The sequence below is a fragment of the Mycobacterium sp. 1245801.1 genome, from assembly GCF_001673055.1.
GTDB lineage: Bacteria > Actinomycetota > Actinomycetes > Mycobacteriales > Mycobacteriaceae > Mycobacterium > Mycobacterium europaeum_A.
In genome coordinates, this window is sequence record NZ_LZKY01000081.1 from 1 (window position 1) to 46764 (window position 46764).

The 46764-nt window shown below is 66.9% G+C and carries 50 protein-coding genes; 28 read left to right on the plus strand and 22 right to left on the minus strand.

The window, feature by feature from the left end; genetic code table 11:
* A partial coding sequence (locus A5622_RS27850) for an SDR family NAD(P)-dependent oxidoreductase (protein ID WP_156752842.1) occupies nucleotides 1-143 on the minus strand: 143 nt, incomplete at its 3' end.
* Between the two features lie 19 nt (nucleotides 144-162).
* Here A5622_RS27850 and A5622_RS04835 point away from each other — a divergent pair.
* The gene (locus A5622_RS04835) at nucleotides 163-1008 is read left to right on the plus strand and encodes an SDR family oxidoreductase (protein WP_232002870.1); all 846 of its coding nucleotides are present in this window, start codon (nucleotides 163-165) and stop codon (nucleotides 1006-1008) included.
* Here A5622_RS04835 and A5622_RS04840 read toward each other — a convergent pair.
* From A5622_RS04840 to A5622_RS04855, 4 genes are read right to left on the minus strand one after another with little or no spacing between them, the layout of a single operon-like run.
* The gene (locus tag A5622_RS04840) at nucleotides 1005-1457 is read right to left on the minus strand and encodes a nitroreductase family deazaflavin-dependent oxidoreductase (protein ID WP_066877037.1); all 453 of its coding nucleotides are present in this window, start codon (nucleotides 1455-1457) and stop codon (nucleotides 1005-1007) included. The genes A5622_RS04835 and A5622_RS04840 overlap by 4 nt on opposite strands.
* Before the next feature lie 40 nt (nucleotides 1458-1497).
* Entirely contained in the window at nucleotides 1498-1950 is a 453-nt protein-coding gene (locus A5622_RS04845; RefSeq protein ID WP_066877039.1) for a nitroreductase family deazaflavin-dependent oxidoreductase, read from the minus strand.
* 8 nt (nucleotides 1951-1958) lie between these two features.
* Nucleotides 1959-2348 carry a hypothetical protein gene (locus A5622_RS04850; protein ID WP_066877088.1) on the minus strand — a complete coding sequence of 130 codons (390 nt, stop codon included), beginning with the start codon at nucleotides 2346-2348 and terminating at the stop codon, nucleotides 1959-1961.
* Between the two features lie 24 nt (nucleotides 2349-2372).
* Nucleotides 2373-3536 carry a steroid 3-ketoacyl-CoA thiolase gene (locus A5622_RS04855; RefSeq protein ID WP_066877041.1) on the minus strand — a complete coding sequence of 388 codons (1164 nt, stop codon included), beginning with the start codon at nucleotides 3534-3536 and terminating at the stop codon, nucleotides 2373-2375.
* 132 nt (nucleotides 3537-3668) lie between these two features.
* Here A5622_RS04855 and A5622_RS04860 point away from each other — a divergent pair, with 132 nt between their 5' ends.
* From A5622_RS04860 to A5622_RS04890, 7 genes are all read left to right on the plus strand, one after another.
* Nucleotides 3669-4919, plus strand: coding sequence for a cytochrome P450 (locus A5622_RS04860; protein WP_066877043.1), 1251 nt, complete (start codon nucleotides 3669-3671; stop codon nucleotides 4917-4919).
* The gene (locus A5622_RS04865; protein ID WP_066877045.1) at nucleotides 4919-5932 is read left to right on the plus strand and encodes an acyl-CoA dehydrogenase family protein; all 1014 of its coding nucleotides are present in this window, start codon (nucleotides 4919-4921) and stop codon (nucleotides 5930-5932) included. The genes A5622_RS04860 and A5622_RS04865 overlap by 1 nt, the downstream gene beginning before the upstream one ends.
* Nucleotides 5923-7086, plus strand: coding sequence for an acyl-CoA dehydrogenase FadE29 (fadE29, locus tag A5622_RS04870; protein ID WP_066877047.1), 1164 nt, complete (start codon nucleotides 5923-5925; stop codon nucleotides 7084-7086). Before A5622_RS04865 ends, fadE29 begins: the two co-directional genes overlap by 10 nt.
* Nucleotides 7083-8045, plus strand: coding sequence for a bifunctional MaoC family dehydratase N-terminal/OB-fold nucleic acid binding domain-containing protein (locus A5622_RS04875; protein ID WP_066870653.1), 963 nt, complete (start codon nucleotides 7083-7085; stop codon nucleotides 8043-8045). Before fadE29 ends, A5622_RS04875 begins: the two co-directional genes overlap by 4 nt.
* The gene (locus A5622_RS04880; protein ID WP_066877049.1) at nucleotides 8042-8443 is read left to right on the plus strand and encodes a MaoC family dehydratase; all 402 of its coding nucleotides are present in this window, start codon (nucleotides 8042-8044) and stop codon (nucleotides 8441-8443) included. The genes A5622_RS04875 and A5622_RS04880 overlap by 4 nt, the downstream gene beginning before the upstream one ends.
* The gene (locus A5622_RS04885) at nucleotides 8444-9625 is read left to right on the plus strand and encodes a lipid-transfer protein (protein ID WP_066877050.1); all 1182 of its coding nucleotides are present in this window, start codon (nucleotides 8444-8446) and stop codon (nucleotides 9623-9625) included.
* A gap of 125 nt (nucleotides 9626-9750) precedes the next feature.
* Nucleotides 9751-10596: a hypothetical protein gene (locus A5622_RS04890; protein ID WP_066877052.1), complete on the plus strand. Its 846-nt coding sequence runs from the start codon at nucleotides 9751-9753 to the stop codon at nucleotides 10594-10596.
* Between the two features lie 56 nt (nucleotides 10597-10652).
* Here the strand turns inward: A5622_RS04890 and A5622_RS04895 are convergent, their stop codons facing one another.
* Both A5622_RS04895 and kstD read right to left on the minus strand, forming a co-directional pair.
* On the minus strand, nucleotides 10653-11525 hold the full coding sequence (locus tag A5622_RS04895) for a MaoC/PaaZ C-terminal domain-containing protein (protein ID WP_066877053.1): 873 nt from the start codon (nucleotides 11523-11525) through the stop codon (nucleotides 10653-10655).
* A 1-nt stretch (nucleotide 11526) separates the two neighbouring features.
* The gene (gene kstD / locus A5622_RS04900; protein ID WP_066870686.1) at nucleotides 11527-13209 is read right to left on the minus strand and encodes a 3-oxosteroid 1-dehydrogenase; all 1683 of its coding nucleotides are present in this window, start codon (nucleotides 13207-13209) and stop codon (nucleotides 11527-11529) included.
* Between the two features lie 72 nt (nucleotides 13210-13281).
* On the opposite strand from kstD, the gene A5622_RS04905 reads away from it, so the two are divergent.
* The 7 genes from A5622_RS04905 to A5622_RS04935 all read left to right on the plus strand — a co-directional run bounded on the left by A5622_RS04905 (nucleotide 13282) and on the right by A5622_RS04935 (nucleotide 19666).
* Nucleotides 13282-14067 (plus strand): 2-keto-4-pentenoate hydratase, encoded by a 786-nt coding sequence (locus A5622_RS04905; RefSeq protein ID WP_066877055.1) that lies wholly within the window; start codon nucleotides 13282-13284, stop codon nucleotides 14065-14067.
* A 51-nt stretch (nucleotides 14068-14118) separates the two neighbouring features.
* Nucleotides 14119-15051 (plus strand): acetaldehyde dehydrogenase (acetylating), encoded by a 933-nt coding sequence (locus tag A5622_RS04910; RefSeq protein WP_066870638.1) that lies wholly within the window; start codon nucleotides 14119-14121, stop codon nucleotides 15049-15051.
* Complete coding sequence (gene dmpG / locus A5622_RS04915; protein WP_066870635.1) at nucleotides 15048-16103, plus strand: 4-hydroxy-2-oxovalerate aldolase; 1056 nt, start codon at nucleotides 15048-15050, stop codon at nucleotides 16101-16103. Before A5622_RS04910 ends, dmpG begins: the two co-directional genes overlap by 4 nt.
* Before the next feature lie 61 nt (nucleotides 16104-16164).
* On the plus strand, nucleotides 16165-16476 hold the full coding sequence (locus A5622_RS04920; RefSeq protein WP_066870632.1) for a hypothetical protein: 312 nt from the start codon (nucleotides 16165-16167) through the stop codon (nucleotides 16474-16476).
* Between the two features lie 88 nt (nucleotides 16477-16564).
* On the plus strand, nucleotides 16565-17692 hold the full coding sequence (locus A5622_RS04925) for a hypothetical protein (RefSeq protein WP_066877057.1): 1128 nt from the start codon (nucleotides 16565-16567) through the stop codon (nucleotides 17690-17692).
* Nucleotides 17689-18471, plus strand: a complete 783-nt coding sequence (locus A5622_RS04930) for an SDR family oxidoreductase (RefSeq protein WP_066870627.1) — start codon at nucleotides 17689-17691, stop codon at nucleotides 18469-18471. Before A5622_RS04925 ends, A5622_RS04930 begins: the two co-directional genes overlap by 4 nt.
* A gap of 46 nt (nucleotides 18472-18517) precedes the next feature.
* Nucleotides 18518-19666, plus strand: a complete 1149-nt coding sequence (locus tag A5622_RS04935; RefSeq protein WP_232002300.1) for a sulfotransferase — start codon at nucleotides 18518-18520, stop codon at nucleotides 19664-19666.
* 52 nt (nucleotides 19667-19718) lie between these two features.
* On the opposite strand, the gene A5622_RS04940 is transcribed toward A5622_RS04935, so the two are convergent.
* Together A5622_RS04940 and A5622_RS04945 are read right to left on the minus strand one after the other, a co-directional pair.
* A complete protein-coding gene (locus A5622_RS04940; RefSeq protein ID WP_066877059.1) occupies nucleotides 19719-20168 on the minus strand; it encodes a hypothetical protein in 450 nt (149 codons plus the stop codon).
* Nucleotides 20169-20173: 5 nt separating this feature from the next.
* On the minus strand, nucleotides 20174-21352 hold the full coding sequence (locus tag A5622_RS04945) for a Rieske 2Fe-2S domain-containing protein (protein ID WP_066870618.1): 1179 nt from the start codon (nucleotides 21350-21352) through the stop codon (nucleotides 20174-20176).
* A 115-nt stretch (nucleotides 21353-21467) separates the two neighbouring features.
* On the opposite strand from A5622_RS04945, the gene A5622_RS04950 reads away from it, so the two are divergent.
* Nucleotides 21468-21992, plus strand: coding sequence for a gamma carbonic anhydrase family protein (locus A5622_RS04950; RefSeq protein ID WP_066877061.1), 525 nt, complete (start codon nucleotides 21468-21470; stop codon nucleotides 21990-21992).
* Here A5622_RS04950 and A5622_RS04955 read toward each other — a convergent pair.
* From A5622_RS04955 to A5622_RS04975, 5 genes are all read right to left on the minus strand, one after another.
* Nucleotides 21989-22777: an alpha/beta hydrolase gene (locus A5622_RS04955; protein WP_066877063.1), complete on the minus strand. Its 789-nt coding sequence runs from the start codon at nucleotides 22775-22777 to the stop codon at nucleotides 21989-21991. The genes A5622_RS04950 and A5622_RS04955 overlap by 4 nt on opposite strands.
* A gap of 94 nt (nucleotides 22778-22871) precedes the next feature.
* On the minus strand, nucleotides 22872-23279 hold the full coding sequence (locus tag A5622_RS04960) for a nuclear transport factor 2 family protein (protein ID WP_066877064.1): 408 nt from the start codon (nucleotides 23277-23279) through the stop codon (nucleotides 22872-22874).
* Between the two features lie 57 nt (nucleotides 23280-23336).
* A complete protein-coding gene (locus A5622_RS04965; protein ID WP_066870606.1) occupies nucleotides 23337-24533 on the minus strand; it encodes a thiolase domain-containing protein in 1197 nt (398 codons plus the stop codon).
* Complete coding sequence (locus A5622_RS04970; RefSeq protein ID WP_066870603.1) at nucleotides 24533-25597, minus strand: thiolase domain-containing protein; 1065 nt, start codon at nucleotides 25595-25597, stop codon at nucleotides 24533-24535. The genes A5622_RS04965 and A5622_RS04970 overlap by 1 nt, the downstream gene beginning before the upstream one ends.
* A 15-nt stretch (nucleotides 25598-25612) precedes the next feature.
* Nucleotides 25613-26608, minus strand: coding sequence for a Zn-ribbon domain-containing OB-fold protein (locus A5622_RS04975; RefSeq protein ID WP_197497910.1), 996 nt, complete (start codon nucleotides 26606-26608; stop codon nucleotides 25613-25615).
* A gap of 77 nt (nucleotides 26609-26685) precedes the next feature.
* Here A5622_RS04975 and A5622_RS04980 point away from each other — a divergent pair, with 77 nt between their 5' ends.
* Entirely contained in the window at nucleotides 26686-27717 is a 1032-nt protein-coding gene (locus tag A5622_RS04980; protein ID WP_066877066.1) for an LLM class F420-dependent oxidoreductase, read from the plus strand.
* Between the two features lie 113 nt (nucleotides 27718-27830).
* Here the strand turns inward: A5622_RS04980 and A5622_RS04985 are convergent, their stop codons facing one another.
* Entirely contained in the window at nucleotides 27831-28553 is a 723-nt protein-coding gene (locus A5622_RS04985) for an acetoacetate decarboxylase family protein (protein WP_066870593.1), read from the minus strand.
* 44 nt (nucleotides 28554-28597) lie between these two features.
* On the opposite strand from A5622_RS04985, the gene A5622_RS04990 reads away from it, so the two are divergent.
* Nucleotides 28598-29821 carry a cytochrome P450 gene (locus A5622_RS04990; RefSeq protein ID WP_066877068.1) on the plus strand — a complete coding sequence of 408 codons (1224 nt, stop codon included), beginning with the start codon at nucleotides 28598-28600 and terminating at the stop codon, nucleotides 29819-29821.
* 68 nt (nucleotides 29822-29889) lie between these two features.
* On the opposite strand, the gene A5622_RS04995 is transcribed toward A5622_RS04990, so the two are convergent.
* A complete protein-coding gene (locus A5622_RS04995; RefSeq protein ID WP_066877070.1) occupies nucleotides 29890-30729 on the minus strand; it encodes a DUF559 domain-containing protein in 840 nt (279 codons plus the stop codon).
* 128 nt (nucleotides 30730-30857) lie between these two features.
* Nucleotides 30858-31685, minus strand: a complete 828-nt coding sequence (locus A5622_RS05000; RefSeq protein WP_197497920.1) for a crotonase/enoyl-CoA hydratase family protein — start codon at nucleotides 31683-31685, stop codon at nucleotides 30858-30860.
* 70 nt (nucleotides 31686-31755) lie between these two features.
* Here A5622_RS05000 and A5622_RS05005 point away from each other — a divergent pair, with 70 nt between their 5' ends.
* The 4 genes from A5622_RS05005 (at nucleotide 31756) to A5622_RS05020 (ending at nucleotide 36644) form a co-directional block, all read left to right on the plus strand.
* Nucleotides 31756-33408: an acyl-CoA synthetase gene (locus tag A5622_RS05005; protein WP_066870585.1), complete on the plus strand. Its 1653-nt coding sequence runs from the start codon at nucleotides 31756-31758 to the stop codon at nucleotides 33406-33408.
* Nucleotides 33405-34172, plus strand: coding sequence for a fructosamine kinase family protein (locus A5622_RS05010; protein WP_066877074.1), 768 nt, complete (start codon nucleotides 33405-33407; stop codon nucleotides 34170-34172). Before A5622_RS05005 ends, A5622_RS05010 begins: the two co-directional genes overlap by 4 nt.
* Nucleotides 34173-34269: 97 nt before the next feature.
* Nucleotides 34270-35097, plus strand: coding sequence for an amidohydrolase family protein (locus A5622_RS05015; protein WP_066877076.1), 828 nt, complete (start codon nucleotides 34270-34272; stop codon nucleotides 35095-35097).
* Nucleotides 35094-36644: an acetolactate synthase large subunit gene (locus A5622_RS05020; RefSeq protein ID WP_066870576.1), complete on the plus strand. Its 1551-nt coding sequence runs from the start codon at nucleotides 35094-35096 to the stop codon at nucleotides 36642-36644. The genes A5622_RS05015 and A5622_RS05020 overlap by 4 nt, the downstream gene beginning before the upstream one ends.
* Here A5622_RS05020 and A5622_RS05025 read toward each other — a convergent pair.
* From A5622_RS05025 to A5622_RS05045, 5 genes are all read right to left on the minus strand, one after another.
* Complete coding sequence (locus A5622_RS05025) at nucleotides 36630-37343, minus strand: hypothetical protein (protein ID WP_066870573.1); 714 nt, start codon at nucleotides 37341-37343, stop codon at nucleotides 36630-36632. The two genes, A5622_RS05020 and A5622_RS05025, sit on opposite strands and share 15 nt — an antisense overlap.
* Before the next feature lie 89 nt (nucleotides 37344-37432).
* Nucleotides 37433-37654, minus strand: coding sequence for a hypothetical protein (locus A5622_RS05030; RefSeq protein ID WP_066877078.1), 222 nt, complete (start codon nucleotides 37652-37654; stop codon nucleotides 37433-37435).
* Nucleotides 37655-37712: 58 nt separating this feature from the next.
* Nucleotides 37713-39224, minus strand: a complete 1512-nt coding sequence (gene fadD17, locus A5622_RS05035; protein ID WP_066877080.1) for a long-chain-fatty-acid--CoA ligase FadD17 — start codon at nucleotides 39222-39224, stop codon at nucleotides 37713-37715.
* A 5-nt stretch (nucleotides 39225-39229) separates the two neighbouring features.
* On the minus strand, nucleotides 39230-40327 hold the full coding sequence (locus A5622_RS05040) for an acyl-CoA dehydrogenase family protein (protein ID WP_066870567.1): 1098 nt from the start codon (nucleotides 40325-40327) through the stop codon (nucleotides 39230-39232).
* Nucleotides 40328-40355: 28 nt separating this feature from the next.
* On the minus strand, nucleotides 40356-41537 hold the full coding sequence (locus A5622_RS05045; protein WP_066870564.1) for an acyl-CoA dehydrogenase: 1182 nt from the start codon (nucleotides 41535-41537) through the stop codon (nucleotides 40356-40358).
* A 213-nt stretch (nucleotides 41538-41750) separates the two neighbouring features.
* Between A5622_RS05045 and A5622_RS05050 the strand changes: the two genes are divergently transcribed.
* From A5622_RS05050 to A5622_RS05075, 6 genes are all read left to right on the plus strand, one after another.
* On the plus strand, nucleotides 41751-41942 hold the full coding sequence (locus A5622_RS05050; RefSeq protein WP_007772497.1) for a ferredoxin: 192 nt from the start codon (nucleotides 41751-41753) through the stop codon (nucleotides 41940-41942).
* Nucleotides 41943-41986: 44 nt separating this feature from the next.
* The gene (locus A5622_RS05055; protein ID WP_066870561.1) at nucleotides 41987-42901 is read left to right on the plus strand and encodes a 3-oxoacyl-ACP reductase; all 915 of its coding nucleotides are present in this window, start codon (nucleotides 41987-41989) and stop codon (nucleotides 42899-42901) included.
* A 234-nt stretch (nucleotides 42902-43135) separates the two neighbouring features.
* A complete protein-coding gene (locus tag A5622_RS05060; RefSeq protein WP_014379050.1) occupies nucleotides 43136-43900 on the plus strand; it encodes an ABC transporter permease in 765 nt (254 codons plus the stop codon).
* Nucleotides 43901-43919: 19 nt separating this feature from the next.
* The gene (locus tag A5622_RS05065) at nucleotides 43920-44762 is read left to right on the plus strand and encodes an ABC transporter permease (RefSeq protein ID WP_007772500.1); all 843 of its coding nucleotides are present in this window, start codon (nucleotides 43920-43922) and stop codon (nucleotides 44760-44762) included.
* Nucleotides 44763-44781: 19 nt separating this feature from the next.
* Entirely contained in the window at nucleotides 44782-45984 is a 1203-nt protein-coding gene (locus tag A5622_RS05070; protein ID WP_066877082.1) for an MCE family protein, read from the plus strand.
* On the plus strand, nucleotides 45984-46764 hold a 781-nt coding region (locus A5622_RS05075), incomplete at its 3' end, for an MCE family protein (protein ID WP_066877084.1). The genes A5622_RS05070 and A5622_RS05075, both read left to right, overlap by 1 nt.

Here is a 46764-nt window from a genome sequence, read left to right on the forward strand (position 1 = left end):
CTGGCCGGCGAACCGTCCAGGCCCACCCCGATGTCGTTGACCACCACACGCGCGCCTTCCTCGGCGAACGCCAGCGCATGCGCGCGACCGATGCCGCCGCCCGCTCCAGTGACGATGACGACGCGGCCGTCAACCACTCCCATATTTCCGTCTCTCCTTTACTTGATCGCGCTGGCGTTCGCCGAGGAAGGCGCGCGTGTGGTGGTCAACGACATCGGGGTGGGCCTGGACGGTTCGCCGGCCAGTGGCGGCAGCGCCGCCCAGAGTGTTGTGGACGAGATCACCGCGGCCGGCGGTGAAGCCGTCGCCGACGGATCCAACATCGCCGATTGGGACCAGGCGGCCGGCCTGATCCAGACCGCGGTCGAAACCTTCGGTGGTCTGGACGTTTTGGTGAACAACGCCGGCATCGTTCGCGACCGGATGCTGGCCAACACCAGCGAAGAGGAGTTCGACGCCGTCATCGCCGTGCATCTCAAGGGGCACTTCGCCACGATGCGGCACGCCGGGGCGTACTGGCGTGGGCTGTCCAAAGAGGGCAAAACCGTTGACGCCCGGATCATCAACACCAGTTCGGGTGCCGGCCTGCAGGGCAGCGTCGGGCAGGCCAACTACAGCGCCGCCAAGGCGGGCATCGCGGCGTTGACGTTGGTCGGCGCCGCCGAGATGGGACGTTACGGCGTCACCGTCAACGCCATCGCGCCCTCGGCGCGCACCCGGATGACCGAGTCCGTGTTCGCCGAGATGATGGCAACGCAGGACCAGGATTTCGATGCGATGGCGCCGGAAAACATCGCACCGCTGGTGGTCTGGTTGGGCAGCGCCGAAGCCCGCGACGTCAGCGGCAAGGTCTTCGAGGTCGAGGGCGGCAAGATCCGCGTCGCGGAGGGCTGGGCCCACGGACCGGAGATCGACAAAGGCGCGCGGTGGGATCCCGCGGAGCTGGGCCGCGTCGTGGCCGACCTGCTCGCCAAGGCGCGCCGTCCCGTCCCCGTCTACGGCGCCTAGCGGGGTTCGCACACCACGAGCGGGATGACCCGGTCGGCGGCCTCGCGGTACTTGCGGTAGGGCGGGTACATCCGCGTCAGGCGTGGCCAATACCGTTCCCGCTCAGCGTCCGTGGCGTCGCGGGCGACCAGGTCCAGGCGCTGGGCGCGGATCTGGACCCGCACGTCGGGATTCTCCTTGAGGTTGAGGTACCACAAGGGGTCTTCGTCGCGCCCGCCGAAGGTCGCGGGCAGGATCACCCGGTCGCCGTCGAGCAGGTAGAGCGTCGCGGTGGTCCGCGGCTGGTCGGACCTGCGTCCGGTCGTGGTCAGCAGCGCCGCCGGAAACCGCAACAGCTTCGCGCCGATCTTGCCGTCGGTGCGTCGGTACACCCAGATGTGGGCGCGCGCAAAATACTTGAGCAGCAGCGCAATCGGGCGCGAGTTGCGGATCCAGCGGCGGTCGGACATGTTGCCCGGGATGATTCCCCACCGGGACGCACGGGAAACGTCAGGGGTCGCAGATGACGATCGGGATGACCCGATCGGTCCATGCCCGGTAGTCGTCGAACGACGGATACATGGCGTCCAGCTTGGGCCAGTACTCGGCGCGTTCCGCCTCGGTGGCGTCACGGGCCTGCAGCTGCAGCACCTCGTCCTTGATCTGCACGGAGACCTTGGGATTGGCCTTGAGGTTGAGATACCACTGCGGGTGTTTGTCGCTGCCGCCCTTGGAGGCGACCAGTATCACCCGGTCGCCCTCCCGCAGGTAGAGCAGCGGGCTCACCCGGGGTTCGCCGCTCTTGCGGCCCGTGGTGGTGAGCAGCGCGACCGGAGCCTTCTGGAAGGTGTTGCCGTATTTTCCGTTGCTGCGCTTGTAGATCCACGCGTTGCTCTTGGCCATCCACTTGATGATGAAGCTGACCCACGGCGAGTTCAGTGCGCGCGGCTTCGGTTTCGGCATGACGGTCCTTAACGACTTTGGATAAAGGGGTGGAAGCGAACCTTGATGTGGTGGATTTCGGCTTTGCCGCTTGCGCTTTCGGCCGGAATCACGAAGGTCTCGTCGACGTGTGCGGCGAGGCGCCGGCCACCGATGCCCGCCTTGGTCAGCACCTGGTAGGACGCGTGCACCCGGTCGCCGTCGACGCGGTAATCCGGTGGCGTCGTCTGCGCGAGCAACCGGTACTGCAGGCCGCGATTGAGGCTGCGCCGCAGATGATTTCCGGAGAAACCGTTTTTGATGCCCTGCTCGACGCGGGTGCACCCGGGCGCGAACGGAACGGCGTCACCGTCATGATTGACCAGCGCGTCGATGTAGGACTGCGCCGCGGCGACGCGGCGGTCGTCGGGGATGCTCACCAGGTGCGGAAAACTCACCGAGCGCTAGATGCGCTCGATGATGGTGCCGGTCGACAGGGCACCACCGGCGCACATGGTGATCAGCGCGGTGGTCTGGTCGGTGCGCTCCAGCTCGTGCAGCGCGGTGGTGATCAACCGGCTGCCGGTGCTGCCGACCGGGTGGCCCAGCGCGATGGCGCCGCCGTTGACGTTGACCTTCGCCATGTCCGGGTCGTGCACCCGCGCCCACGACAGCACCACCGACGCGAAAGCCTCGTTGATTTCCGTGATGTCGATGTCGCCCATCTTCATCCCGGCCTTCTCCAGCACCTTCGCCGTCGACTGCACCGGCCCGTCCAGGTGGTAGTAAGGCTCGGCGCCGACCAGGGCCTGGCTGACGATGCGGGCCCGCGGCCGCAGGCCCAGCGCCTTGGCCTTGTCCTCGTCCATCCACAGCACGGCCGCCGCGCCGTCGGAGATCTGTGACGACGTTCCTGCCGTGTGGATTCCGCCCTCGAGCACCGGCTTCAGCGCGGAGAGACCTGACAGCGTGGTGTCGCGCAGGCCCTGGTCGCGGCTGATGGTGACGCGCTCGGATGTCGGTTGCTTGTTCTCGTCGAGTGCCGGGGCCTCGATCGGGGAGATCTCGCGGTCGAAGCGGCCTTCCTCCCAGGCCTGCTTGGCCTTCGTCTGGGAGGCCAACCCGAACTCGTCGATCTCTTCACGGGTGATGCCGCGCCGCTTGGCGATCCGCTCGGCGGCGGTGAACTGGTCGGGCAGATCGATGTCCCACGACGAGGGACGCAGGATGGTCCGGTCCGGACCGGCGTTCGCGCCGAGCCCGACGCGGCTCATGGCCTCGATCCCACACGCGATGCCGATGTCGATGGCGCCCGCCGCGATGAGGCCGGCGACCAGGCCGTTGGCCTGCTGACCGCTGCCGCACTGACAGTCCACGGTCATGGCGCCGACGTGTTCGGGCAACCCGGCGACGAGCCAGCTGACCCGGGTGATGTTGTTGGACTGCTCGCCGTACTGTGTGACGCAGCCGCCGACGATCTGTTCGACGTCGCCGGCGTCGATGCCGGCCTTCTCGACGAGAGCCTTCTGCACCGCACCCAGCAACTCGGTGGCGTGCAAGCCGGACAGCCAGCCGTTCCGCTTGCCGATGGGGCTACGAGTGGCTTCAACGATGACAGGGTTACCCATTCCGTCAGGCTAGAACACGTTTCATTACTCTGACAAGCGAGGATGGTGACCTGCCTTTTATCTGCGCAGGAGGCGTGTTTTACTGGCACTAGAACACGTTGCAATTAGTGTTGTAAAAGGAGCGCACTCTACATGGCACCCCCCAACATTCCCGCCGACTTCGACTTTCTCGACCCCGACGTCAACCTCGCCGGGCTGCCCGTCGAGGAACTCGCCCAGCTTCGCAAGGCCGAGCCGATCCACTGGGTCGACATCCCGAATGGCGCGGGCGGGTTCGAGGACCACGGCTACTGGCTCGTGACCAAGCACGCCGACGTCAAGGAGGTGTCGAAGCGCAGCGACATCTTCTCTAGCTGGATGAACGGCGCCATCCCGACCTGGCCGCCGGAGATGAAGCGCGAGCAGGTCGAGCTGCAGCGCAGCGTCATGCTCAACATGGACGCGCCGCACCACACCCGGCTGCGCAAGATCATCTCCCGCGGGTTCACCCCGCGGGCCATCGGGCGGCTGGAAGCCGAACTGGCCGAGCGCGCCCAGAACATCGCCGCGACCGCCGCCAAAGAGGGCAGCGGCGACTTCGTCGAACAGGTCTCGTGCGAGCTGCCCCTGCAGGCCATCGCGGGTCTGCTCGGCGTTCCCCAGGAGGATCGCGACAAGCTGTTCCGCTGGTCCAACGAGATGACCGGTGGCACCGACCCCGAGTACGCCCACGTCGACCCCGCGCAGTCATCGATGGAGCTGATCACCTACGCGATGGCGATGGCCGCGGAGCGCAACCAGAACCCCACCGACGACATCGTCACCACGCTGATCCAGGCCGACATCGACGGCGAGAAGCTCTCCGACGACGAGTTCGGTTTCTTCGTGGTCATGCTGGCGGTGGCGGGCAACGAGACCACGCGTAACTCGATCACCCACGGCATGATCGCGATGGCGGACAACCCCGATCAGTGGGAGCTGTTCAAGAAGGAGCGTCCGTCGACCACGGCCGACGAGATCATCCGGTGGGCGACCCCGGTGTCGGCGTTCCAGCGCACCGCCAACGAGGACACCGAGCTGTCCGGTGTGCGGATCAAGAAGGGCCAGCGGGTGGTGATGTCCTACCGGTCCGCCAATTTCGACGAAGAGGTCTTCGAAGACCCGCACACCTTCAACATCCTGCGCGACCCGAACCCGCACGTCGGCTTCGGTGGCACCGGCGCCCACTACTGCATCGGGGCGAACCTGGCCCGCATGACGATCAACCTGATCTTCAACGCCGTCGCCGATCACATGCCGGACCTCAAGCCGATCGGCGAGCCCGAGCGGTTGCGGTCGGGCTGGCTCAACGGCATCAAGCACTGGCAGGTCGACTACGCCGGCAAGCCCGCGGTGACGTCCTGATGGACTTCGACCTCACCGCGACGCAACAGGCCGTCGCCGATGTCGTCACGTCGGTGTTCGAGCGCGAATTGAGCTGGGACGCTTTGGTCAACGGCGGTGTGACGGCCCTCGCGGTGCCCGAGCGCCTCGGCGGCGACGGGGTGGGTCTGCCCGAGGTCGCCACCGTGCTCACCGAGATCGGTCGCCACGGCGCCATCACGCCGGCCCTGGCCACACTCGGATTCGGCGTGCTGCCGCTGCTCGATCTGGCCACCGACGAACAACAGGACCGGTTTCTGGCCGGAGTCGCCAAGGGTGGGGTGCTGACCGCCGCGCTCAACGAGCCGGGTACCGCGCTGCCGGACCGGCCGTCCACCACGTTCGCGGGCGGCCGCCTGTCGGGCACCAAGGTCGGCGTCGGTTATGCGGGACAAGCGGATTGGATCATCGTGACCGCCGACAGTGCGGTGGTCGTGGTGTCGCCGACGGCCGACGGCGTCGAGGTGGTCCAGACCCCCACCTCCAACGGCTCCGAGGAGTACACCGTCTCATTCGCCGACGTCGCGGTCCAAGACTCCGACGTGTTGGCCGGCGCGACGGCGTCCCGGGTCAACCAGTTGGCGCTTGCCGCCATCGGCGCCTATGCCGACGGGCTGGTGGCCGGGGCGCTGCGCCTGACCGCCGACTATGTGGCCAACCGCAAGCAGTTCGGCAAGCCGCTCTCGACGTTCCAGACCGTGGCCGCCCAGCTCGCCGAGGTCTACATCGCCTCGCGCACCATCGATTTGGTGGCGAAGTCGGTCGCCTGGCGGCTGTCCGAGGGCCGCGACGCCGACAACGACCTGGACGTTCTCGGGTACTGGATCACCTCGCAGGCGCCGCCGGTGATGCAGCTCTGCCATCACCTGCACGGCGGGATGGGAATGGACATCACCTATCCCATGCACCGGTACTACTCCACGATCAAGGACCTGTCCCGGCTGCTGGGCGGTCCTTCTCATCGTCTCGATCTGGTGGGAGCGCAATGTTCATAGACCTGACTCCGGAGCAGCGTCAGCTGCAAGCGGAACTGCGGGAATACTTTTCCAACCTGATCTCCTCCGACGAGATGAAGGCGATGGAGCAGGACCGGCACAACGAGGCTTATCGCGCGGTGATCCGCCGGATGGGCCGCGACGGCAAGCTCGGTGTCGGCTGGCCAAAGGAGTTCGGCGGCTTGGGCTTCGGCCCGATCGAGCAGTCGATCTTCGTCAACGAGGCGCACCGCGCCGACGTGCCGCTGCCCGCGGTGACGCTGCAGACGGTCGGCCCGGTGCTGCAGCAGTTCGGCAGCGAGGAGCAGAAGAAGAAGTTCCTGCCTGCCATCCTGGCCGGCGAGGTTCACTTCGCGATCGGCTACACCGAGCCCGAGGCCGGCACCGACCTGGCCTCGCTGCGCACCACCGCGGTTCGCCAGGGCGACGAGTACATCGTCAACGGGCAGAAGATCTTCACCACCGGCGCGCACGACGCCGACTACATCTGGCTGGCCTGCCGCACCGACCCGGAAGCCGTGAAGCACAAGGGGATTTCGATCCTGATCGTCGACACCAAGGATCCCGGCTATTCCTGGACGCCGATCATCCTGTCCGACGGCGCCCACCACACCAACGCCACGTACTACAACGACGTGCGGGTGCCCGCCGACATGCTGGTCGGCGAGGAGAACGGCGGATGGCGGCTGATCACCACCCAGCTCAACAACGAGCGCGTCATGCTGGGCCCGGCGGGCCGCACCGCCGGCATCTACGACCGGGTGCACGCCTGGGCGTCCAAGCCGGGCAGCGACGGCGTCACGCCGATCGATCATCAGGACGTCAAGCGGGCGCTGGGTGAAATCCACGCGATGTGGCGGATCAACGAGCTGCTGAATTGGCAGGTGGCCGCCGCCGGTGAGGACATCAACGTGGCCGACGCCGCGTCGACGAAAGTCTTTGGCACCGAGAAGATTCAATACATCGGCCGGCTCGCCGAGGAGATCGTCGGCAAGTACGGCAACCCCGCCGACTCGGACACCGCCGACCTGCTGAAGTGGCTGGACTCCCAGACCAAGCGCAACCTCGTCATCACCTTCGGCGGCGGCGTGAACGAAGTGATGCGCGAGATGATCGCCGCGGCCGGACTCAAAGTGCCGAGGGTGCCTCGATGACCGACATCAAGGAAGCGGTCGCGGAGATCACCGCCACCGTCGTCGCTGCCCCGCGCGAGGCCCGGGATCCGGTGAACCAGCCGACGATCAACAACTGGGTCGAGGCGCTCGGGGACCGCAACCCGATCTACGTCGACGAGGCGGCCGCCAAGGCCGCCGGTCATCCCGGAATTGTCGCCCCGCCGGCCATGATTCAGGTGTGGACGATGTTCGGCCTGGGCGGGGAGCGCCCGACCGACGACCCCATGGGCCCGATCATGCAGCTGTTCGACGAGGCCGGCTACATCGGGGTGGTGGCCACCAACTGTGAGCAGACCTACCACCGGTATCTGCGTCCGGGCGAGCAGGTCACCGTCGTCTCCGAGATGCGCGACGTGGTGGGCCCCAAGCAGACCGGGCTCGGCGAGGGCTGGTTCATCAACCAGCACATCACCTGGCGGGTGGGTGACGAGGACGTCGCCGAGATGGCCTGGCGGATACTGAAATTCAGGCCCCGCGAGGATTCCGGCGCGACCGCTTCGGTGCCTGAGGACCTCGACGCCGACGCGATGATGCGTCCGGCGGTGTCACGCGACACCGCCTTCTTCTGGGAGGGCGTCCGGGCGCACGAGCTGCGTATCCAGCGCCTCGCCGATGGCACCCTGCAGCACCCACCGGTGCCGGCCGTGTGGCAGGACAAGGCCGAGCCGATCGACTTCGCGGTCGCCAGCGGCCGCGGCACGGTGTTCAGTTACGTGGTGCACCACGCCCCGAAGGTGCCCGGTCGCACGCTGCCGTTCGTGATCGCCCTGGTCGAACTGGAGGAGGGCGTTCGGATGCTCGGCGAGTTGCGCAACGTCGACCATGCCGAGATCAAAATCGGAATGCCCGTTCGCGCAACCTATATCGACTTCCCGGCCGGTGAGTCCGGGCCCGAGTGGAGCCTCTACGCCTGGGAGCCGGTGGGAGACGAAGCATGAGCGCACCCGTTGTTGAAGTGGGCACCACCCTGCCCGAACTCAAGCTGCATGGCACGCCGACCTTCATCATCTCGACGGCCCTGGCCACCAGGGACTTTCAGGACGTGCACCACGACCGGGACCTGGCGCAGGCCAAGGGTTCCAAGGACATCTTCGTCAACATCCTCACCGACACCGGGCTGGTGCAGCGCTACGTCACCGACTGGGCGGGCCCGACGGCGGTGATCAAGTCGATCGGCCTGCGGCTCGGTGTGCCGTGGTACGCCTACGACACCGTCACCTTCTCCGGCGAGGTGACCGCCGTCGACGACGGCCTGATCGCGCTGAAGGTGTTCGGCCGCAACAGCCTTGGCGATCACGTCATCGCGAATGTGACGCTGACGATCGGGGGCGCTTAGATGTCAGCGGGTTTATTGAACGGCCGAGCCGCGATCGTCGGCATCGGCGCCACGGACTTCTCCAAGGACTCCGGCCGCAGTGAGCTGCGGCTGGCCGCCGAGGCGGTGCTGGATGCGTTGGACGACGCCGGGCTGAGCCCGTCCGACGTCGACGGGCTGACCACCTTCACAATGGACACCAACAACGAGACGGCCGTCGCCCGCGCGGTCGGCATCGGTGACCTGAAGTTCTTCTCGCAGATCGGATATGGCGGCGGTGCCGCTTGCGCGACCGTTCAGCAGGCGGCTCTCGCGGTGGCCACCGGCGTGGCGGACGTCGTCGTCGCGTACCGGGCCTTCAACGAGCGTTCGGGCATGCGATTCGGTCAGGTACAGACCCGGCTGGTGGGAAACGCCGGGGTGCAGGCTGATTCGACCGCCGCGGACAATTCGTTCTCCTACCCGCACGGCCTGTCGACGCCGGCCGCGCAGGTCGCGATGATCGCCCAGCGCTACATGCATCTGTCGGGTGCCAGCAGCCGTGACTTCGGTGCGATCTCGGTGGCTGACCGCAAGCATGCCGCCAAGAACCCAAAGGCGTACTTCTTCGAGAAGCCGATAACCATTGAGGACCACCAGAATTCGCGGTGGATCGCCGAGCCGCTGCGACTGCTGGACTGCTGCCAGGAGACCGACGGGGCGGTGGCGATCGTGGTGACGTCGCCGGAGCGCGCGAAGGATCTCAAGCAACGGCCGGCGATCATCGAGGCGGCGGCGCAAGGCTCGAGCCCCGACCAGTACACGATGGTCAGTTACTACCGGCCCGAGCTCGGCCTGCCCGAGATGGGGGTGGTGGGTCAGCAGCTCTGGGAGCAGTCGGGCCTGAAGCCGACCGATATCCAGACCGCCGTGCTCTACGACCACTTCACGCCGTTCACGCTGATTCAGTTGGAAGAGTTGGGATTCTGCGGCAAGGGCGAGGCCAAGGACTTCATCGCCGACGGGGCCATCGAGATCGGGGGGCGGCTTCCGATCAACACCCATGGCGGTCAACTGGGCGAGGCCTACATTCACGGCATGAACGGCATCGCCGAGGGTGTGCGTCAGCTGCGGGGCACCTCGGTGAACCCGGTGCCCGACGTCGAGCACGTCCTCGTCACCGCCGGAACCGGCGTCCCCACGTCGGGCCTGATCCTGGGCTAGGGGGCTTCGGCGCGTGTCTTCTCGCCGAGTGCCCGGCTAGCCGGGCTGTCGCGGCTCAACGCCCGGCTGGCCGGGCACGCGACGACTGAAGTGACGCGTGCCGTGTGGCATGCGACGCTGCGGCGATGGGTGAGCCTTTTGTCGGGAGCGAAGCCATCGCGAGTGGACTGCTAACCAAGAGTCAATTGGAAACGCGTTGCGTCCGGCTGTTCCCTGGCGTCTACATTGACCGCGACGCTGAGCTCAGCGCAGTGGTGCGGGCGAAGGCTGGCTGGTTATGGACCGGCCGCCGGGGAATTGTGGCGGGCTTCTCGGCGGCTGCAATGCACGGAAGCAGCTGGGTCGACGACCGAAGAGTTGTGGAGCTGATCCACAACAACCACCATTGCGCGGCTGGGATGCAGCTGCACAGAGACACTGTCGAGGCGGATGAAGTCGAATTGCTCTGTGGGGTAGCGGTTACATCGCCGACGAGGACTGCGCTGGACCTCGGATGCTGGTATCCGATGACGACTGCCGTCGCAGGCATCGATGCGCTGGCCGGGGCGACGGAGATCAAGGCGGCCGACGTCGAGCTGCTCGCCCGCCGGTACACGGGACGGCGCGGCATCGCGCAAGCACGCCGGGCCGCGGAGCTGTTCGACGCCGGGGCACAGTCGCCGAAGGAGTCGTGGCTTCGCGTCGTGCTGATCGAGGCCGGCCTGCCGCGGCCGCAGACCCAGATCGAGGTGCTCGACGAGTTCGGCTGTCCATTCGCGTATCTGGACATGGGTTGGGAGGACGTGAAAATCGCCGTGGAGTACGACGGTGAGCAGCATCGATACAACCGCCAGCAGTACACGTGGGACATCCGCCGGAGGGAGCTACTGGAGCGTCGCGGTTGGGTCCTCGTCCGAGTGGTCGCTGGTGATCGGCCGGGCGACATCGTGCGCAGGGTTCGCGCCGCCCGTGCTGGGCGACACCCCGGCTAGCTGGGCGTTCGAACCCGTAGGCCCGGCAGGCCGGGCGCTCGGCGCGAAAAAAGCCCCTACGCAGGAACCAGTTCGACGCCCGACAGCACGACGGCGTTGTCGCGCGCGGGCGCGACCACGCTGGCCAGGAAGCGGCCTTCGGAAGACGTCGAGTCCTTCCAGATGCCGACCTTGAGCGTTTCGCCGGGGAAGGCCACCCCGGCGAAACGCGCGCCGTAGGCCGCGACCGCCCCGGCGTCGCCGTCGAGCAGCGCATCGGTGATCGCCTTGCAGGTCATGCCGTAGGTGCACAACCCATGCAGGATGGGCTGGGAAAAGCCTGCGGTAGCGGCGAATTCGGGATCCGAGTGCAGCGGGTTGCGGTCGCCGCACAGCCGGTAGAGCAGCGCCTGCTGCGGCAGGATCGGCACGTCGAGCTCGAGATCGGGGGCCCGGTCCGGCGCACCGTCCGACGTTGAAGGACCGCGCTCGCCGCCGAATCCGCCCTCACCGCGGGCGAAGATCGACCGGCGCTGCGTCCACAACACCGTGCCGTCCGGCGCGGTCACCGTCGTCTCGCTCCAGATCACCGCGGCCTTGCCCTTGTCCCAGATGTCGGTGAACCGGGTGACGGCCTTCGCCGAGCCCGACGGCGGCAGCGGAGCGGGCGCCTCGACCCGTTCGCTGGCGTGCAGCACCTTGCTCAACTCGATGTCGATGCCGGGGAATTTGACGGTCGGCGGCTTCGTGACATGGAAGGTGGCGGCCACGTTGCCGAACGTCGGCAGCACCTGCGGGGTGTCGTCGACCAGGTAACGCAGCTCACGCGGGTCCATCGGATCGGCGCCCGCGCCCAACCCGAGGTGATACAGCTGCACATCGCTACTGGCCCAAGAGAATTCGATGGGGTCCAGCTCGGCGTTCAGCGCAACGTCTACGTCGATGGGCATGTCAGTTCTCTCCAGCTATGTGCAACGCCGCCAGGTAGCCGAACGTCATGGCCGGACCGATGGTGCCACCCGGACCGGGGTACGTGTGGCCCATCACCGGGGCGCTGACATTGCCTGCGGCGTAAAGGCCTTCGATGATACTGCCGTCGTCGCGCAGCGCCCGCCCGTGGACGTCGGTGCGGATGCCGCCCTTGGTGCCCAGGTCACCGGGCACCATCTTGGCCGCGTAGTACGGCGCGTGCGTGATCTCCCCGAGGTTGGGGTTGGGCTTGTTGGTCGGGTCGCCGTAGTAACGGTCGTAGGCGCTCTCGCCGCGCTGATAGTCCTCGTCGACGCCGGAGCGCGCGAACCCGTTGAAACGCTCCACGGTCGCGGTGAATTCGTTCACCGGAAGACCGGCCTTCTGCGCTAGCTCCGCCAGCGTATCGGCCTGGATGATGACGCCGGACTCCAGCCACTTGCGCGGAATACGTTGTCCGGGCTGCAATCCCGCGAAAATGTAGCGGTCCCGGTACTGCTGGTCGAACACCAGCCACGCGGGAATGTTCTCGCCCGGCCCGGGCCCCTGACCGTATTCACCGCCGTACATGTGATGGCAGGCTTCGACGTAGGGCATCGACTCGTTCATGAACCGCTTGCCCGACATGTTGACGATGATCGAGCCCGGCGAATTGCGCTCGGACAACGCGAACCAGGGCGCGCCCACCAACGGGACCGTCGGTCCCCACCAGGCGTCCTCCATGAGATCCAATGCGGCGCCGAGCTTTTCGCCGGCCAGGATGCCGTCACCGGTGTTGGCCGCCGCGCCGACGGTCCACTCGGTGGTGATCGGCGCACGCTGGTATTTCACCCGCATCTGTTCGTTGTGCTCGAACCCGCCCGACGCCAGGATCACCCCGCGCCGGGCCCGGATCAGCCGGGGCTCACCCGATTCGGCCTCGCCGGCTTCGCGGACGTAGACGCCGCGCACCACGCCGTCCTCGACGTAGAGGTCGGTGAGCGCGGTGTTGAGCACGACCGGAACCCCGGCCCGCTGCAACCCGATCCGCAGCGGCCCGATCAACGCCCGGCCCATGCCGACGAGGTTCTTGCCGGTCGCCTTGGCCCACATGGTGCGGGCCCCGACCTTCAAGCTGCGCAGCACGCCGCGCGGGTGGCGCTTGAGCTGGTTCAGCCGCACGTAATCCTGTTGCATCACGACCACGTTCAGCGGGACCTTGCCGTACGCCGGTTCCAGGCCGGCTTCGTCGGCGCCGAGCTTGCGGGCGTTGAACGGCTTCGGCTCGATCGATCGGCCCTCGGCACGGCCGCCCGGCGACTCGGGGTAGTAGTCGGAGTACTTCGGCACCCAGCACATCTTCAGCGGTGTGTGCTTGAGCACAAACGAGAGCATCTCCGGGCCGCGCTCGAGGTAGGTGTCGATGCGTTCGGGCTCCACGACGTTGCCGACGATCCCGTGTAGGTAGGTGCGGGCGGCCTCGGCGGTATCGCGGACCCCGTCACGCTTGAGGACTTCGTTATTTGGGATCCAAACACCACCGCCCGAGCGTGCGGTCGAACCGCCGAAGTGCGGGGCCTTTTCGATGACTATGGTGGAAAGACCCCGGTGAGCGGCGGTAAGGGCGGCCACCATGCCGGCCCCGCCGCTCCCGACCACGACGACGTCGTACTCCTGCGCTGACATGTAGAACACGTTATAGAATTGCCCGGGGCGGCCGCTACTGGCCCGGTCGACCGTACGAGGAGACTTGGAAAAATGCTCAGTGTTGCCACGCGCGACGAGCTAGCTGCCGACTTGGCACAAGCCGAGCGGAGCGGCGAGCCGATCGCCCCGTTGACCGCCGCCTATCCGGAGATCGACGTCGTCGACGCCTACGAGATTCAGCTGATCAACATCCGCCAGCGGGTCGCGGAGGGCGCCCGGGTGCTCGGCCACAAGGTGGGGCTCTCGTCGAAGGCGATCCAGCAAATGATGGGCGTCGACGAGCCGGACTACGGGCACCTGCTCGACGAGATGCAGCTGTTCGAGGACACCCCGGTCAAGGCGAACCGCTACCTCCACCCCCGGGTCGAGGTCGAGGTCGGTTTCATCCTGAACGCCGACCTGCCCGGAGCCGGCTGCACCGAGGACGACGTGCTGGCCGCCACCGAAGCGTTGGTCCCGTCCATCGAGCTGATCGATACCCGGATCACCGACTGGAAGATCGAACTGTGCGACACCATCGCCGACAACGCCTCGTCGGCGGGTTTCGTGCTCGGCGAGGCGCGCGTTTCGCCCCGCGACATCGACGTCAAGGGGATCGACGCCGTGTTGCGGTGCAACGGTGAGGTCGTCGCCGAAGGCCGCACCGACGCGGTGCTGGGCAATCCGGTCACCGCGGTGGCCTGGCTGGCCCGCAAGGTGGACGGCTTCGGCGTCCGCCTGCGCAAGGGTGACGTGGTGTTGCCCGGGTCGTGCACGAAGGCGATCGACGCGCACCCGGGCGACGACTTCGTCGCCGACTTCGCGGGCCTCGGCTCGGTCCGCCTATCGTTCGAATAGGCTCGATTTAAATCGTCTAACTTAAATTTCAAAGCTTCGAAAAGGGGCATCATGCCGACTAAGGCGACTGTGGCCATTGTCGGGTCGGGCAACATCAGCACTGACCTGCTCTACAAGCTGCTGCGATCGGACTGGCTGGAACCGCGCTGGATGGTCGGCATCGACCCGGAGAGCGAGGGCCTGGCCCGCGCCCGCAAGTTGGGTCTGGAGACGACCCACGAGGGTGTGGACTGGCTGTTGGCCCAGCCGGAGAAGCCCGACCTGGTGTTCGAGGCGACCAGCGCCTACGTGCACCGCGACGCCGCCCCCAAGTACGAGGCCGCCGGCATCCGGGCCATCGACCTGACGCCGGCCGCGGTGGGCCCGGCGGTGATCCCGCCGGCCAACCTGCGCCAGCACCTGGACGCGCCGAACGTCAACATGATCACCTGCGGCGGGCAGGCCACCATCCCGATCGTCTACGCGGTCTCGCGTGCCGTCGCCGACCTCGGCGGCGTGCCGTACGCCGAGATTGTCGCCTCGGTCGCCTCGCTGTCGGCCGGCCCCGGCACCCGGGCCAACATCGACGAGTTCACCAAGACGACCAGCAGGGGCGTGGAGACGATCGGTGGCGCCAAGCGCGGCAAGGCGATCATCATCTTGAACCCGGCCGACCCGCCGATGATCATGCGCGACACCATCTTCTGCGCCATTCCCGAGGACGCCGACCGGGACGCGATCGCCAAGTCCATCCACGACGTGGTCGCCGAGGTGCAGACCTACGTGCCGGGATACCGGCTGCTCAACGAGCCGCAGTTCGACGATCCGTCGATAAACTCCGGCGGCCAGGCGCTGGTCACCACCTTCGTCGAAGTGGAGGGTGCGGGCGACTACCTGCCGCCTTACGCTGGAAATCTGGACATCATGACCGCCGCGGCCACGAAAGTCGGCGAGGAGATCGCCAAGGAGTCCTTGAGCGCGACGGCCGGAGGAGCGCAATCATGACCGACATATTTTTCAACCCGGTCTGGGACGTCCGGATGACCGACACGTCGTTGCGGGACGGCTCACATCACAAGCGTCACCAGTTCACCAAGGACGAGGTCGGCGCCATCGTGGCCGCCCTGGACGCCGCGGGAGTGCCCGTCATCGAGGTCACCCACGGCGACGGGCTGGGCGGCTCGAGCTTCAACTACGGGTTTTCCAAGACGCCCGAGCAGGAGCTGATCAAGCTCGCCGCCGAGACCGCCAAAGAAGCCAAGATCGCCTTTTTGATGCTGCCCGGCGTTGGCACCAAGGAAGACATCAAAGAGGCCCAGAACAATGGCGGCTCGATCTGCCGGATTGCCACGCACTGCACCGAGGCCGACGTATCCATTCAGCACTTCGGCCTGGCCCGCGAACTCGGCCTGGAAACCGTCGGGTTCTTGATGATGAGCCACACCATCTCGCCCGAGAAGCTGGCCGCACAGGCCCGCATCATGGCCGACGCGGGCTGCCAGTGCGTCTACGTGGTCGATTCGGCCGGGGCGCTGGTCCTCGAGGGCGTGCGGGATCGGGTTGCGGCGCTGGTCGCCGAGCTCGGCGACGACGCCCAGGTGGGCTTCCACGGCCACGAGAACCTCGGCCTGGGTGTCGCTAACTCCGTCGAGGCGGTGCGGGCGGGTGCCAAGCAGATCGACGGCTCGTGCCGCCGGTTCGGGGCCGGTGCGGGGAACGCCCCGGTCGAGGCGCTGATCGGGGTGTTCGACAAGATCGGCGTGAAGACCGGGATCGATTTCTTCGACATCGCCGACGCCGCCGAAGAGGTAGTCGCCCCGGCGATGCCCGCCGAGTGCCTGCTTGACCGCAACGCCCTGATCATGGGCTATTCCGGGGTGTACTCGAGCTTCCTGAAGCACGCCATCCGCCAGTCCGAGCGCTACGGTGTGCCGGCCCACCAGCTGCTGCACCGCGCGGGCCAGCGCAAGCTCATCGGCGGCCAGGAGGACCAGCTGATCGACATCGCGCTGGAGATCAAGCGCGAGCAGGAAAGCGGCGCCACGGCCCAGCGTTGACCTGCCGCTTCGGCCACGGCACGCATAGGCGCCGCATAGGTATCGCGAGTAACCTGGCGCTATGAGCACATCCAACACAGTCGGCGCCCGTCGCCGCGGGCTGTACGGCCTGCTCGCCGGGGGGCTGATGACCGCTGCCGCCGCAACGGTGATCGCGCTGCCCGTGGCGGGCATCGCCAACGCGGCTCCGCAATGCAATCAGGACGTGGGTGCATCGATCGACTCGTACCTGCAGAAGCATCCGGACCTGCACCAGCAGCTGCAGCAAAGGTCGCAGGCGGAGGGCGGTAACGGCAACGTCATCGACTACCTCAACCGGCATCCCGACGTCCGCCAGCACCTGATCGACCTTTCGCACTCCTGCCCTCCGTAGTGAGTCGGCGTCGTCCTTGAACGCTGGGGCCGACGCGCGGGAACGTTCGCCATTGACGAAAAAGTAGAACACGTTCTAGCGTCTAGGCGTGTTCTCTGATTCCCTCACCGCTGCGATCGCAGAGGCCGAGCAGTTGGTGGCCGACGCACCGTTCATCGAGACCGAAGCCGACCTGCTCGAAGGGTTGCAGTATCTGGCCGGGTGTATCTCGGGCTGCATCCATCTGGCCGTGGACTACGACCGTGACCATCCCTTCCTGCAGTCGGGTACCGGACCCTTCACCAAGATGGGCCTGGACAATCCCGACACCCTGTACTTCGGTACCCGGGTGCACGCCAACCACGACTACGTGGTCACCGGCAGGCGCGGAACCACCACCGACCTGAGTTTCCAGCTCCTCGGCGGCGAGTACACCGACGACTTCGTGCCCGTCAGCCAGGCCGCATTCGACGACCGCGAGCTCGAGATCGCGCCCGACGGCAGCTTCGAGTGGCGGGTGCGACCGACCAGCGCCGGACAATTGGTGATCCGCGAGGTGTACGGGGACTGGTCGGCCCAGCGCGGCACGCTGGCGATCTCCCGCCTCGACACGGCGGGCACCGCGCCGCCGCCCTTGACCCGTGATCTGATCGAAAAGCGTTACGCGACAGCAGGAAAGCAGCTTGTCCAGCGAGTGAAGACCTGGTTGCAATTCCCGCAGTGGTTTTATCTCGACCTGCCGGTCAACACCATGGTGCCGCCGCGGCTGACCCCGGGCGGACTGGCCACGCAGTACTCGTCGGTCGGGCACTTCGATCTGCGACCGGATCAGGCGATGGTCATCACCATCCCGGTCTCCGACGCGCCCTACCTCGGCTTCCAGCTGGGCAGCCTGTGGTACATCTCGCTGGACTACATCAACCACCAGACCTCGCTGAACAACACTCAGGCGCAGGCGGATCCGGACGGCAAGGTCCGCATCGTGGTTGCCGAACAGAATCCGGGAGTGACCAACTGGGTCGAGACGGTCGGGCACCGGCGTGGCTTCCTGCAGTTCCGCTGGCAGCGGGTGTCGCGTGAGCTCACCGACGCCGACGGTCCGACCGTCGAGGTGGTCGACATCGACAAGGTGCCGGCCGCGTTGCCGTACTACGACCACAACAAGATCTCAGAGGACGACTGGCGGGCGCGAATTGCGCTGCGCCACCAACAGATTCAGGCGAGGATGCTGGGATGACGAAGTTGCTCGACGGCAAGGTGGTGGTGATCAGCGGCGTCGGCCCGGGTCTGGGCACGACGCTGGCGCACCGATGCACGAGAGAAGGCGCCGACCTGGTGCTGGCGGCCCGCACGCCGGAACGCCTGGACGACGTCGCCAAGCAGATCGCCGACCTCGGAGGCCGTGCGACGACGGTGCGCACCGACATCACCGAGGATGACCAGGTCAACAACCTGGTCGAGGCCACCTTGGAGGCCTACGGCAAGGTCGACGTGCTGATCAACAACGCGTTCCGGGTGCCGTCGCTGAAACCGTTCTCCGGCACGAGCTTTCAGCATATCCGCGACGCGATCGAACTCAGCGCGCTCGGCGCCCTGCGACTCATCCAGGGGTTCACGCCGGCGCTGGCCGAGTCGAAGGGCTCGATCGTCAACGTCAACTCCATGGTGCTGCGGCACTCGCAGGCCAAGTACGGCGCTTATAAGATGGCGAAATCCGCGCTGCTGTCCATGTCACATTCGCTGGCCACCGAGCTGGGCGAGCAGGGAATCAGAGTCAATTCCGTTGCGCCCGGCTATATCTGGGGCGAGACACTGCAGGGCTACTTCAACCACCAAGCCGGCAAGTACGGCACGACGGCCGAGCAGATCTATGAGGCCACCGCCGCAGGCTCCGACCTGAAGCGGCTACCGACCGAGGACGAGGTTGCCTCGGCGATCCTGTTCATGGCCAGCGACCTGTCCAGCGGCATCACCGGGCAGACACTGGATGTCAATTGCGGGGAGTACCACACCTAATGCCGCCATCGACGATGCAAAGCGAAGCGATGAGGAGGAGATGGCGATGACGGTTGCACGTACCGATGTCGGCACCGTCGACGACCTGAAGGCGTCGGCCAGCAAGATGATCGGGCTGGACGATTTCGGCAGCAACGACGACAACTACCTCGAAGCGCTGGAAGTGCTGCTGGACTCCTACCGCCGCGACGCCGACCTGACGCCCCTGGGCAGCAAGATGAATCGGTTCTTCCTGCGCGGTGCGCTGGTGGCCAGGCTGCTGTCCGAAGCCGCCTGGAAGCAGTACCCGCAGCACGCCGACGTGGCCATCGAGCGGCCGATCTTCGTCACCGGCCTGGTGCGCACCGGTACCACGGCCCTGCATCGACTGCTTGGTGCCGATCCCGCGCACCAGGGCCTGCATCTGTGGTTGGCCGAATTTCCACAGCCGCGTCCGCCTCGTGAAACCTGGGATTCCAACCCGTTTTACAGCCAACTGAACGCGCAGTTCAACAAGCACCATGCCGAAAACCCGGACTACACGGGTCTGCATTTCATGGCGGCATACGAGCTGGAGGAGTGCTGGCAGCTGCTGCGGCAGTCGCTGCATTCGGCGTCCTACGAGACCTTGGCGCACCTGCCCACTTACTCGCAGTGGCTCTCGGAGCAGGACTGGACGCCGTCGTATCAGCGGCACCGCCGCAACCTGCAGCTGATCGGGCTCAACGACGCCGACAAGCGGTGGGTGCTCAAGAACCCCAGCCACCTGTTCGCGTTGGACGCGTTGATGGCGACCTATCCCGACGCGTTGGTGATCCAGACCCATCGTCCGGTCGAAACGATCATGGCCTCGATGTGCTCGCTGGCGCAGCACACCGCCGAGGGATGGTCGACGTCGTTCACCGGCGCCCAAATCGGTGCCGACGCAATGGAAACCTGGTCGCGGGGGCTGGAGCGGTTCAACACCGCGCGGGCCAAATACAGCCCGTCGCAGTTCTACGACGTCGACTACAAGGAATTGATCGCCGACCCGCTGGGCACCGTGGCCGACATCTATCGCCACTTCGGCCTGACGCTGACCGACGAGGCCAGGGCCGCCATGGAAAAGACCCACGCCGACAGCCAGTCCGGCCCGCGGGCGCCCAAGCACACCTACTCGCTGGCCGACTACGGCCTCACCACCGAGACCGTCAAGGAGCGCTTCGCGGGTCTGTAAAACCTAGGCCGCACAACGGCTTCCGCGCCCGGCTGGCACGCCTTGTGCCCGCCTAGTCTTGGTCCGGGTCGTCGTCGAGGTAGCCCTCGGCGACCGCATGCTCGATGCTGTCGGCGAGTTTGGGGCACGACTGGGTGCGCGCGGTGTCGCCCCCCGACTCGCGCACCTCGGTGAAGTGCGCGCAGCGTTGCCACGCTTCGGTGTTCCACTGCACGGCGGTGTGTCCCGGCCCGAGCCGGCGGACGGTGACCCGCACGTGGCAGAACCGGCAGTCGACCGGCAGCAGCCCGGAGTTGAGGTAGCGCTCGCGGTCGGCGCGACTGGCTTCGGCGACGGCCGCGGCGCGCTGCGGGTCGTTGGTGAAATCCCTTGACTTCGACCAGGATCGGGAGCCGCCGTTGCCCGCGGGCTTCTCGTCGTGGTCGTGCTGATCGCCGTGCAGCAACAACATCGATCGCGCGAGCTGATCGACGTCAGGTACCGCCGGCTGATCGTCGCCCATGATTCCTAGCGTTGCTGGGCCGGGACGTCGTCGGTGACCGACTCGTCCGCCTCGGAGTCCTTGGCCTTGAGGTTCTGCTCGACCTCGGCGTTCCAGTACTCGTTGGCGCGGGTGGTGTCCACCTCGATCTCGAAGCGCTCCACCATCTCCGGCTCGATGTCGGCGACGTCGACGTAGAACTGCTGATACCAACGGCGCAACTGATAAACGGCGCCGTCCTCCTCGACCAGCAGCGGATTGTCGATGCGGGTCTTGTGCTTCCAGATCTCGACGTCCTGCAGGAAGCCCTTGCTGACGCCCTCGGTGAACACCTTCGACAACTTGTCGGTCATCTTTTCGTCCATGCCCTTGGGCTTTTCGACGATGACGCCCCACTGCAGCACGAACGAGTTCTGAGTCACCGGGTAGTGGCAGTTGATCAGGATCGACTCGGCCTTGTAACCGCCGTAGCTGTTGTGCAGCCAGTTGATCATGAACGACGGCCCGAAGTAGGAGGCCTCCGAATCAAGATGCGCCTCCCCGTAAGTGGTGCCGAGGTCGTTGACGTCGGGCCGGCCCACGTTGTGCAGGTACTGCGAGGCGATGTGGCCCTCGAAGACGTTTTTGAAGTAGGTCGGCAACCCGAAATGGATATAGAAGAAGTGCGCCATGTCGGTGACGTTGTCGATGATGTCGCGGCAGTTGGACCCCTCGATGAGGATGCTGTTCCACCGCCAGTCGGTCCATTCATCGCTGGCCGCTTCGGGGATGTCGGGAATGCGCACCGCGGGGTCCGGCGGATTCTGCTCGTGGTCGTGCCAGACGAACAGCAGGCCGCCGCGCACGTCGGTGGTCCACGAGCGGGTGCGCGCCGTCTTGGGCGTGCGCTTGGCGTAGGGCACCAGCTTGCAGCGGCCGTCGCCGCCCCAGCGCCAGTCGTGGAACGGGCAGGCGACCTCGTCGCCCTTGATGGTGCCCTCAGACAGGTCCCCGCCCATGTGGCGGCAGTAGCCGTCCAGAACCTTGATGTCGCCCTGCGAGTCGGCGAAAACGACCAGCTTGGTGCCGAACGCCTCGATCGAGTGCGGCTTGCCGTCCTGGAAGTCCTTTGCAACGCCCAGGCAGTGCCAGCCGCGGGCGTATCTCGTCGGCAAGGCGCCGGGATCGATCTCCCGGATGCCGACCGCCTTGGTGTCGGTACTCACCTGTCACCTCCAACTCGCTGGGCCTCTAACTAGAACACGTTACAGTTTTTCAGCGGGGGCGCGCAACGACGGCGAGCCTGGCCACGGCATATGCGCACTGCGGTATATCTAAACGATGCCGCTGTTTGCGTTCGAGGGCCGCGCGCCACGGGTCGATCCCACAGCTTTCGTGGCCCCGACGGCCACCCTGATCGGCGACGTCGTGGTGGAGGCGGGCGCCTCGGTCTGGTTCAACGCCGTGCTGCGCGGCGACTACGGGCCCATCGTGGTGCGCGAGGGCGCCAACGTCCAGGACGGCTCGGTGCTGCACGCGCCGCCCGGAATACCGGTCGACATCGGTCCGGGCGCGACGGTCGCGCATCTGTGTGTCATTCATGGCGTGCACGTGGGGCAGGAGGCGCTGATCGCGAACCACGCCACCGTGCTGGACGGCGCGGTGATCGGCGCACGCAGCCTGGTCGCCGCGCATTCGCTAGTGACGGCCGGCAGCCAGATCCCGGCCGGGATGCTGGCGGTCGGGGCGCCGGCGCAGATCAAGGGCCCGGTCGCCGGGACCGGCGCTGAGATGTGGGTCAAGGTGAACCCGCAGGCCTACCGCGACCTGGCCCAGCGGCATCTGGCCGGGCTGGAACCGCTCTAGGCCGAATCGCCGGTTATGCCGCTATTTCGGGTGAGCCAGTCATCGATGTAGCTCATCGTGACCGGTAACGCGGCTCCATAGAACACCATGTGATCGGAATCGGGAATTTCGGCGTAGCTCGCGCGTGCAAATCGGGCGGCGGTCCGGCGTGCCAACCCCGGCGGCACGATACGGTCTCGGCCGCCCCCGATCACGAGCACAGGTCCCGCGATGGCGCTGCGGTCCACTTTCGCGGCCTTGGCTCGGTCCAGCCACGGCATAGCGAGCTCGAAGAACAGCACCCGTCCGGATTCGCAGACCAGGTCGTTGAACGCCGCGCGCGCAGCCTCCTGGGTTTGTGTGGCCGCGACGCCCCGCCAAAACTGTTGCCACGTCGGGGGATAGACCGGTTTGGTCCACGGCCGCGTCTTCAACGCGTGCGGTAGGGCGATACCCAGAGTCGTGCGGTTAAGGCCGGATGGACCCACCGACGACGGACAGGCGGCGATCAGGCCAGCGTGTGGCGTGCGGGCAGCGACCAGTTGGACTAGCAGACCGCCCAGCGAATGTCCGACCAACAGCGGCGGGGAGTCCAGCGATGCGACCAGGGCGACGAGATCATCTAAGTAGTCACGGATACTCAACGACGCAATCTTCGCCGCACCTTCGTGCAGCGGCAGTTCGTGGTGCCGCAAGGTCGGGGTATGCACCGTGAAGCCGCGTTCCGCAAAGGCGGCCTGGGCGGGGGCCCACTGCTGCCCGCGGCTCCATGAGCCGTGGACGAGTACGACGTGCTTGTCGGACATGGGCATAAGCCTGACATCGACATGCCGCCGAATGTGAAATCAGCGATCCTCAACCGGCGTGTCGCGCCGTAGGTTTCACCGCCGGCGAACCGCTCTAGATTTTGCGGGTGTTGGCCGCCGCCCGATCCATCTCCCAGTAGGCGCGCAGGGCCACCATCTGGCCCTCGGTGTTGACCCGGTAGGTGAAGACGCCCTCGGCGGTCGTCTGATATTCGCCGGTCGTGATGAGGATGTGCCCGACGTTGGCTTCCTCGTTGCCGCACTGGTAGGTGTCGCGGAAGAAGAACTCGATCTTCGTGGTGGGGGCGATCGCCTTGTCCCAGAAGGCCGAGATCGCGTCCCGGCCACGGTGGCCGAGGCCCTCGGGGTCGAACACCGACGGCCCGATCGGGTCCTCGACGATGGCGTCGTCGGCGAACACCGCCAGCCAGGCATCCTTGTCCCGGGCCGCCACCGCATCGCGGGAGCGGCGGCCGGCCTCGTGCGCGGGATGCTCAGTCAACGGCGCCGCTCTCCCCCGCAAGCGGGAGGTGCCCCCGCTGCATCGTCCTCGGCGCGCTCACGAGACCTTCTGGGCCGCGGGCTTGTCGGCGCCCACCACCCACATCGAGTAGTACTGCGAGCCGCCACCGTAGGCGTGCCCCAAGGCCTTTCGCGCGTTGGGCACCTGGTGGTCGCCACCCTTGCCCATCACCTGGATCGCCGCTTCGGCGAAGCGAATCAGGCCCGAGGCACCGATCGGGTTCGACGACAGCACGCCGCCCGACGGGTTGACCGGCAACCGGCCGCCGATCTTCGTCTCGCCGGCTTCGGTGAGCTTCCAGCCTTCACCCTCGGCGGCAAAACCGAGGTTTTCCAACCACATCGGTTCGAACCAGGAGAACGGCACGTAGATTTCCGCGGCGTCGATCTCGTCGATGGGGCTCTCGATGCCGGCGGCCCTCCACAGCGCCGCGGCGGCGTCACGCCCGGCCTGCGGGCTCACCTGGTCGCGCCCGGAGAACTGCAGCGGCTCGGTGCGCAACGCCGTGGCGTGGATCCACGCCACCGGATGTCCTTGCGTAAGGCGGGCTTCGGCGGCCTCCTCGTTGCCGATCACCACGGCGGCCGCACCGTCGGAAGACGGGCAGGTCTCGTCGTAACGGATCGGGTCCCACAGCATGGGCGAGGACATCACCTTCTCCAGCGTGATGTCGGGCTGGTGCAGGTGTGCCAGCGGATTCTTGGCGCCGTTGAGCCGGTCCTTTACCGCGACCATGGCTCCGATGTTCGTCGGCGCGCCGGATCGACGAATGTAGGAGCGCACGTGCGGGGCGAAGTACCCACCCGCGCCGGCACCGACCGGCTTGATGAACGGAATGGGAATCGACAACGCCCACATGGCGTTTGACTCCGACTGCTTCTCCCACGCCATCGCGAGGACGCGCCGGTACTTGCCGGATTGCACCAGGCTGGCGGCCACCACACCGGTGGACCCACCGACCGAACCCGCGGTGTGCACCCGGATCAGCGGCTTGCCCGTGGCGCCCATGGCGTCGGCCATGAACAGCTCGGGCATCATCACGCCCTCGAAGAAGTCCGGCGCCTTGCCGACCACGACGGCGTCGATGTCGTCGAAGGTGCTGCCGGAGTCGGCCAGCGCCCGGTCGATCGCCTCGCGCACCAGGCCGTTCATCGAAACGTCTTGGCGTTTGGCGACGTACTTCGTCTGTCCGGTACCTAGTACCGCAGCGACGTTTGGCCCTGCACCGGCCATCAGTTCTTTCCTTCCATGACCGCGACCAGGTTTTGTTGAAGCGCAGGGCCGCTGGTGGCGTGCGCCAGCACCCGCTCGGCCGAACCGTTCCAGATGTGTTGTGCTGCAAAGCCGATGCGTTCGAGGCCGGCGACGAACATGGGGTTGGCCGCCAACGCGCCACCGGACGGGTTCACCTTGGTGGGACCCGGGATCCGGATGGCTTCCGCGATGATCAGGTGCTGGTGGGTGAACGGCGCGCAGATCTCGGCCACGTCGAGGTTGTCGGTCCGGCCGCCGGTGGCCACGTGGGCCGCGGCCTTGGTCGACGGCGACTCGGTGAGATCGCGCGCGCCCAGCACCGGCGTTTCGATGCGGTGCTCGATTCCCGTTATCCAGGCCGGGTTTTCGCGCAGCTCACGCGCCCGGTCGCCGGCCGCGAGCACGATCGCCGCGGCGCCGTCGGTGATCGGCGCGATGTCGTGGCGACGCAGCGGGTCGGCGAAGAACGGCCGTTCGAGCAGTTCCGCCACGCTGATCGACCCCTCGACGTTGTCCACGCGGCGCGCATTGGCAAAGGAGTCGAAGGCCACCCGCGCCATCTGCTCCTGGGTCCACTTACCGGTGTCGAGCCCGATGCGTGCCTGCAGCCCGGCCAGCGAGATCGAATCGGGCCACAACGGCGCGACGGTGTAGGGGTCGGTCTGCCGCGTCAGGATTTGGCGCAGGATGCCGGCCGAGGACTTGCCGAAGCCGTACACCAGCGCGGTGTCGACCTCGCCGGTGAGGATCTTGATGTAGGCCTCGTAAAGCGCCCAGGCGGCGTCCATTTCGACGTGTGACTCGTTGATCGGCGGAACGGCACCGATCGAGTCGATCGCCGAGATGAACGAAAATGCCCGTCCGGCAAGGTAATCAGATGATCCGGAACACCAGAAGCCGATGTCGGTCCGTTCGATGCCCAGCTCCTCGTACAGCTGGGCGAAGCACGGGATCAACATCTCGACACCGTTGGTGGTGCCGTCGGTGCGGCGGACGTGTGGGGCGTGGGCAAAGCCGACGACCGCAACGTTGCGAGCGCTCATGTGCAGGTAAGCCCTTTACAGGTGGTGCTTGTAGGTGTCGTAGTCGGCGTCGGGTTCCCCGGTCGGCCGGAAGTACTCGATGTTGTCGATGCCAAATCCCCACTCCTCGCGGGGTTTCCACACCGCCTCGACGCGCATGCCCATCCGTACCTCGTGGGCGTCGATGTCGGCGACCAGATGCAAAAACGGGATGTCGGCTCCGTCGAGCAACACGTAGGCCGCCACATACGGCGGCTTGATGCGCTGACCCTGGAACGGGATGTTGATGATCGCGAACGTCGTCACCGTGCCCTTGTCGGGCAGCTCGACGAACTCGGTCGTCGGCTGGCCGGTGGCCGGGTCGGCGCCGTGCGGCGGGAAGTAAACCTTGCCGTTCTCGCCCGTCTTCGCGCCCAGCAGCTTGCCCTGCGCGATGGCCCGCAGGTAGGCGCTCTCTTCGTGCGAGGCGCTGTGCTGGATGGTCAGCGACACCGGCGTGACGATCATGGTCACCGGGTCCTTGTCGCCGTCGGACTGCTCGGCCACGGCCTCGGGTTCCTCCCCGAGCGCGAAATACGCGATGTCGGTGATGGCGCCCACCGGCTCGTCGACCCAGTGCGCGTGCACCCGGGAGCCGGTCTTGATGGCCTTGGGCTCACCCGCATCAACGGCGTGGATCAACGGCGTGTCTGCCCCGTCGAGCTTGATCAGCGCCCAGGCGAACGGCCGGTCCAGCGGCTGTCCCTCGATGGGGTCGGGCTGCCAGGTCCAGGAGACCACGGTGCCGACGCTGGACACCGGTACCATCTCGCCCAGCGGCTCATAGGTGACCGGGTCATATTCGGCCGGCGGCACGTGCACCCGGCCATCCGATCCGCGCACGCCCAGGATGTGGCGGTCGCGCAGGGCAGTGAAGAACTTGCTCAGCGTGGGGCCGACTGAACGGGTGTAGTCGAAGGACAACGTCAGTGGCGCGGCGAGCGGTGGCTCAGGGTGATCCATCAGGGGCGGGCTACTCGAGCTGGCTGTCACGCCATCGAGTAGAACAGGTTCTAAGAACGGATTCAAATCTTTCTTGGATCGGGACGACCACCGGAAGGGTGACGACGATGAAGCTGGGATTGCAGCTGGGATATTGGGGCGCTCAGCCGCCGCACAACCACGGTGAGCTCGTCGCCGCGGCCGAGGAGGCCGGCTACGACGCCGTCTTCACCGCCGAGGCCTGGGGGTCCGACGCCTACACCCCGCTGGCCTGGTTGGGTTCGTCGACGTCGCGGGTGCGGCTGGGCACGTCGGTGGTTCAGCTGTCCGCACGCACCCCGACGGCCTGCGCGATGGCGGCGTTGACGCTCGACCACCTGTCCGGGGGCCGGCACGTCCTCGGCCTGGGTGTCTCCGGTCCGCAGGTGGTCGAGGGCTGGTACGGCCAGTCCTTCCCCAAGCCGCTGGCCCGCACCCGGGAGTACATCGACATCATCCGGCAGGTGTGGGCGCGCGAGGCGCCGGTGACCAGCGCCGGGCCGCATTACCCGCTGCCGCTGACCGGTGAGCGCGCAACGGGTTTGGGCAAACCGCTCAAGCCCATCACCCATCCGCTGCGGGCCGACATCCCGATCATGTTGGGCGCCGAGGGGCCGAAGAACGTCGCGCTGGCCGCCGAGATCTGCGACGGCTGGCTGCCGATCTTCTACACGCCGCGCATGGCTGACACCTACAACGAGTGGCTGGACGAGGGGTTCGCCCGGCCGGGCGCCCGCCGCAGCCGCGAGGACTTCGAGATCTGCGCGACGGCCAACATCGTGATCACCGAGGACCGCAGCGCGGCGTTCGCGGCGATGAAGCCCTACATCGCGCTCTACATGGGCGGCATGGGCGCCGAGGACACCAACTTCCACGCCGACGTCTACCGGCGGATGGGCTACGCGCAAGTGGTCGACGACGTGACGAAGCTGTTCCGCAGCAACCAGAAGGACAAGGCCGCCGAGATCATCCCCGACGAGGTGATCGACGACGCCGCGATCGTCGGCGACATCGACTACGTGCGTAAGCAGATCAAGGCCTGGGAGGCCGCCGGCGTCACCATGATGGTGGTGTCCGGACGCAGTACGGAGCAGGTCCGCGAGCTGGCGACGCTAATCTGACGGCCGCGCGAGCCAAACTAGAACACGTTCTAATTTTCTTGCCAGGGGCTTAGAACGCGTTCTAGATTGTCCGGATGGCACGCCCGACGACGAAGCAGCGCGCGCCCGGCCGGTCAGCCGAGCGGGTGGGCGTCGCCGAACGTCATCTCGACGTGGCCGACGGATCCAGAGATCATCGCCCGCTTCGGCAGTCCCAGCGACGCCAGCTCCTTGGCGTAGGCGTGATCGCCCAGACGCAGCGTCGCCCCGCCGGGCTGGCCGCGCAGCCCGCGCACCCGCATCTCCCAGGGCACCTCCCGGGTGGTGCCCTCGGCGAAGGTGTAGGTCTTGAGCACCTGCGGGCGCGAGGTGAACATCGAGGGCACCGGCACTCCCCGGGCGAAGTCGATGCCCGCGATGTGCGCGCCATCGGCGCTGACGTCGAATCCGAACCGGCCCTGCTCGCGAACGGTGAACTCCGCCATGATCTTTGGGAATCCCCAGATCGAGCGGCCCGCTTCCAGGGTGAAGCTCTGGTCGACGGGCAGGTGGTGGATGAACGCGGCCGCATCGCCCAGTGCTCGCCAGCCGCGCGCCGTCGAGCCGGGCGGGTTGACCATGACCGCCGTGCCGAATTCGTGGTACTGCCCCAGATCGCCGTCGATATAGCGGGCCAGCATCAGGTTCACCACCGCCCGGCCGCGGCGGTGCTGGCAGACTTGCAGGCCGCTGTAGTCGATAAGGCGTTGCGCCGCTTGCGCATCCACCGAAAACATCGCGGTATGCACATCCGCTTTTCGTATCCGCACCGGCATGGTGAGGACCGTCCCCGCAACTACGTGTTGTGACTCAGGCATGCCGGTTACTGTAATCCGCTCGTCAACACATTTGGAGGCTGTAGATGACTTCGACCATCCCGGAAGCAATCTCGAACATCGATCTGGCAGACGGTAATTTCTACGCGGACCGTCACACCTCGCGCGAGGCCTACCGCTGGATGCGCGCCAACCAGCCGGTGTTTCGGGATCGCAACGGCCTGGCCGGTGCCACCACCTACCAAGCCATCCTGGACGCCGAACGCAATCCGGAACTGTTCTCCAGCACGGGCGGCATCCGTCCCGACCAGCCCGGCATGCCCTACATGATCGACATGGACGATCCCGCGCATCTGTTGCGGCGCAAGCTGGTCAACGCCGGCTTCACCCGCAAGCGGGTGAAGGAGAAGGAGCCGTCCATCGCCAAGCTGTGCGACACGCTGATCGACGCGGTGTGTGAGCGCGGCGAGTGTGACTTCGTCCGCGACATCGCCGCCCCGCTGCCGATGGCGGTGATCGGCGACATGCTGGGCGTGCTGCCCTCCGAACGCAGCATGCTGTTGAAGTGGTCCGACGACCTGGTGTGCGGGCTGAGCTCCCACATCGACCCGGCGTCGACCGAATTCCAAACCGTCATGGAGGCTTTCGCCGCCTACACCGCGTTCACCATGGACATCATCGCCAAGCGGCGCGCCGAGCCCACCGACGACCTGTTCTCCATCCTGGTCAACGCCGAGGTGGAGGGGCAGCGGATGTCCGACGACGAGATCGTCATGGAGACGCTGCTCATCCTCATCGGCGGCGACGAGACCACCAGGCACACCCTGAGCGGCGGAACCGAGCAGGTGGTGCGCCACCGCGACCAGTGGGAGGCCCTGGTGCGCGACCCGTCGTTGCTTCCCGGTGCCATCGAGGAGATGCTGCGCTGGACATCGCCGGTGAAGAACATGTGCAGAACTTTGACGGCTGATACGGACTTTCACGGCACCTCGTTGCGCGAGGGCGAGAAGATCATGCTGCTCTTCGAGTCGGGCAACTTCGACGAGTCCGTGTTCGAAGACCCGGACAACTTCGACATTCGTCGAAACCCGAATAGCCACATGGCCTTCGGCTTCGGCACGCATTTCTGCCTGGGCAACCAGCTGGCCCGGCTCGAGCTGTCGATGATGACCGAGCGGGTGCTCAAGCGGCTACCGGATCTGCGGCTGGCCGATGACGACTCGACGCTGCCCCTGCGGCCGGCGAACTTCGTCAGCGGCCTGGAAGCGATGCCGGTGGTGTTCACCCCGAGCGCGCCGCTGCTGAGCTGACTCTCTGCATCCCGTTTGCGCCGAGCGTAAGCGCACGGCGATATTTCGGCCGATTTCTCGCCCTGAGTTCACGTTCGGCGCGCCCATGCCGCCGCGACGCGGGCGATTACGCCCCCGGGCGTGTCTTCGGCCGTCACGCGAACCACAGTCCACCCAAGCTCCGCGACGGACTCCGCGCGCCGAATGTCCTTATTGAATTGTCTTCGATCGGTGCGGTGATGATCACCGTCGTACTCGACCGCGACTTTGATTTCTTCCCAACCCATGTCGAGGACGGCCACGAGCTCGCCGAATCCGCCGTAGACGGGAATCTGCGTGTCGGGGCGCGGATAACCGGCATCGATGAGCAGCAATCGCAACCACGTCTCGCGAGGTGACTCCGCGCCCGCGTCAACCAGCGTCAGAGCGCGCCGCGCACGGCGAACATTTCGATGGCCCTTGTAGCGTCCGGCGAGCGACTCCACTTCGGCGATGTCGAGTTTCGTCGCCCGGGCAAGCGCGTCGAGAGCCGCGACCGCCTTGCGAAGAGGGTTTCGGCAAGCGATATCGAACGCAGTACGCGCCGGCGAGGTCGTGGGTATGTCGCCGATCAACCGGATTTCGTTGTCCGCCAGGGAGTCCGACCAGGTGTTGATGCCCGCCGGCGGACGACGGTGTTGGTAGAACAATTGCGCGGGCGCCCGGTGGTCCACCCATTTCGCCCCGTGCAGCGCCGAGGCGGAGCGCCCGGCGACGATGCCCCGGCGGCGCGACCACAGCCATGCCGCGCACGCGCGCGTCGTGGCGGTCAATTCCGTGCCGGGACTTACGTAGACGTCGGGGTGCAGCGCGACGAATCGGCTGCGCAGCCGGTATCGGGTCAGGGTGCCGGTTGCGAGCGCCTCGCTACCGATGAAGGGTTCGCGCACGCACCGAGTGTGGCGCGAAGGACCGACAACGGCGCCGAGCGTGACGTGAGGGCGAAAAATCGGCCGAAAAACCACCCTGAGTTCACACTCGGCGAGGTGGGGCACGCTCGGCGAGGTGGGGCCCCGGCCTAGCGGTTTTTGAAGTTGGGCTTGCGCTTCTCGGCGAACGCGCGGGGGCCCTCCTTGGAGTCCTCGGAGAGGAACACCGGTATCCCGTTGGCGGTGTCGGGCTTGAAGGCCTCTTCCTCGTGCATGCCCTCGGTCTCGCGGATCGTCTTGAGGATCGCCTGCACGGCCAGCGGTCCGTTGTTCTCGATCACCTCGGCGATCTCGAGCGCCTTGGCCAGCGCCTGCCCGTCGGGAACGACGTGGCCGATCAAGCCGATGTCCTTGGCTTCGGCGGCGGTGATGTGCCGGCCGGTGAGCAGCAGGTCGCAGGCCACGGTGTAGGGGATCTGGCGCACCAGTCGCACGGCCGAGCCGCCCATCGGGTACAGGCTCCACTTGGCCTCGGAGATGCCGAACTTGGCGCTCTCACCGGCCACCCGGATGTCGGTGCCCTGCAGGATCTCGGTGCCCCCGGCGATGGCCGGGCCCTCGACGGCCGCGATGAGCGGCTTCTTGAGCCTACGGCCCTTGAGCAGGGCATCGATTCGCGACGGGTCGTAGCTGCCGTCCTTGAACGACTCGCCCGGCGGCTTCTGCGTTGCTGCCTTGAGGTCCATGCCCGCGCAGAAGTAGCCACCGGCCCCGGTCAGGATGCAGACGCGGATGTCGTCGTCGTTGTCCACGCGGTCCCAGGCCTGGACCATGATTTCCATCATTTCCGTGCTCAAGGCGTTGCGGCGGTGCGGCCGGTTCATGGTCACGATGAGGGTGTGACCACGCTGTTCCACCAGCGCGTCCGGTCCGGTCTCCCCGTTTTCGGTGTTTGCTGGGGTTCCGGCATTCTCCACGGTCACGGCTACCGCCTTTCCCTCGACAATGGGCACGAGCTTGCCTCGAAATGTAACACGTTCTAATTTGGTGGCCGTGGCCTTGAATATTGCCGATCTCGCAGAGCACGCCATCGACGCTGTGCCCGACCGTGTCGCCCTGATCTGCGGCGACGAGAAGTTGACCTATGCCCAGCTGGAGGAGAAGGCCAACCGCCTGGCTCACTACCTGCTCGAGCAAGGGGTGAAAAAGGACGACAAGGTCGGCCTGTACTGCCGCAACCGCATCGAAATCGTCATCGCGATGCTCGGCATCGTCAAAGCGGGCGCCATCCTGGTGAACATCAACTACCGCTACGTCGAGGGCGAGCTGCGCTACCTGTTCGAGAACTCCGACATGGTCGCGCTGGTGCACGAGCGTCAGTACTCCGACCGGGTGGCCAACGTGCTGCCCGACACCCCCGACGTCAAGACGATCCTGGTCGTGGAGGACGGCAGCGACAACGACTTCAGCCGTTACGGCGGCGTCGAGTTCTATTCGGCGATCGCGGGCAGCTCGCCCGAGCGCGACTTCGGCCCGCGCAGCGCCGACGACATCTACCTGCTCTACACCGGCGGCACCACCGGCTTCCCGAAGGGCGTGATGTGGCGCCACGAGGACATCTACCGGGTGCTGTTCGGCGGAACCGACTTCGCCACAGGCGAATTCGTCAAGGACGAGTACGACCTGGCCAAGGCCGCCGCGGCCAACCCACCGATGGTCCGCCACCCGATTCCGCCGATGATCCACGGCGCCACCCAGTCGGCCACCTGGATGTCGATCTTCTCGGGCCAAACCACCGTGCTGGCACCGGAATTCAACGCCGACGAGGTCTGGCGCACGATCCACGAACACAAGGTAAACCTGCTGTTCTTCACCGGCGACGCGATGGCGCGACCGCTGCTCGACGCGCTACTTGCGCACCAGGACAAGGGAAACGAGTACGACCTGTCGTCGCTGTTCCTGCTCGCCTCCACCGCGGCGCTGTTCTCGCCGAGCATCAAGGAGAAGTTCCTCGAGCTGCTGCCCAACCGCGTCATCACCGACTCGATCGGTTCATCGGAGACCGGATTCGGCGGCACCAGCATCGTCGCCAAGGACGCGCCGCATGCCGGCGGCCCGCGCGTGACGATCGACCACCGCACCGTCGTCCTCGACGAACAGGGCAACGAGGTCAAGCCCGGCTCCGGAGTACGCGGGTTCATTGCCAAGAAGGGCAACATCCCGGTCGGTTACTACAAGGACGAGAAGAAGACCGCCGAGACGTTCAAGACCTTCAACGGCGTGCGTTACGCCATCCCCGGCGACTTCGCGACCGTCGAGGAGGACGGCACCGTCACGATGCTGGGCCGCGGCTCGGTGTCGATCAACAGCGGCGGCGAGAAGATCTACCCCGAGGAGGTCGAGGCCGCGCTCAAGGGCCACCCCGACGTCTTCGACGCCCTGGTGGTCGGCGTGCCGGACGCGCGGTACGGCCAGCACGTCGCCGCCGTCGTGCAGCCGCGGCCGGGATCGCGACCGACGCTGTCGGAGCTGGACAGCTTCGTGCGCTCCGAGATCGCCGGTTACAAGGTGCCGCGCAGCCTGTGGCTGGTCGACGAGGTCAAGCGGTCGCCCGCGGGCAAGCCCGACTACCGCTGGGCCAAGGAGCAGACCGAGGCCCGCCCGGCCGACGACGTGCACGCCGCTCACGCCACTGCGTGACCGACTTCGTCAAACGTAATCCGGCCGCACCGACCGGCTTCTTCGCTTGGGAAGCCGCAGGGCTGCAATGGCTTTCCGATGTCGACGGCGGCGTGCCGTGCGCGCAGGTCGTCGCCGTCGATGACACGAGCCTGACCCTGCGGCGCCTTGACTCCGGGCGCCCCACCCCCGAGGCCGCGCGCGCATTCGGCAACCGGCTGGCCGTCACGCACGACGCGGGCGCCGCGGCGTTCGGCGCCGGGCCGGACGGCTGGGCCGGGACGGGCTTTTTCGGGCCGCTGTCGCAGCCCCTGCCGCTCTCGCTGCGCCCGCACCGGCGCTGGGGTGAGTTCTATGCCGAGGAGCGGCTGGCCCCGATGGCCGAACTCGCCGCCCCGGGCCTGGACGCCGCCACCCGCGACGCCGTGAACTCCGTCGCGGCCCGTTGCCGCGCGGGCGATTTCGACGACGACGACGCCCCGGCGCGGCTGCACGGCGATCTGTGGAGCGGCAACGTGATGTGGACGCCCGACGGTGTGGTGCTCATCGACCCGGCCGCACACGCCGGTCACCGCGAGACCGACCTGGCGATGCTCGCGCTGTTCGGCTGCCCCCACTTCGACGCGGTCATCGACGGCTATCAGCGGGTGCGACCGCTGCGGCCCGGCTGGCGCGACCGCACCGGCCTGCACCAGCTCTTCCCGCTACTGGCGCACGTGGCGCTGTTCGGCGGCGGGTACGCGCAGCAGACGCACGCCTGCGCCCGCGCCGCGCTGACCCTCTGAGATCGGAGGGCGGCCGGGCCCGGTCTGGTGTTGATTGCCCGTCTCCTCCTCCCGCCGCTCCGCGGCGCGCATCGTCGGCGGGCTAAAGTCCAATCGCATGACGATCGATGTCTGGATGCAGCATCCGACTGCGCGGTTCCTGCGCAGCGACATGCTGGCATCCCTGCGGCGGTGGACGGGCGGGTCGATCCCCGACACCGATATCCCGATCGAGGCGACCCTGGCGTCGATGGACGTCGCCGGCGTCGAAGTGGGTGTGCTCAGCGCCTGGCGGGGGCCGGGGGGAGCCGACCTGGTCTCCAACGACGAGGTGGCGCAATGGATTGGCGCGCACCCGAATCGGCTCGCCGGGCTGGCCACCGTCGACCTGGACCGCCCGATGGAAGCCGTCCGGGAGTTGCGGCGCCGGATAGCCGACGGAGGGTTCGTCGGCCTGCGGGTGGTGCCGTGGTTGTGGGATGCCCCGCCCACCGATCGTCGCTACTATCCGCTGTTTGCCCAGTGCGTGGAATCCGGGGTGCCGTTCTGCACCCAGGTCGGTCACACCGGTCCGTTGCGCCCGTCGGAGACCGGCCGGCCGATTCCCTACATCGACCAGGTGGCGCTCGATTTCCCGGAGCTGGTGATCGTCTGCGGTCACGTCGGCTATCCGTGGACCGAGGAGATGGTCGCGGTGGCCCGCAAGCACGAAAACGTCTACATCGACACCTCGGCGTACACCATCAAGCGGTTGCCGGATGAACTGGTCAGGTTCATGAAGACCGGTACCGGGCAACGAAAGGTGTTGTTCGGCACCAACTATCCGATGATCACCCACGAGCACGCGCTGGCGGGACTGGACGACCTCGGGCTGTCCGACGAGGCCCGCCGAGATTTCCTGCGCGGCAACGCCGAACGAGTTTTCCGACTGGAGGCAGTCAAGTGAACGGTGCCCAGGCCCTGATCAACACCCTGGTGGACGGCGGCGTCGACGTGTGTTTCGCCAACCCGGGCACGTCGGAGATGCACTTCGTCGCGGCGCTGGACGCCGTGCCGCGGATGCGCGGCGTGCTGGCGCTGTTCGAGGGGGTCGCCACCGGAGCGGCCGACGGTTACGCGCGCATCGCCGATCGACCGGCCGCGGTGCTGCTGCACTTGGGACCCGGACTGGGCAACGGCCTGGCCAACCTGCACAACGCGCGCCGTGCGCGGGTACCGATGGTGGTGGTCGTCGGCGACCACGCGACCTATCACAAAAAGTACGACGCCCCACTGGAATCCGACATCGACGCGCTGGCCGGCACCGTCTCGGGCTGGGTGCGCCGGACCGCTGACGCCTCCCAGGTTTCGGCCGACGCCGTCGAGGGCATCGCGGCCAGCCGGTGGGGTTCACAGATTTCCACGCTGATCCTGCCCGCCGACGTGTCCTGGTCCGACGGCGCCCAGCTGTTCTCCAACCTGGATGCGCAGCCGGCGAGCGCCGATCCGCTGTTGGCGCCCGAGGTGCTCGAGGTGCTCGGCTCCGGCGAGCCCACGGTGATCATGGTGGGCGGCGACGCCACCCGCCGTGCTGGGCTGGCGGCGGCCGCCCGCATTGCGGCGGCAACGGGTGCGCGCGTGTTGTGCGAAACCTTCCCCACCCGGCTGGAGCGCGGCGCCGGCGTCCCCGCGGTCGACCGGCTCGCCTATTTCGCCGAGGCCGCCGCGGCCCAGCTGGACGGCGCCAAGCATCTGGTGCTGGCCGGCGCCAAGTCGCCGGTGTCGTTCTTCGCCTACCCCGGCATGCCCAGCGATCTGGTGCCGGCCGGCTGCGAGGTGCACGTGCTCGCCGAATACAGCGGTGCGGCAGAGGCTTTGATCGCTTTGGCCGACCAGGTGGCACCCGGCACCGAGGCGCCGGTGGCCGCCGCATCGCGTCCTCCGCTGCCGAGGGGCCCGCTGACCTCCGCGTCGGCCGCCGATGTGATCGGGGCGCTGCTGCCCGAAAATGCCATCGTGGTCGACGAGTCGAACACCTCGGGCGTGCTGCTCGCCCAGGCGACCGCCGGGGCGCCGGCGCACGACTGGCTGACCCTGACCGGTGGGGCGATCGGCTACGGCATACCGGCCGCGGTGGGCGCCGCGGTGGCCGCCCCCAATCGCCCGGTGTTGTGTCTGGAATCCGATGGCTCGGCCATGTACACGATTTCGGGATTGTGGACCCAGGCCCGGGAGAACCTCGACGTCACCACCGTGCTGTACAACAACAGCGCCTACGACATCCTGCGCATCGAGCTGCAACGCGTCGGCGCCGGGTCGGCGCCCGGCCCTGAAGCGCTGTCACTGCTCGACTTATCTGACCCGACAATGGATTTCGTGAAGATCAGCGAGGGCATGGGAGTACCCGCACGGCGCGTCACCACGGCCGAGGAATTGGCCGATGCGCTGCGCGACGCCTTCGCCGAACCGGGGCCGCATCTGATCGACGCCGTGGTGCCGTCAATAACGGGCTAGGGTCGGCAACCGGCTCAGCAGCCAGTCCGTCATCGTGTTGACCACGTCGACGCCCGTCTCGAACGCGCCGTCGTGCGCATCGGCTGCCAGCGCCACGCCCCAGTGGCCGGCCGGGGTGGGGACGATGCCGAATTGCCGGACCAGGTACTCGCCGTGCACACCGGGCCCCCAACCACCTTTGGCGGCAATGCCTTTGGCGGCCAGGCCCCACTGGTCGCCGGTGACCAGGCGCTGCATCAGGTCGATCACTTCGACGGCGTCGGGGATGGTCGAGAGCTCCGCTGCAAACCGCGCTTGGCGCTGCAGGCTCCACTGCGTTTGGCCGAATGCGGTGAACCCGCGGCGAAGTCGACGCGATTCGACCACCGTCGCGGTGTCACCGCCCTCGGCCACCACGACCTGGACCCGTCGCGCCGCCTGCGCGGGCTCGCCCAACTGCGACCACAACTGTTCGGAGGCGCGGTTGTCGGATTCGGTGATCGCCTTGACGACCAAATCGCGCGCGCCCAGCCAATCGTTGCGCAGCGCCGCTATCGCCAACGGCACCTTGATGGTCGACCATGCCACGCCCGACCACCAGCTGCCCAGCGAAAAGGTTCTGTCCGGCCGGGCGATCGCGACGCCGACGTTCGCCGGCACCGCGGCGGCAAGCTGGTCGAAGCTGGCTTCCAGCGCGAGCTCGAGTGGGCGTGCCGTCATGCGCTGGTTCCGTTATCGGCGCGCGTCACAGCGACGCCGAGGTGGGGGACCGGCGCATCAACCATCGCGTCTCCTTGTCGGCAAAACCATCAGCCCGCCGGCGGGAGCGGCGGCCCCTGCTCCGGTGGGGGCGGGACTTCCCACGGTTCGCGGTCCGGCGTCGGCGGCGACCACACCAGCGGCGGCGGTGGCGGAGGCAGGGGAGGCGCCGGAGGCGGATCCGCCGCGGCCAAACCGGAGCCCAGCCCGAGCACGGCGCCACCCAGCGACCCGACCAGGATCGAGCAGGCGATCGTTTCGCGGATTTTCATCAAGCGCTGAGTTTACTGTGTGGACCGCACATCCGGCGGCAACGCACGACCCGGGTCCCTAGCGGTGGATCCGCCACACCGGGTCGTCGCAGTCCACACCCTGAGCGGCCAACTGGCGCTTCAACACCTTGAAGGTCACCGTCCGCGGCAGTTCGGTAGTGATCCGCACGTACGACGGCCATTGCTTGGGTCCCAAGTCCGGCTGCTCGGCCAGAAACGCGCGGAACTTCTCGTCCTCGAACTCGGTGCCCGGCACCATCACCAACGCCGCCATCACCTGGTCGCCGACCCTCGGGTCGGGGACCGGGTACACCGCGACCTCGGTGACGTCGGGGTGGCGCAGCAGCACCCGCTCGATCGGGGCGGCGCCCAGGTTTTCGCCGTCGACCCGCATCCAATCGCCCAGCCGCCCAGCGAAATACGCGTAGCCGGCGTCGTCGCGGTAGGCGAGATCACCGCTGTGATACACCCCGCCGGCCATCCGCTCGGCTTCGGCCGCCTCGTCGTTGTAGTAACCCTCGAAACGCCCCGGCCCCGCGGTGTTGACCAATTCGCCGACCACGCCAGGCGGGCAGGACGCCCCGGTGTCGGGATCGATGATGTCGATGCCCTGTGGAAGCGGCCCCAGTGAACCCGCCGGCGTATCGGGGGTGCGGGCGATGGCCACGCCGCCCTCGGTGGAACCGAACCCGTCCTGCACGACGCACCCGAACCTGCGGCCGAAGCGCTCGATGTCCTCGGGTACGCCCTCATTGCCGTAGACCGCCCGCAGCGGATTGTCGGCATCGTCGGGTCGCTCCGGCGTGGCGAGCACATACGACAGGGGCTTGCCCACGTAGTTGGCGTAGGTGGCGCCGTAACGACGGACATCGACGATGAAATTCGAAGCAGAGAACTTGCGCCGTAAGGCCATCGAGCCCTCGCAGGCCGCCGCCACCGCCCAGCCGACCAACACCGCATTGGAATGAAACAGCGGCATCGACACGTAGCAGACGTCGTCGTGGCCCAGGCCGAAGCGCTGTGACATCGTTACGCCCGCGATCGCCACCTTGCCGTGGCTGCACTTGACCGCCTTGGGCTCGCCGCTGGTGCCCGAGGTGAAGATCAACATGAACAGGTCCGCCGGCGAGGCGGCCTGGAAGGAGATCGGGGCGTCGCGGTGCGCGGCGACCTCCTCGGCCCACTCGGGCGAGTCGGCGTTCAGGTGCTCGATATCACCCAGCGTCTCAGACGATTTCGAATCCGCCAGCACCAATTGGCAGTCGGCCCTGGCGATGTCGCGCCGCAGGGCCTCGCCCCGGCGCACCGGGTTGAGTCCCACCGGCACGATCCCCGATAGGCCCGCCGCCACCAGCATCGCCGAGAAGAACGGGGTGTTCTCCAACAACACGCCGACATGCGGCGGCCGGGCGGGGTCGAGCCGCGCCCGCAGCGTCGCGGCGATCGCGGCACCGTGCTGCAGGTGGTCGCGCCAGCTGGTGAACGAGTCCTCGAAGTACACACCCCGATCGTCGATCTCGGTCAGCGGCTCCAGCAGCTTGGTGACCGTCAGGTCGTCGGTGAGATCCATTGCGCCTAAGCGGGCGTCTCCGCCAGCTCCCGGCCGATCCGCCGCAGCTGACCGGTGGCACCGCCGAGGGCGAATTCGGTCTCCTTGGCCGCCAGGAAGTAGCGGTGCGCCGGGTGATCGGTGTCCACGCCGACGCCGCCGTGCACGTGCACGATGGTGTGCGCCACCCGGTGACCGGCCTCGGCGGCCCAGAACGCCGCACTGGCGACGTCGATTTCGGCGGCGATGTCTTCCGAGACCCGCCAGGCCGCCTGGGTGAGCGTGAGCCGCAACCCCTTCACGTCGATGTAACCGTCGGCGAGCCGCTGTGACACCGCCTGGAAGCTGCCGATCGGGCGATCGAACTGCTCACGCTCGCGGGCGTATTCGGCCGTCATCTGCAGGCCCCGCTCGAGCACCCCGAGCTGGAAAGCGCTGCGCCCCAAGGTGCCCAGCGTGCCGAGCCAGGTCACGACCTCGGCGCCCCCGACCTTGCGGCTCTCGTCCACCTCGGTTCCGTCCAGGGCGAGATGCCCGACGCTGCCCAGGCCGGTGGTTTCCAGCGCGGTCACCGTGACGCCCGGGTCGTCGGCGGCGACCAGGAAAACGGCTGTGCCGGAATCGGTTTCGGCGGGAACCAGGAACGCGTCGGCCACCGGGCCGAATCCGATCTGGGTGCGCGTCCCGGTCAGCCGGTAGCCCGCACCGGCGCCGGCCGCCCGCACCGGCCCCTCGCCCATCTCACCGTCGAGGGCAACGCTGAGCGTCTTCTCGCCTTTGACTGCCGGCACACCCCAGTTTTGTTGCAGCTCTTCGGAACCGAACCGGGCCAGCGCTCCGGCGCCCAGCACCACCGACTCCAGATAGGGCACGGCGGCCAGCTGGTGCCCCAGCGCCACCAGGATCGCGATCTGCTCGAGCGCGCCGAAGCCGTCACCGCCCAGCGATGTGGCCGACGCGCTGGACAGGATGCCGGCGTCGATCAGCTTTGCCCACAGGTCGCGGTCGAAGCGCTGATCGAGCCCGTCGAGCTCGCGCTGGTGTTCGGGGGTGCATACCGAGTCCACGATGGTGTCGACCAGGTTGCCGAGGTCGTGCGCCGCTTCGGTGGTGGTGAAATCCATGACGTCCGTCCTTCTATTACGTAGCGGCTCAGCGGTTTCTAGGCAGACCGAGGGCGACCATGCCGATGATGTCGCGCTGCACTTCGTTGGTGCCGCCGCCGAACGTCAGGATCAGGCAGGCCCGGTGCATTCGCTCGACCCGGCCGCGCAGCAATGCGCCGGGCGAATTCTGGCGCACCGTCGCCGCGGTACCCAGCACCTCCATCAGCAACCGGTACGCCTCGGTGGCCAGCTCGGTGCCATACACCTTCGCCGCCGACGCATCGGCGGGCGACAAGGCTTCACTGGTGGCCGAGGCCAACTCCCAGTTGATCAGCTTGAGAACTTCGGCCTTGGCGTGCACCCGGGCGAGGTTGATCTGCACCCACTCGGAATCGATCAACCGCGCCCCGCCGGCGTCCTTGGTGTTCTGCGCCCATTCGCGGACCTCGCGCAGCGCCAGGAAGATCGGTTGCGGCGAGACCAGCGCCACCCGCTCATGGTTGAGCTGGTTGGTCACCAGTTTCCAACCGCCGTTCTCCTCGCCGATCAGGTTGGTCACCGGCACGCGCACGTCGGAGTAATAGGTGGCGCTGGTGTCCACCCCGGCCATGGTGTGCACCGGCGTCCAGGAGAAACCTTCGGCGGTCGTCGGCACGGTCAGCATCGAGATGCCGCGGTGCTTCTTGGCGTCCGGGTTGGTGCGGACCGCCAGCCACACCCAGTCCGCGTAGGCGATCAGGCTGGTCCACATCTTCTGGCCGTTGATGACGTAGTCGTCACCGTCGCGCACCGCGGTGGTGCGCAGATTGGCCAGGTCCGTGCCCGCGCCCGGCTCGGAATACCCGATGGAGAAGTGCAGTTCGCCGGCGGCGATCTTGGGCAGGAAGAACTTCTTCTGTTCCTCGGTGCCGAACGCCATGATGGTCGGCGCGACGCTGTTGATGGTCAGGAACGGCACCGGCACGCCCGCGATGGCGGCCTCGTCGGTGAAGATCAGCGAGTCCATCGGGGAGCGGTCCTGGCCGCCGTACTCTTTGGGCCAGTTCAGGGTGAGCCACCCGTCCTTGCCCATCTGCGCGACGGTGTCGCGATACGCGGTGCCCGTCCCGACCTCGCCGCCCCCCGTCGAGGTCAGCGCCTCGCGGCGCTCCGGGGTCATCAGCGCGGTGAAGTACGACCGCAGCTCGCGACGCAGGTCCTCTTGTTCCGGGGTGTAACTGATGCGCATTTCAGCCGTCCTTCAGATTTACGACGTTCTTCAGTGACAACCCTCGTCACAGGCCGCAGCTCGACCAACGGCTACCCGTTCGCCTTCCCGGTTGTAACACGTTCTAGTCTGGGAATCCAGCGACCGTTTCCCCAGCGGTGTCAGGGCCCTATGGTGGACCTACATGCTGATGAGGCGAGTCTTGCGGTGAAGGCCAGGTTCAAGGAGGGTGCTGTGCGGGTGATCGTGGACCGTGACCGGTGCGAAGGTAACGCAGTGTGCTTGGGAATTGCCCCGGATATCTTCGACCTGGACGACGAGGATTACGCCGTGGTGAAGCTCGACCCGATTCCCGCCGATCAGGAGCAGTTGGCCGAGCAGGCGATCGCCGAATGCCCGCGCGCGGCACTTCAGCGCGGCGACTAATCCGAGCCCCGAGCGCGTAACCCGAAACTAGAGGTATTCATAAATTGACTAGCAGCACGAACGCGACCGATCTCTCCGGAAAGGTCGCGGTGGTGACCGGTGCGGCCGCGGGCCTGGGCCGCGCCGAGGCGCTCGGCCTGGCCCGCCAGGGCGCGACCGTCGTCGTAAACGACATCGCGGCGGCGCTGGACGCCTCCGACGTCATCGACGAGATCAACTCCGCCGGGTCCAAGGCCGTCGCTGTGGCCGGCGACATCAGCGAACGCGCCACCGCCGACGAACTGGTTGCTCAGGCCGACTCGCTGGGCGGCCTCGACATCGTGGTGAACAACGCCGGCATCACCCGCGACCGGATGCTGTTCAACATGTCCGACGAGGAGTGGGATCTCGTCATCGCCGTGCACCTGCGCGGTCACTTCCTGCTGACCCGCAACGCGGCGACCTACTGGCGGTCCAAGGCCAAGGGGGCGGGCGGCCAGATCTTCGGGCGGATCGTCAACACCGCGTCGGAGGCCGGACTGGTCGGTCCGGTCGGGCAGGCGAACTACGGCGCCGCCAAGGCCGGCATCATCTCGCTCACTCTGACGGCCGCACGAGCTCTGGGCCGCTACGGTGTCTGCGCCAACGCCATCTGCCCCCGCGCCCGCACCGCGATGACGGCCGACGTCTTCGGCGACGCACCCGAGGTGGAAGCGGGCGGCATCGACCCCTTGTCACCCGAGCACGTCGTCAATCTGGTGAAGTTCCTGTCGTCACCGGCGGCCGCCGAGGTGAACGGACAGGTCTTCATCGTCTACGGTCCACAGGTGACATTGGTCGCCGCGCCGACCGTGGAGCGGAAATTCAGCGCCGACGGCGCCGCGTGGGACCCCGCGCAGCTGAGTTCGACGCTGCAGGATTACTTTGCTGGCCGTGATCCTGAGCACAATTTTTCCGCCAGCGCGCTGATGGAACAATAGCCGCTGACGGCTGGCCGATTGGGGGAATCGCCAGGTAGAACGTGTGTCAGTTTGACACGTGACAAGTGCTTCTGACCAGCCGAATTAACGGTTCGGATAAGAAGTGCTGTTCATTGACATGGTGAACTTGTTCTGGGTTAATATGATCCGGCTCACACCGAGCCACGAGCGACCGTAGACGATGCAAAGGCCACACATAGACTTCGCCGAGACCAAACCGAGGGGGGGACCGCGTTGAGGGAACAACTCGCGGTCCCCGCCCGCGCCGTCGGCGGATTTTTCGAGATGATGATGGATACCGGCCGGGCGGCATTCCGCCGGCCGTTTCAATTCGGTGAGTTTCTCGATCAGACGTGGATGATCGCGCGCGTGTCGCTGGTGCCCACGCTGTTGGTGTCCATCCCGTTCACCGTCCTGGTGGCCTTCACCCTCAACATCCTGCTGCGCGAGATCGGCGCCGCCGACCTGTCCGGCGCCGGGACGGCCTTCGGCACCATCACCCAGCTGGGCCCGGTGGTGACCGTGCTCGTCGTGGCCGGTGCCGGCGCCACCGCGATCTGTGCCGACCTCGGGGCCCGCACCATCCGCGAGGAGATCGACGCGATGCGGGTGCTGGGCATCGACCCGATCCAGCGGCTGGTCGTGCCACGCGTGTTGGCCTCCACGGTGGTGGCCCTGCTGCTCAACGGGCTGGTGTGCGCCATCGGTCTCTCCGGCGGCTACGTGTTCTCCGTCTTCCTGCAGGGCGTCAACCCCGGGGCCTTCATCAACGGATTGACCGTGCTGACCGGGCTGCGCGAGCTGGTGCTGGCCGAAGTCAAGGCGCTGCTGTTCGGCGTGATGGCCGGCATGGTGGGCTGCTACCGCGGCCTGACCGTCAAGGGTGGCCCCAAGGGCGTCGGCAACGCGGTCAACGAAACGGTGGTCTACGCCTTCATCTGTCTGTTCGTGATCAACGTGGTGATGACCGCCATCGGCGTGCGAATCTCGGCGAAGTGACGGAACGGGTGAGCACGCGATGAGTTACGACGCCACGCTGCGGTTCCGCCGCATCTTCACCCGCCTGCAAGAGCCGGTCGACGACTTCGGCGAGCAGGCGTTGTTCTACGGGCAGACCATGCGGTATGTCCCCAACGCGCTGACCCGCTACCGCAAGGAGACCGTCCGGCTGATCGCCGAGATGACGATGGGCGCCGGGGCCCTGGTCATGATTGGCGGCACGGTCGGTGTGGCGGCCTTCTTGACGCTGGCCTCCGGCGGTGTCATTGCCGTGCAGGGCTATTCGTCGCTGGGCAACATCGGCATCGAGGCGTTGACGGGATTCCTCTCGGCATTCCTGAACGTCCGGGTCGTCGCGCCCGTGATCGCCGGCATCGCGCTGGCCGCCACCATCGGTGCCGGTGCCACAGCGCAACTGGGCGCCATGCGGGTTTCCGAGGAGATCGACGCCGTCGAATGCATGGCGGTGCACTCGGTGTCCTACCTGGTATCAACCCGCCTGATCGCCGGGCTCATCGCGATCATCCCGCTGTACTCGCTGTCGGTGCTGGCCGCGTTCTTCGCGGCCCGCTTCACCACGGTCTACATCAACGGGCAGTCAAAGGGCCTCTACGACCACTACTTCAATACGTTCCTGATCCCGTCGGACCTGCTGTGGTCTTTCCTGCAGGCCATCGTGATGTCCATCGCGGTCATGCTGGTCCATACCTATTACGGCTACAACGCCCACGGCGGTCCGGTCGGCGTGGGCATCGCTGTCGGCCAAGCCGTGCGGACGTCGCTGATCGTCGTGGTCGTCATCACATTGTTCATCTCGCTCGCTGTGTACGGAGCGTCCGGTAACTTCAACCTCTCCGGATAAGAGGACCGCTTAAAAGGACATGGCGAACACAGACGCGCGACGCACAACCGTCCGGCTGGCAGCAGCAGTGCTGGCCAGCCTGATGGTGGCTTTCGCCGTGCTGACCTACCTTTCCTATACAGCGGCATTCGCGTCCATCGACACCGTCACGGTGTCGGCGCCCCGGGCCGGGCTAGTGATGGAGAAGGGCGCCAAGGTCAAGTACCGGGGCATCCAGATCGGCAAAGTCGAAACCATCGACTATTCCGGGGACCAGGCGCGGCTCACGCTGGGAATCAACAGCGACGACCTGCATTTCATTCCGTCCAACGCGGCGGTGCACATCGCGGGTAACACCATCTTCGGCGCCAAGGCGGTGGAATTCATTCCGCCACAGTCGCCTTCGCCCACGTCGTTGCGCCCGGATGCGCACGTCGCGGCCTCTTCGGTGCAGTTGGAAGTCAACACGCTGTTCCAGTCGCTGATGGACCTGCTGCACAAGATCGACCCCGTCGAACTCAACGGGACGCTCAGCGCGTTCGCGGAAGGCCTGCGCGGTCACGGCGACGACCTGGGCGGCATCCTGTCGGGCTTGAATACCCTGACGCGCCAGGCCAACCCGAAGCTGCCCGCCCTGCAGGAGGACTTCCGCAAGGCCGCGGTCGTGGCCAACACCTACGCCGACGCGGCGCCGGACCTGACGACCGTGGTCGACAACCTGCCGACGATCAACAAGACGGTCGTCGACCAGCAGAAGAACCTCAACGACACGCTGTTGGCCACCATCGGCCTGTCGAACAACGCGTATGACACCCTGGCCCCGGCCGAACAGGACTTCATCGACGCGATCAACCGGCTGCGGGCGCCGCTCAAGGTGGCCGCCGAGTACTCGCCGGAATTCGGCTGCCTTTTCGCCGGAATCGACCGAGGCCTCAAGGAGTTCGGACCGATCCTTGGTGTGAAGAAAGCCGGCCTGTTCACGTCGTCGAGCTTCGTGCTGGGTGCGCCGTCTTATACGTATCCGGAATCGCTGCCGGTCGTGAACGCCTCCGGCGGTCCGAACTGCCGCGGCTTGCCCGACATCCCGAACAAGCAACACGGCGGGTCGTGGTACCGGGCGCCGTTCCTGGTGACCGACAACGCCAACATCCCGTACGAGCCGTTCACCGAACTGCAGTTCGACGCGCCCTCGACGTTGCAGTTCCTGTTCCACGGCGCCTTCGCGGAACGGGACGACTTCTGATGCCGGAAAGTTCGGGCATGCCGTCGCACCGCGAGATGATGATCAAGGTCAGCATCTTCGCGGTGGCCATGCTGTTGGTGTCGGCAGGTCTGGTGGTGGTGTTCGGTGACTTCCGGTTCGGTCCCGAAAGCACTTATCACGCAACGTTTACCGACGTGTCGCGGCTGAAGTCGGGCCAGAAGGTGCGCATCGCCGGCGTACCGGTCGGGGCGGTGTCGGACATCAAGCTCAACCCCGACAACACCATCGACGTCAAGTTCGGCGTCGACAAGCGCTACACGCTCTACTCGTCGACCCGCGCGGTGATTCGCTACGAAAACCTGGTCGGCGACCGGTTTTTGGAGATCACGTCGGGCCCCGGTGAGCTGCGCAAACTTCCGGCCGGCGCGACGATCAACAGCCAGCACACCCAGCCCGCACTGGACCTCGACGCGCTGCTCGGCGGTCTGCGGCCGGTGCTCAAAGGACTTGACGCGGACAAGGTCAACACGATCAGCAGCGCTGTCATCCAGCTGCTGCAGGGCCAGGGCGGGGCGTTGTCGAACGTGCTCGCCGACACCAGCGCGTTCTCCTCGGCGCTGGGCCAGCGCGACCAGCTCATCGGCGACGTGATCAACAACCTCAACACGGTGCTGACGACCGTCGATCAACGCAGCGCGCAGTTCTCGGCCAGCGTCGACCAGTTGCAGCAGCTGATCACCGGGCTGGCCCAGCACAAGGACGACATCGCGGGCGCCATCCCGCCGCTGGCCTCCACGACGACGGATTTGACGGACCTGC

Coding starts and splice junctions, on each gene's coding strand:
- A5622_RS04840 (WP_066877037.1), bottom strand. CDS start 1,457: ATGTCCGACCGCCGCTGGATCCGCAACTCGCGCCCGATTGCGCTGCTG.
- A5622_RS04845 (WP_066877039.1), bottom strand. CDS start 1,950: ATGCCGAAACCGAAGCCGCGCGCACTGAACTCGCCGTGGGTCAGCTTC.
- A5622_RS04855 (WP_066877041.1), bottom strand. CDS start 3,536: ATGGGTAACCCTGTCATCGTTGAAGCCACTCGTAGCCCCATCGGCAAG.
- A5622_RS04860 (WP_066877043.1), top strand. CDS start 3,669: ATGGCACCCCCCAACATTCCCGCCGACTTCGACTTTCTCGACCCCGAC.
- A5622_RS04865 (WP_066877045.1), top strand. CDS start 4,919: ATGGACTTCGACCTCACCGCGACGCAACAGGCCGTCGCCGATGTCGTC.
- fadE29 (WP_066877047.1), top strand. CDS start 5,923: ATGTTCATAGACCTGACTCCGGAGCAGCGTCAGCTGCAAGCGGAACTG.
- A5622_RS04875 (WP_066870653.1), top strand. CDS start 7,083: ATGACCGACATCAAGGAAGCGGTCGCGGAGATCACCGCCACCGTCGTC.
- A5622_RS04880 (WP_066877049.1), top strand. CDS start 8,042: ATGAGCGCACCCGTTGTTGAAGTGGGCACCACCCTGCCCGAACTCAAG.
- A5622_RS04885 (WP_066877050.1), top strand. CDS start 8,444: ATGTCAGCGGGTTTATTGAACGGCCGAGCCGCGATCGTCGGCATCGGC.
- A5622_RS04890 (WP_066877052.1), top strand. CDS start 9,751: ATGGGTGAGCCTTTTGTCGGGAGCGAAGCCATCGCGAGTGGACTGCTA.
- A5622_RS04895 (WP_066877053.1), bottom strand. CDS start 11,525: ATGCCCATCGACGTAGACGTTGCGCTGAACGCCGAGCTGGACCCCATC.
- kstD (WP_066870686.1), bottom strand. CDS start 13,209: ATGTCAGCGCAGGAGTACGACGTCGTCGTGGTCGGGAGCGGCGGGGCC.
- A5622_RS04905 (WP_066877055.1), top strand. CDS start 13,282: ATGCTCAGTGTTGCCACGCGCGACGAGCTAGCTGCCGACTTGGCACAA.
- A5622_RS04910 (WP_066870638.1), top strand. CDS start 14,119: ATGCCGACTAAGGCGACTGTGGCCATTGTCGGGTCGGGCAACATCAGC.
- dmpG (WP_066870635.1), top strand. CDS start 15,048: ATGACCGACATATTTTTCAACCCGGTCTGGGACGTCCGGATGACCGAC.
- A5622_RS04920 (WP_066870632.1), top strand. CDS start 16,165: ATGAGCACATCCAACACAGTCGGCGCCCGTCGCCGCGGGCTGTACGGC.
- A5622_RS04930 (WP_066870627.1), top strand. CDS start 17,689: ATGACGAAGTTGCTCGACGGCAAGGTGGTGGTGATCAGCGGCGTCGGC.
- A5622_RS04935 (WP_232002300.1), top strand. CDS start 18,518: ATGACGGTTGCACGTACCGATGTCGGCACCGTCGACGACCTGAAGGCG.
- A5622_RS04940 (WP_066877059.1), bottom strand. CDS start 20,168: ATGGGCGACGATCAGCCGGCGGTACCTGACGTCGATCAGCTCGCGCGA.
- A5622_RS04950 (WP_066877061.1), top strand. CDS start 21,468: ATGCCGCTGTTTGCGTTCGAGGGCCGCGCGCCACGGGTCGATCCCACA.
- A5622_RS04955 (WP_066877063.1), bottom strand. CDS start 22,777: ATGTCCGACAAGCACGTCGTACTCGTCCACGGCTCATGGAGCCGCGGG.
- A5622_RS04965 (WP_066870606.1), bottom strand. CDS start 24,533: ATGGCCGGTGCAGGGCCAAACGTCGCTGCGGTACTAGGTACCGGACAG.
- A5622_RS04970 (WP_066870603.1), bottom strand. CDS start 25,597: ATGAGCGCTCGCAACGTTGCGGTCGTCGGCTTTGCCCACGCCCCACAC.
- A5622_RS04980 (WP_066877066.1), top strand. CDS start 26,686: ATGAAGCTGGGATTGCAGCTGGGATATTGGGGCGCTCAGCCGCCGCAC.
- A5622_RS04985 (WP_066870593.1), bottom strand. CDS start 28,553: ATGCCTGAGTCACAACACGTAGTTGCGGGGACGGTCCTCACCATGCCG.
- A5622_RS04990 (WP_066877068.1), top strand. CDS start 28,598: ATGACTTCGACCATCCCGGAAGCAATCTCGAACATCGATCTGGCAGAC.
- A5622_RS05015 (WP_066877076.1), top strand. CDS start 34,270: ATGACGATCGATGTCTGGATGCAGCATCCGACTGCGCGGTTCCTGCGC.
- A5622_RS05025 (WP_066870573.1), bottom strand. CDS start 37,343: ATGACGGCACGCCCACTCGAGCTCGCGCTGGAAGCCAGCTTCGACCAG.
- A5622_RS05030 (WP_066877078.1), bottom strand. CDS start 37,654: ATGAAAATCCGCGAAACGATCGCCTGCTCGATCCTGGTCGGGTCGCTG.
- fadD17 (WP_066877080.1), bottom strand. CDS start 39,224: ATGGATCTCACCGACGACCTGACGGTCACCAAGCTGCTGGAGCCGCTG.
- A5622_RS05040 (WP_066870567.1), bottom strand. CDS start 40,327: ATGGATTTCACCACCACCGAAGCGGCGCACGACCTCGGCAACCTGGTC.
- A5622_RS05045 (WP_066870564.1), bottom strand. CDS start 41,537: ATGCGCATCAGTTACACCCCGGAACAAGAGGACCTGCGTCGCGAGCTG.
- A5622_RS05065 (WP_007772500.1), top strand. CDS start 43,920: ATGAGTTACGACGCCACGCTGCGGTTCCGCCGCATCTTCACCCGCCTG.
- A5622_RS05070 (WP_066877082.1), top strand. CDS start 44,782: ATGGCGAACACAGACGCGCGACGCACAACCGTCCGGCTGGCAGCAGCA.